At 63.5% G+C, this 57,479-nt stretch carries 51 protein-coding genes (1 of these 51 running past the window's edge); 32 read left to right on the top strand and 19 right to left on the bottom strand.

Annotated features, from left to right (window positions below):
• From BMY06_RS19235 to BMY06_RS19210, 6 genes are all read right to left on the bottom strand, one after another.
• Window positions 1–76: the start of a Gfo/Idh/MocA family protein gene (locus BMY06_RS19235; protein WP_244144393.1), read on the bottom strand. It extends 1,076 nt beyond the left edge of the window; only the first 76 of its 1,152 coding nucleotides appear in the window; it begins with the start codon at window positions 74–76; its stop codon lies off the left edge, out of view.
• 31 nt (window positions 77–107) lie between these two features.
• On the bottom strand, window positions 108–1,157 hold the full coding sequence (locus tag BMY06_RS19230) for a sugar phosphate isomerase/epimerase family protein (protein ID WP_074984657.1): 1,050 nt from the start codon (window positions 1,155–1,157) through the stop codon (window positions 108–110).
• Window positions 1,158–1,234: 77 nt separating this feature from the next.
• On the bottom strand, window positions 1,235–2,215 hold the full coding sequence (locus tag BMY06_RS19225; protein ID WP_074984655.1) for a substrate-binding domain-containing protein: 981 nt from the start codon (window positions 2,213–2,215) through the stop codon (window positions 1,235–1,237).
• 104 nt (window positions 2,216–2,319) lie between these two features.
• Window positions 2,320–3,348, bottom strand: coding sequence for an ABC transporter permease (locus tag BMY06_RS19220; RefSeq protein ID WP_074984652.1), 1,029 nt, complete (start codon window positions 3,346–3,348; stop codon window positions 2,320–2,322).
• Window positions 3,329–4,816, bottom strand: a complete 1,488-nt coding sequence (locus tag BMY06_RS19215) for a sugar ABC transporter ATP-binding protein (protein ID WP_074984650.1) — start codon at window positions 4,814–4,816, stop codon at window positions 3,329–3,331. Before BMY06_RS19215 ends, BMY06_RS19220 begins: the two co-directional genes overlap by 20 nt.
• Before the next feature lie 147 nt (window positions 4,817–4,963).
• Window positions 4,964–6,079 carry a LacI family DNA-binding transcriptional regulator gene (locus BMY06_RS19210; RefSeq protein WP_074984649.1) on the bottom strand — a complete coding sequence of 372 codons (1,116 nt, stop codon included), beginning with the start codon at window positions 6,077–6,079 and terminating at the stop codon, window positions 4,964–4,966.
• A gap of 319 nt (window positions 6,080–6,398) precedes the next feature.
• On the opposite strand from BMY06_RS19210, the gene BMY06_RS19205 reads away from it, so the two are divergent.
• From BMY06_RS19205 to ureG, 14 genes are all read left to right on the top strand, one after another.
• Entirely contained in the window at window positions 6,399–7,052 is a 654-nt protein-coding gene (locus tag BMY06_RS19205) for a protein-L-isoaspartate O-methyltransferase family protein (RefSeq protein WP_065057302.1), read from the top strand.
• 98 nt (window positions 7,053–7,150) lie between these two features.
• Window positions 7,151–7,474, top strand: a complete 324-nt coding sequence (locus BMY06_RS19200) for a rhodanese-like domain-containing protein (protein ID WP_065057301.1) — start codon at window positions 7,151–7,153, stop codon at window positions 7,472–7,474.
• 534 nt (window positions 7,475–8,008) lie between these two features.
• Complete coding sequence (gene urtA, locus BMY06_RS19195; protein WP_065057300.1) at window positions 8,009–9,313, top strand: urea ABC transporter substrate-binding protein; 1,305 nt, start codon at window positions 8,009–8,011, stop codon at window positions 9,311–9,313.
• Between the two features lie 149 nt (window positions 9,314–9,462).
• The gene (gene urtB / locus BMY06_RS19190) at window positions 9,463–11,115 is read left to right on the top strand and encodes an urea ABC transporter permease subunit UrtB (RefSeq protein ID WP_074984648.1); all 1,653 of its coding nucleotides are present in this window, start codon (window positions 9,463–9,465) and stop codon (window positions 11,113–11,115) included.
• Between the two features lie 2 nt (window positions 11,116–11,117).
• Complete coding sequence (gene urtC / locus BMY06_RS19185) at window positions 11,118–12,308, top strand: urea ABC transporter permease subunit UrtC (protein ID WP_074984647.1); 1,191 nt, start codon at window positions 11,118–11,120, stop codon at window positions 12,306–12,308.
• Window positions 12,309–12,388: 80 nt separating this feature from the next.
• Window positions 12,389–13,174: an urea ABC transporter ATP-binding protein UrtD gene (gene urtD, locus BMY06_RS19180; protein WP_241030491.1), complete on the top strand. Its 786-nt coding sequence runs from the start codon at window positions 12,389–12,391 to the stop codon at window positions 13,172–13,174.
• Window positions 13,175–13,228: 54 nt separating this feature from the next.
• Entirely contained in the window at window positions 13,229–13,924 is a 696-nt protein-coding gene (urtE, locus tag BMY06_RS19175; protein WP_074984646.1) for an urea ABC transporter ATP-binding subunit UrtE, read from the top strand.
• A 107-nt stretch (window positions 13,925–14,031) separates the two neighbouring features.
• Entirely contained in the window at window positions 14,032–14,934 is a 903-nt protein-coding gene (locus BMY06_RS19170) for an urease accessory protein UreD (RefSeq protein ID WP_074984645.1), read from the top strand.
• Between the two features lie 294 nt (window positions 14,935–15,228).
• Window positions 15,229–15,531, top strand: a complete 303-nt coding sequence (ureA, locus tag BMY06_RS19165; RefSeq protein ID WP_065057295.1) for an urease subunit gamma — start codon at window positions 15,229–15,231, stop codon at window positions 15,529–15,531.
• A gap of 11 nt (window positions 15,532–15,542) precedes the next feature.
• On the top strand, window positions 15,543–15,848 hold the full coding sequence (locus BMY06_RS19160; protein ID WP_074984638.1) for an urease subunit beta: 306 nt from the start codon (window positions 15,543–15,545) through the stop codon (window positions 15,846–15,848).
• Window positions 15,849–15,885: 37 nt separating this feature from the next.
• Entirely contained in the window at window positions 15,886–17,592 is a 1,707-nt protein-coding gene (gene ureC, locus BMY06_RS19155; RefSeq protein WP_065057293.1) for an urease subunit alpha, read from the top strand.
• Between the two features lie 47 nt (window positions 17,593–17,639).
• Window positions 17,640–18,299 carry an urease accessory protein UreE gene (gene ureE, locus BMY06_RS19150; protein ID WP_074984636.1) on the top strand — a complete coding sequence of 220 codons (660 nt, stop codon included), beginning with the start codon at window positions 17,640–17,642 and terminating at the stop codon, window positions 18,297–18,299.
• Window positions 18,286–18,987, top strand: a complete 702-nt coding sequence (locus tag BMY06_RS19145) for an urease accessory protein UreF (RefSeq protein ID WP_074984635.1) — start codon at window positions 18,286–18,288, stop codon at window positions 18,985–18,987. The genes ureE and BMY06_RS19145 overlap by 14 nt, the downstream gene beginning before the upstream one ends.
• 47 nt (window positions 18,988–19,034) lie before the next feature.
• Window positions 19,035–19,682 (top strand): urease accessory protein UreG, encoded by a 648-nt coding sequence (ureG, locus tag BMY06_RS19140; RefSeq protein WP_065057290.1) that lies wholly within the window; start codon window positions 19,035–19,037, stop codon window positions 19,680–19,682.
• 83 nt (window positions 19,683–19,765) lie between these two features.
• Here the strand turns inward: ureG and waaA are convergent, their stop codons facing one another.
• Both waaA and kdoO read right to left on the bottom strand, forming a co-directional pair.
• The gene (gene waaA, locus BMY06_RS19135; RefSeq protein ID WP_074984633.1) at window positions 19,766–21,091 is read right to left on the bottom strand and encodes a lipid IV(A) 3-deoxy-D-manno-octulosonic acid transferase; all 1,326 of its coding nucleotides are present in this window, start codon (window positions 21,089–21,091) and stop codon (window positions 19,766–19,768) included.
• 88 nt (window positions 21,092–21,179) lie between these two features.
• Complete coding sequence (kdoO, locus tag BMY06_RS19130; protein ID WP_074984632.1) at window positions 21,180–22,064, bottom strand: Kdo hydroxylase KdoO; 885 nt, start codon at window positions 22,062–22,064, stop codon at window positions 21,180–21,182.
• On the opposite strand from kdoO, the gene BMY06_RS38795 reads away from it, so the two are divergent.
• Window positions 22,045–22,344, top strand: a complete 300-nt coding sequence (locus BMY06_RS38795; RefSeq protein WP_124262387.1) for a hypothetical protein — start codon at window positions 22,045–22,047, stop codon at window positions 22,342–22,344. The genes kdoO and BMY06_RS38795 overlap by 20 nt on opposite strands.
• Here BMY06_RS38795 and waaC read toward each other — a convergent pair.
• The 3 genes from waaC to BMY06_RS19115 form a co-directional block, all read right to left on the bottom strand.
• Entirely contained in the window at window positions 22,310–23,305 is a 996-nt protein-coding gene (gene waaC / locus BMY06_RS19125; RefSeq protein ID WP_173816900.1) for a lipopolysaccharide heptosyltransferase I, read from the bottom strand. The genes BMY06_RS38795 and waaC overlap by 35 nt on opposite strands.
• 340 nt (window positions 23,306–23,645) lie before the next feature.
• Window positions 23,646–24,812 carry a hypothetical protein gene (locus BMY06_RS19120; RefSeq protein WP_074984630.1) on the bottom strand — a complete coding sequence of 389 codons (1,167 nt, stop codon included), beginning with the start codon at window positions 24,810–24,812 and terminating at the stop codon, window positions 23,646–23,648.
• A 328-nt stretch (window positions 24,813–25,140) separates the two neighbouring features.
• A complete protein-coding gene (locus tag BMY06_RS19115) occupies window positions 25,141–26,535 on the bottom strand; it encodes a phosphomannomutase/phosphoglucomutase (protein ID WP_074984840.1) in 1,395 nt (464 codons plus the stop codon).
• 263 nt (window positions 26,536–26,798) lie between these two features.
• On the opposite strand from BMY06_RS19115, the gene BMY06_RS19110 reads away from it, so the two are divergent.
• The 3 genes from BMY06_RS19110 to BMY06_RS19100 all read left to right on the top strand — a co-directional run bounded on the left by BMY06_RS19110 (window position 26,799) and on the right by BMY06_RS19100 (window position 30,643).
• Window positions 26,799–28,058, top strand: coding sequence for an oligosaccharide flippase family protein (locus BMY06_RS19110; RefSeq protein WP_074984629.1), 1,260 nt, complete (start codon window positions 26,799–26,801; stop codon window positions 28,056–28,058).
• A 17-nt stretch (window positions 28,059–28,075) separates the two neighbouring features.
• Window positions 28,076–28,900, top strand: a complete 825-nt coding sequence (locus BMY06_RS19105) for a glycosyltransferase (protein WP_074984627.1) — start codon at window positions 28,076–28,078, stop codon at window positions 28,898–28,900.
• Window positions 28,901–29,179: 279 nt separating this feature from the next.
• Window positions 29,180–30,643: a flippase gene (locus tag BMY06_RS19100; protein WP_074984626.1), complete on the top strand. Its 1,464-nt coding sequence runs from the start codon at window positions 29,180–29,182 to the stop codon at window positions 30,641–30,643.
• Between the two features lie 165 nt (window positions 30,644–30,808).
• Here the strand turns inward: BMY06_RS19100 and BMY06_RS19095 are convergent, their stop codons facing one another.
• The 3 genes from BMY06_RS19095 to BMY06_RS19085 all read right to left on the bottom strand — a co-directional run bounded on the left by BMY06_RS19095 (window position 30,809) and on the right by BMY06_RS19085 (window position 32,862).
• A complete protein-coding gene (locus BMY06_RS19095; RefSeq protein WP_074984624.1) occupies window positions 30,809–31,600 on the bottom strand; it encodes a glycosyltransferase family 25 protein in 792 nt (263 codons plus the stop codon).
• Window positions 31,601–31,750: 150 nt separating this feature from the next.
• Entirely contained in the window at window positions 31,751–32,494 is a 744-nt protein-coding gene (locus BMY06_RS19090) for an LrgB family protein (RefSeq protein WP_244144392.1), read from the bottom strand.
• Window positions 32,491–32,862, bottom strand: coding sequence for a CidA/LrgA family protein (locus tag BMY06_RS19085; protein WP_065057279.1), 372 nt, complete (start codon window positions 32,860–32,862; stop codon window positions 32,491–32,493). Before BMY06_RS19085 ends, BMY06_RS19090 begins: the two co-directional genes overlap by 4 nt.
• A gap of 389 nt (window positions 32,863–33,251) precedes the next feature.
• Between BMY06_RS19085 and BMY06_RS19080 the strand changes: the two genes are divergently transcribed.
• The 3 genes from BMY06_RS19080 to cysC all read left to right on the top strand — a co-directional run bounded on the left by BMY06_RS19080 (window position 33,252) and on the right by cysC (window position 36,174).
• On the top strand, window positions 33,252–34,376 hold the full coding sequence (locus BMY06_RS19080; protein ID WP_124263347.1) for a glycosyltransferase family 4 protein: 1,125 nt from the start codon (window positions 33,252–33,254) through the stop codon (window positions 34,374–34,376).
• Window positions 34,377–34,404: 28 nt separating this feature from the next.
• Window positions 34,405–35,436, top strand: a complete 1,032-nt coding sequence (gene galE, locus BMY06_RS19075; protein ID WP_065057278.1) for a UDP-glucose 4-epimerase GalE — start codon at window positions 34,405–34,407, stop codon at window positions 35,434–35,436.
• Window positions 35,437–35,598: 162 nt separating this feature from the next.
• Window positions 35,599–36,174, top strand: coding sequence for an adenylyl-sulfate kinase (gene cysC / locus BMY06_RS19070; protein WP_234774825.1), 576 nt, complete (start codon window positions 35,599–35,601; stop codon window positions 36,172–36,174).
• Between the two features lie 94 nt (window positions 36,175–36,268).
• Here cysC and BMY06_RS19065 read toward each other — a convergent pair whose 3' ends face one another.
• The 4 genes from BMY06_RS19065 to BMY06_RS19050 are packed head-to-tail and all read right to left on the bottom strand — an operon-like array spanning window position 36,269 to window position 41,007.
• Window positions 36,269–38,152, bottom strand: a complete 1,884-nt coding sequence (locus BMY06_RS19065; RefSeq protein ID WP_074984621.1) for a polysaccharide biosynthesis protein — start codon at window positions 38,150–38,152, stop codon at window positions 36,269–36,271.
• Window positions 38,139–39,194: an MraY family glycosyltransferase gene (locus BMY06_RS19060; protein ID WP_065057275.1), complete on the bottom strand. Its 1,056-nt coding sequence runs from the start codon at window positions 39,192–39,194 to the stop codon at window positions 38,139–38,141. Before BMY06_RS19060 ends, BMY06_RS19065 begins: the two co-directional genes overlap by 14 nt.
• Before the next feature lie 23 nt (window positions 39,195–39,217).
• On the bottom strand, window positions 39,218–40,177 hold the full coding sequence (locus BMY06_RS19055; protein WP_074984620.1) for a UDP-glucose 4-epimerase family protein: 960 nt from the start codon (window positions 40,175–40,177) through the stop codon (window positions 39,218–39,220).
• Window positions 40,174–41,007 (bottom strand): glycosyltransferase family 2 protein, encoded by an 834-nt coding sequence (locus BMY06_RS19050; RefSeq protein WP_074984619.1) that lies wholly within the window; start codon window positions 41,005–41,007, stop codon window positions 40,174–40,176. The genes BMY06_RS19055 and BMY06_RS19050 overlap by 4 nt, the downstream gene beginning before the upstream one ends.
• Window positions 41,008–41,717: 710 nt before the next feature.
• On the opposite strand from BMY06_RS19050, the gene BMY06_RS19045 reads away from it, so the two are divergent.
• The 6 genes from BMY06_RS19045 (at window position 41,718) to BMY06_RS19020 (ending at window position 51,139) form a co-directional block, all read left to right on the top strand.
• Complete coding sequence (locus BMY06_RS19045) at window positions 41,718–43,142, top strand: UbiA family prenyltransferase (protein WP_074984618.1); 1,425 nt, start codon at window positions 41,718–41,720, stop codon at window positions 43,140–43,142.
• Window positions 43,143–43,145: 3 nt separating this feature from the next.
• Entirely contained in the window at window positions 43,146–44,462 is a 1,317-nt protein-coding gene (locus tag BMY06_RS19040) for an FAD-binding oxidoreductase (protein ID WP_074984616.1), read from the top strand.
• Window positions 44,459–45,199 (top strand): SDR family oxidoreductase, encoded by a 741-nt coding sequence (locus tag BMY06_RS19035; protein ID WP_074984615.1) that lies wholly within the window; start codon window positions 44,459–44,461, stop codon window positions 45,197–45,199. The genes BMY06_RS19040 and BMY06_RS19035 overlap by 4 nt, the downstream gene beginning before the upstream one ends.
• A gap of 354 nt (window positions 45,200–45,553) precedes the next feature.
• A complete protein-coding gene (locus tag BMY06_RS19030; RefSeq protein ID WP_124262394.1) occupies window positions 45,554–47,872 on the top strand; it encodes a hypothetical protein in 2,319 nt (772 codons plus the stop codon).
• A gap of 147 nt (window positions 47,873–48,019) precedes the next feature.
• Window positions 48,020–50,005 carry a hypothetical protein gene (locus BMY06_RS19025; RefSeq protein WP_074984612.1) on the top strand — a complete coding sequence of 662 codons (1,986 nt, stop codon included), beginning with the start codon at window positions 48,020–48,022 and terminating at the stop codon, window positions 50,003–50,005.
• A 303-nt stretch (window positions 50,006–50,308) separates the two neighbouring features.
• A complete protein-coding gene (locus BMY06_RS19020; protein ID WP_074984610.1) occupies window positions 50,309–51,139 on the top strand; it encodes a sulfotransferase family 2 domain-containing protein in 831 nt (276 codons plus the stop codon).
• Between the two features lie 125 nt (window positions 51,140–51,264).
• On the opposite strand, the gene BMY06_RS19015 is transcribed toward BMY06_RS19020, so the two are convergent.
• Window positions 51,265–51,822, bottom strand: coding sequence for a GtrA family protein (locus tag BMY06_RS19015; RefSeq protein WP_237181332.1), 558 nt, complete (start codon window positions 51,820–51,822; stop codon window positions 51,265–51,267).
• 529 nt (window positions 51,823–52,351) lie between these two features.
• On the opposite strand from BMY06_RS19015, the gene BMY06_RS19010 reads away from it, so the two are divergent.
• From BMY06_RS19010 to BMY06_RS18990, 5 genes are all read left to right on the top strand, one after another.
• Window positions 52,352–54,250 carry a glycosyltransferase family 2 protein gene (locus tag BMY06_RS19010; RefSeq protein WP_074984606.1) on the top strand — a complete coding sequence of 633 codons (1,899 nt, stop codon included), beginning with the start codon at window positions 52,352–52,354 and terminating at the stop codon, window positions 54,248–54,250.
• Window positions 54,247–55,185 (top strand): NAD-dependent epimerase/dehydratase family protein, encoded by a 939-nt coding sequence (locus BMY06_RS19005; protein WP_074984604.1) that lies wholly within the window; start codon window positions 54,247–54,249, stop codon window positions 55,183–55,185. Before BMY06_RS19010 ends, BMY06_RS19005 begins: the two co-directional genes overlap by 4 nt.
• Before the next feature lie 85 nt (window positions 55,186–55,270).
• Entirely contained in the window at window positions 55,271–56,194 is a 924-nt protein-coding gene (locus tag BMY06_RS19000; protein ID WP_074984602.1) for a glycoside hydrolase family protein, read from the top strand.
• Window positions 56,195–56,217: 23 nt separating this feature from the next.
• On the top strand, window positions 56,218–57,051 hold the full coding sequence (locus BMY06_RS18995) for a phytanoyl-CoA dioxygenase family protein (protein WP_074984600.1): 834 nt from the start codon (window positions 56,218–56,220) through the stop codon (window positions 57,049–57,051).
• A 149-nt stretch (window positions 57,052–57,200) separates the two neighbouring features.
• A partial coding sequence (locus tag BMY06_RS18990; protein ID WP_143064428.1) for a transposase occupies window positions 57,201–57,479 on the top strand: 279 nt, incomplete at its 3' end.

Here is a 57,479-nt window from a genome sequence, read left to right as displayed (position 1 = left end):
CGGCGATCCGATGCACCGCGCCGATGAACGCGCCCTCGCCGCCGCCCACCATGCCGAGTTTCAGTCTGCGTGTCATCGTCGTGCTCCGCGTTTTGCGTCACTGCGTATCAGAGGCCCAGCACGCTTTTGAGTTGCGCGTCGTCCACGCCGCTGCCCGCGAAGTCGTCGAACGCATGCTCGGCCACGCGGATCAGATGCCGCTTGATGAACTCCGCGCCCTCGCGCGCGCCGTCGTGCGGATGCTTGAGCGCGCATTCCCATTCGAGCACCGCCCAGCCCGGAAAGTCGTACTGCGTGAGCTTCGAGAAAATCGCGCCGAAGTCGATCTGCCCGTCGCCGGGCGAACGAAAACGCCCCGCGCGCTCGACCCAGTCGCTATAGCCGCCGTACACGCCCTGCCGCCCCGTGGGCCGGAATTCCGCGTCCTTCACGTGAAAGGCCTTGATGCGCGCGTGGTAGAGGTCGATGAACGCGAGGTAATCGAGCTGCTGGAGCACGAAATGGCTCGGGTCGTAGAGAATGTTCGCGCGCGGATGATCGTCCACGGCGGCCAGAAAACGCTCGAAAGTCACGCCGTCGTGCAGATCCTCGCCCGGATGCAGTTCGTAGCAGACGTCCACGCCCGCTGCGTCGAATGCATCGAGAATCGGCCGCCAGCGACGCGCAAGTTCGTCGAACGCGGCCTCGACAAGACCGGGCGGACGCTGCGGCCACGGATACACATAAGGCCACGCGAGCGCGCCCGAAAACGTCACATGCGCGCTCAAGCCCAGGTTGCGCGACGCGCGCGCGGCGAGCTTCAGCTGCTCGATGGCCCACGCCGTGCGCGCCTCGCGATTGCCGCGCACGTGCGGCGCGGCGAAGCCGTCGAACAGCGCGTCGTACGCGGGATGCACGGCCACGAGCTGACCTTGCAGATGCGTCGACAACTCCGTGATCGCGATCCCAGCGTCGTCGGCGGTCTGGCGCAGATCGTCGCAATACGCCGGGCTCGCGGCCGCCTGTTCGAGATCGATCAGGCGCGCATCGGTCGGCACCTGAATACCTTTGTAGCCCAGTTGCGCGGCCCATTGCGCCATGTGCGCGAAGCTGTCGAACGGCGCTTCCTCACCCAGAAACTGGGCGAGAAAGATCGCCGGACCCTTGAGGGTTTTCATCGGTCCGAGTCCTCAGCAAAGCCACCGCGGCGCGGCGGCGGTTGACGAACGATGCAGGCCAGCGTGATGCGCCGCGCTCAGAACGGCGAATCCGGGAAATAGAACTGTTTGGCGTTCTCCTTCGTGATCAGCACCGAAGGAATGATCGTCGTGGGCGGCAGCGCGTTGCCCGCGAGCCGCGCCTCGGCCGTGAGCTTGATCGCGTCGTAGATGAACTTCGGCGAATACGACACGTCGGCCTGAATCAGCGGATCGCCGTCCATCACGCGCTTGACCATGTCCTTCGAGCCCGCACCGCCGAACACGATCTTGATGTCGCTGCGTTTGGCCTGATCGATCGCCTTGAGCACGCCCACGGCCATGTCGTCGTCGGCGGCCCAGACGGCGTCGATGTGCTTGAAGCGCGTCAGGAAGTCCTGCATGGTCTTGAAGGCGTCGTCGCGATTCCAGTTCGCGTACTTCGCGTCGAGAATCTTCATGTCCGGATAGTTCTTCAGCACCGCCGTAAAGGCGTTCCAGCGCTCGTTGTCGAGCGTGGTCGGAATGCCGCGCAGCGCGACGATGTTGCCCTTGCCGTTCAACTGCTTCGCGAGATACTCGGCGGGAATGCGGCCGAACGCGGTGTTGTCGCCGGCCACGTAGGCGTCCTGCGCGCTCTTGTCGGTCAGGCCGCGATCGACCACCGTCACGTACACGCCCTTCTTCTTGACCTGCGCGACCGGCTGCGTGAGCGAGGCCGATTCAAACGGGAAGATCACCAGCGCGTTGATCTTGTTGACGGTCACAAGGTCCTGCAACTGGTTCGCCTGATCGGGCGCGTTGGCCGCCGTCTTGACGATGACTTTCAGGTCCGGATGCGCCTTCTCCAGCTCTTTCTTCGCCTCGTTGGCCCACCAGACGATGCCGCCCGTGAAGCCGTGATCGGCCGTGGGAATGGCGACGCCGAGCGTGACCTTGTCCTCGGCGTGCGCCGGGCTTGCCGTGAAAGGCGAAGCGAACATCGCCGCCACGCCGAGCGTCAGCGCGCCCGTCCACATCGCACGAATCGTATTCTTCATGATGCCGTCTCCGATGATTGTTGTGCGGGCGCGCACGCCCGTCCTTTGACCACGCCTTGCACCGACTATTATTTCGCTATCCGAACACAATAGCGCTCACACGACTACCGCCTGCCGCGTTGCAGGAAGGCCACGGCAATGATCGCCACGCCCTGCACCGCCGCGTTCAGATACACGCTGATGATGCTCGTGAGATTCAGAATGTTCGCGATCACCGAGAGCAGGATCGCGCCCACCACGGTGCCCGCCACGCGTCCTTCGCCGCCCTTGAGCGCCGTGCCGCCCACCACCACGGCCGCGATCGCTTCGAGTTCCCACAAGATGCCGGTGGTCGGCGTGGCCGAGCCCAGACGCGGCACGTAGAGCACCGTCGCCACGCCCACGCACACGCCGAGCAGCACATAGGTCGCGCACTTCACGCGATCGACGCGAATCGCCGCATAACGCGCGACCTGTTCGTTCGAGCCGATCGCCTGCACGTGCCGCCCGAACGCCGTGCGGTTGAGCACCAGCGCGCCGCCCGCCGCCATCAGCGCGAACACCCACACGGGCACCGGCACGCCGAAGAGGCTCGCGTAATACACGGGACCGTAGAGATCGACGAGATTGTTTTGCAGCGTGAGCGCGCCGCCGTCGGCGAGCCACGTGAGCACCGAGCGGAAAATGCCCAGCGTGCCGAGCGTGACGATGAACGGCTCGATGCGTCCGCGCGTGATGAGCAGCCCGTGCGCGAGACCGAACAGCGCGCCCAGCACGAGCGCGATCGCCATGCCGATCGCAATGATGGCGAGCGGCGCGAACGCGTGGCTGTTCACGCCCGCCGCGAGCGCGTTCATCACCCAGATCATCACGCCCGCGATCAGCGCCGCCATCGAGCCCACGGAAAGATCGATACCGCCCGAGATGATCACGAAGGTCATGCCCACCGCGATGATGCCGATGAACGACGTGCGCGTGAGCACGTTGAGCAGATTGTCGACGGTCGCGAAGTCGCGGTTAAGCAGCGTGCCGACCACGCACAGCGCGACGAGGCCGATCAGCGGCCCCACGCCCGCGAGCCGGTGCGCGAGCCGCACGACGAAGCGCCGCGTGCGCGCCTGGGCGCTCGCCGCTTCAGTGGGTGCCGGTTGCATGGGCGATCAGCTCCTCTTCGTTCAGATGGTCGCGGCCGAGCGTGGCGACGAGCCGCCCCGCGCGCATCACCGCGACGCGATGCGCGAGGCCGATCAACTCGATCAGCTCCGACGAAATCACCACCACCGCGCGTCCCGAGGCCGCGAGCCGCTCGATCAGGAAATAGATGTCGCGTTTCGCGCCGATATCGACGCCGCGCGTGGGTTCGTCGAGCACGATCACGCGCGGATCGGGCTGCAGGAATTTGGCGAGCGCGAGCTTCTGCTGATTGCCGCCCGAGAGCATGCGCGCGCGGCTCGACAGGTCGCCGGTGCGAATGCCGAATTCGCGCACCGCCGTTTCGAGCGCGCCGCGCGCGGCCTTCAGGTCGAGCAGCGGATGGCCGTAGCGTTCGAGCGTCATCAGCGTGAGGTTGTCCTGGAGGTTCAGATTCAGATGCAGACCTTTGCCCTTGCGGTCCTCGCTCAGATACGTGAGGCCGTGGCGCATGGCGTCGCGCGGATGCTTGAGCGTCACCGCCCGCCCGCCGATCTCCACCTCGCCCGCCAGCTTGCGGCGCAGCCCGACGAGCGCCTCGAAGGCTTCGCTGCGCCCCGCGCCCACGAGTCCCGCGAAGCCGAGAATCTCGCCCGCGCGCACCTCGAAGCTCAGGTCCTCGACCCAGCCCGGCACGGCGAGGCCGCGCACCCGCAACGCGACGGGCGCGTCGGCGGCGACGAGGCGCTTGTCGGGAAACATGTCGGAGACGTCGCGGCCCACCATCAGGTTGGCCATCTGCTGACGCGCGAGGCCCGCTGTCGCGCTCGCGGCCACGAAGCGGCCGTCGCGCATCACGATCACGTCGTCGGTGATGCGCTCCACTTCGTCGAGCTTGTGCGAGATGTAGACGATCGTCGCGCCGTCCGCGCGCAGCTTCGTCATCAGCGTGAACAGGCGCGCGGTTTCGCTGGGCGTGAGCGTGGCCGTGGGTTCGTCCATGATGAGCAGGCGCGCGCGGCGCGCGAGCGCCTTGGCGATTTCCACGAGCTGCTTTTCGGCGACGATCAGCTCGCGCACGAGCGTGTCGGGATGACGTTCGAGCCCGACCTGGGCGAGCAGCGCGCGCGCTTCGCGGCGCATCGCGGTGTCGTCGACAAAGAGGCCGCGCTTCTTTTCGTGGCCCAGAAAGATGTTCTGCGCGATCGTCAGATGCTCGGCGAGATTGAACTCCTGATGGATCAGCACGATGCCCGCGGCTTCGGCGGCGCGCGAGCCGTCGAACTGGCAGGCGCGGCCGTCGACGAGCATCTCGCCCGCGCTCGGGCGCTCGTAGCCCGCGAGGATTTTCATCAGCGTGGATTTGCCCGCGCCGTTCTCGCCCAGCAGTCCGTGAATGCGGCCCGGCGCGAGGTCGAAGCTCACGCCGTGCAGCACGCGCACGGGGCCAAAGTCCTTGCGGATATCGTTGAATCGCACGGCGACGCTCATGGCCGCTCGCTCCTCCAATTCGCGCGGGGTCCGGCGGGCCGCGTGCACGTCGACTTGCCGTGCGGCGCTGCCCGCCTTCTCTCGCTGGTCTCCACTGCTAATAAGCGTTTGTCCTGCGATCCAGCATGTTCAGCCGACCCCGCGCGTTCAGGCGCTGCGCCGCACCACCAGCCGATGCGGCAACAGCACGCCCGGCACGTTCGCGCGCGGATCGGCGAGCCGCTTCAGCAGCAGACGCGCGGCCGTTTCGCCGAGTTCGCGCATCGGCTGTGCGATGGTCGTGAGCGGCGGATCGATCTGCGCGGCCAGCGCGATATCGTCGAAACCGACCACGGCGACGTCGTCGGGCACCGCCCAGCCGCTGCCGCGCAAACCATTGACGACGCCCACCGCGAGCGTGTCCGAAACCGCGAAAATCGCGTCCGGCTTCGCCGCGCGCGCGCCGCCGCGTTGCGCCATGAGCGCGGCGGCAGCCTGCGCGCCCGCGTCGTAATCCAGACAGTTCAGATTCACGCGCCACGCTTCGCGCGCCTCGATGCCCGCTTCGGCGAGCGCGGCGAGGTAGCCGTCGCGGCGCTGCTGCGCATACAGATAGTGATCGTCGGAATTGATCAGCGCGATGCGCCGCCGCCCGCGCGCGATCAGATGGCGCACCGCGTCGCGCGCCGCCCCGAAATTGTCGATGCCCACGTAAGGCACGCCCGCGGCCGGATCGAACTCGCAGCACGCGACCCACGGCAGCGCCGGTTCGTGCGCGGCGGCGCGGTTGGCCTGCTGCACCGTGGCCGGATCGAGGCAGATAGCGCCGTCCGCGCGATGGCGGCGCAGCAGGTCGAAGTAACTACGCTCGCGGCCCGCGTCGGCGCCCGTGTCGCAGAGCAGCATGAAATAGCCGTGCTGGCGCGCGACGCTGTCGATGCCGCGCACGATCTCGGCGTAAAACGGATTGCCGAAGTCCGGCACCATCGTCAGCAGCAGGCGGCTTTCCGCCGTGCGCAGGTTGCGCGCCAGCTCGTTGACGCGATAGCCGCTCGTCTCGACCTCGGCGAGCACGCGTGCGCGCGTGGCGGGCCGCACGTTGGTGTGGCCGTTGAGCACACGCGACACCGTGGCCACCGAGACGCCCACGCGCCGCGCCACTGCCGCGATGGAGCCGCCGCGCGCGTCGCTGCCGGCGGCGGCGGCCTGCGCCGCGGCCTCGTCCGCTTCGGCTGACGCCGCCGGATCGGCTTGTGAGGCGTGCGGCTGGGCGGTGGTCGTCATGAAAAAGGCGATCGGTGGCAGGGTCGAGGCTGTCGAAGATGGCCGCGCGGGCGCGTCGGCAATGTAATCGATTACATTCTTGGTTCGCGAACGGCGAAACTTCAAGGCGCACGAAGCCAGGACAAATACTGATCCCGCGCCGGCCCCGCGCTGCCGGCGGGCGGACGCCGCCGCAAAGGCCTTTGGTACAATCTCGCGATTGCCTGGCACCGTTTTTCGGGGCGTCCGCAGCGGCACGCGGCCGCCAGGACAGCCAGTCACCGCCAGTCCCCCTTACGTATCGCCCGAACTTCGAACCGAACCATAACGCCGAGTCACCATGAACATCGAACAAGCGCGTTTCAACATGATCGAACAGCAGATTCGCCCCTGGGAAGTGCTCGACCAGGACGTGCTGAATCTGCTCTCGATCGTCAAGCGTGAGCATTTCGTCCCCGCGGCCTATGTCGATATCGCGTTCGCCGACCTGGAACTGCCGCTGCCCAATGGTCAGCACATGCTCGCGCCGCGCGTCGAAGCGCGCGTGCTGCAGGAACTCGCGGTGAAAAAGCACGAGAGCGTGCTCGAAATCGGCGCCGGTTCGGGCTACATGGCGGCCCTGCTCGCGCACCGCGCGCAACAGGTGCTGACGGTGGAAATCGACACGGAACTGGCCGAATTCGCGCGCGCCAACTTCGTGAAGAACGGCGTGCTGAACGCCGAAGTCGCGGTCGGCGACGCGGCGCGCGGCTGGGCCGCGAACGCGCCGTACGACGTGATCTGCGTCTCGGGCGGCCTGCCGGTCGTGCCGCAGGAACTGCTGGAGCAGCTCAAGGTGGGCGGCCGTCTGGCGGCGTTCGTCGGCAGCGCGCCGGTCATGGAAATGCAGATCATCACGCGTATGGACGAGAAGCAGTACCGCATTGCTGGCGTGTTCGAAACCTACGTCGAACCGCTGCAAAACGCCGTGCAGCCGTCGCGCTTCAAGTTCTAAGTGGTCGCCGGGCCGCGTGTGCGGCCCCGCGCCCTGCATTACGTCCCTGTGTTACGTTTATCTTCCGTTTTTCTCCGCTTTCTCCGACTGAGTCTTCCATGCAGATCCTGACCGCCCCCGCCCTCGCCGAATGGCTCGCCGACTCCGCGCGCCCGGCGCCCGTCCTGCTCGACGTGCGCGAGCCGTGGGAAATCGAGACCGCGAAGATCGACGGCAGCATCTCGATTCCGATGGCGCAGATCCCCGCGCGCAGCGAAGAACTCGACGACGACGCGCAGATCGTTTGCATCTGCCATCACGGCGCGCGCAGCGCCCAGGTCGCGATGTTCCTCGAATCGCGCGGCCACACGCAAGTGTTTAACCTGCAAGGCGGCATCGACGCGTGGTCGCGTCAGGTCGATCCGAAGGTGCCGACGTACTGATTGCGGCAAGACCGGTCCATCACCGGTCAAGATGATGTCTTCGTCGAAGGGCGCGGTTCACACCGCGCCCTTTCGCATTTCTGCGCGCTTCGCATTCATGCGTGCAGCGCCTCGTCGCACTTCGATCGGAATGCGTGCTTGCACAACGATGTAGCGCGCGCGCCGACTTCTCCGCCTGCCGCATGCACCCCGCATGCACCTGATCGCATCGTCATGCACTGCGCGCGACGCATGCACCGCGACGATCATCGGCTTTCATGCACGCGCGCACTGCAACGATGCAGTGCGCCCGAACATGCGTCCCGCTGCACCAGATTCGCCCGCCCGCCGCACGTCGCGTTCGCGTACGTCCGTCTCGTCTTGCTTCGCCGGAAGCCCGCCCCGCGCTCGGCACGCGTCGACGGCACGCGCATCGCGCTTCTCACGCGCGCTGGCATAGCCTTTGCAGTAACAACCCCGCAAGGCTGGACACACCAACGGGGGCGCGTAATCAGACGCGCCGAGACCCACGACTTCACCCATAGGGGCATCTACATGAAACGTCGCAGTCTGTTGAAACTCGGGACGATGTCGGGCGCGCTCGCCGTAGCGGGGCGCGTGCCGTTCGCGCATGCCGACACGGGCAGCGGGCCGATCAAGGTCGGCATCCTGCATTCGCTCTCGGGCACGATGGCGATCTCGGAGACGTCGCTCAAGGACACCGCATTGATGACGATCGCCGACATCAACAAGAACGGCGGCGTGATGGGGCGTCAGATTCAGCCCGTGGTCGTGGACCCCGCATCGAACTGGCCGCTGTTCGCGGAGAAGGCCCGCCAGCTGCTCACGCAGGACAAGGTCGCGTGCGTGTTCGGCTGCTGGACCTCGGTGTCGCGCAAGTCGGTGCTGCCGGTGTTCGAGGAGCTGAACGGCCTGCTCTACTACCCGGTGCAGTACGAAGGCGAGGAAATGTCGCGCAACGTGTTCTACACGGGCGCCGCGCCGAACCAGCAGGCGCTTCCGGCCGTGGAATATCTGATGAGCGCGGAAGGCGGCGGCGCGAAGCGTTTCTTCCTGCTCGGCACCGACTATGTGTATCCGCGCACGACCAACAAGATCCTGCGCGCCTTCCTGCACTCGAAGGGCGTGCAGGACGCCGATATTCAGGAGGTCTACACGCCGTTCGGTCATAGCGACTATCAGACCATCGTCGCGAACATCAAGACCTTCTCGCAGGGCGGCAAGACCACCGTCGTCTCGACCATCAACGGCGACTCGAACGTGCCGTTCTACAAGGAACTCGGCAACCAGGGCATCAAGGCGACCGACGTGCCCGTGGTCGCGTTCTCGGTGGGCGAGGAAGAACTGCGCGGCATCGACACCAAGCCGCTCGTCGGCCACCTCGCGGCGTGGAATTACTTCATGTCGGTGAAGGGCGCGCAGAACACGAAGTTCAAGGAGCAGTTCGAGGCGTGGGTGAAGGCGAACAATCTGCCGGGCGGCAGCAAGCGCGTCACCAACGATCCGATGGAAGCGACCTTCGTCGGCATCCACATGTGGAAGCAGGCTGTCGAAAAAGCGAAGAGCACCGACGTCGACAAGGTGCGCACGGCGATGATCGGCCAGACCGTGGCGGCGCCCTCGGGCTTCACGCTGACGATGGACGGCAACCATCACCTGCACAAGCCGGTGATGATCGGCGAGATTCGCGGCGACGGTCAGTTCAACGTCGTGTGGCGCACCAAGACCGCGATCCGCGCGCAGCCGTGGAGCCCGTATATCGCCGGCAACGAAGGCAAGCCGGACGTGGTCACGCAGGACGTGTTGCCGAACTTCCTGCGCCGTTCGCGCACGGCCTGATCGTCGCGATCGCACGGCCATCCTGCGCGCCATGCACGTCATGCAAGCCACGCGCGGCGCACTCTGAGCGCCGCGCGCGTTCTGCCCACGGGCCGCCGCTTGCGCCCGCGTTTGCGCGACGCGGCGGCCCGCATCATAAAGACCTCATCATGGCTCTCTCATTCCCGAGGTACGCCCGCCTGGGCTTGCGGCGCGCGATTGCCAGCGTCACGCTGTGCATGACGCTGTTCGCCACCTTCACGACCGCCGCGCACGCGCTTGAAGCCGCCGACGTCGCCCCGCTCGGCGGCGACGACTTCGACGCCAAGTCCGCCGCCGTCGACAAACTCATTGCCCTCCACGACGCCGCCTCGCTCGCGCTGCTCAAGGCGCTCGCCGAGGACAACGTGAGCGCCACCGACGCCGGCGAAGTGCTCGTCACCGACGGCGACGCCGCGCGCGACGCCGCCACCGGCAAACCGGTCGCCGCCGACGTCGCGTCGAGTGCGCAGCCCATCACGCTGAACAATCTGCTGCGCTCGAAAGTGGCCGGCGCGGTCTCGGGCCTGCAACTCGCGTCGCCCGATCTGGCAACGCGCCGCGCGGCCATCGCCGAGCTGCTGAAGAATCCCGATCCGTCGATGAAGCCGATGATCGACGCCGCCCGCGCGAAGGAAACCGACGCCGCGCTCAAGCGCCGCCTCGACACGCTCTGGGCGATGACCGCGCTGCGCGACCCGAACGCGGCCACGCGCCTCGAAGCGACCAGGCTCGTCGCGGCGCGCCACGATCTCGACATGTACGAACTGCTGCGCCCGCTCGTCGCGAAGAACGCGAGCGGCGCATTCAACGAACCCGACGCCGATGTGCGCGCCGTCGCGCAGCAAGGCATCGACGCGCTCGACTCGATCCAGCGCCGCAGCGAAATCGCGGGCACGCTGTTCGCGGGTCTCTCGCTTGGCAGCGTGCTGCTGCTCGCGGCGCTCGGCCTCGCGATCACGTACGGTCTGATCGGCGTGATCAACATGGCGCACGGCGAGTTTCTGATGATCGGCGCGTACGCCACCTATGTCGTGCAGACGCTGTTCCAGCGCTATGCGCCGGGCGCGTTCGACTGGTATCCGCTGCTGGCGATTCCGGCCTCGTTCGTCGCCGCCGCGCTCGTGGGCGCAGTGATCGAGCGCCTCGTGATCCGCCATCTGTATGGCCGCCCGCTCGAAACGCTGCTCACCACCTTCGGCATCAGCCTGATCCTGATTCAGGCCACGCGCATGATCTTCGGCGCGCAGAACGTGCAGGTCGAAAACCCCGCGTGGATGAGCGGCGGCGTGACCGTGATGCAGAACCTGATCCTGCCGTACAACCGCCTCGCGATTCTCGCCTTCGCACTGATCGTGGTCGGCATCGCATGGACCGTGCTGACGAAAACGCGCCTCGGCCTGTTCGTGCGCGCCGTCACGCAGAATCGCCGCATGGCCGCGTGCGTGGGCGTGCGCACCGCGCGCGTCGATGCATGGGCGTTCGCGTTCGGTGCGGGCATCGCCGGACTCGGCGGCTGCGCGCTCTCGCAGATCGGCAATGTCGGTCCGGACCTCGGCCAGAGCTACATCATCGATTCGTTCATGGCCGTGGTGCTCGGCGGCGTGGGCCAGATCGCCGGCACCGTGATCGGCGGCTTCGGGCTCGGGCTCGTCTCGAAGGCCATCGAGCCGTTCTGGGGCGCGGTGCTCGCGAAGATCGCCGTGCTCGTGCTGATCGTGCTGTTCATCCAGAAGCGTCCGCAGGGCCTGTTCGCCCTCAAGGGCCGCAGCGCGGAGGTTTGACCATGACGACCGCCACCTCCACTTCGCCGCGTTCGGCGCTCGCGCCGCACGACGGCAACGCCGACACCTTCGCGCTCGGCCTGCCCGCGCGCCCCGCCCTGCTCTCGCGGCGCGCGTGGCTCGCGCTCATCGCGCTGATCATCGCGATGGGCGTGGGCGTGCCGCTGTGCGCGCTGGTGCTGCCGCAAACGAGCGCGCTGCATCTCTCCGCCTACACGATGACGCTCGCGGGCAAGCTCATGTGCTACGCGATCGCCGCGCTGGCGCTCGATCTCGTCTGGGGCTACTGCGGCATCCTGAGCCTCGGCCACGGCCTGTTCTTCGCGCTGGGCGGCTACGCCATCGGCATGTACCTGATGCGCCAGATCGGCCACGACGGCAAGTACGGCAGCGATCTGCCCGACTTCATGGTGTTTCTCGACTGGCACAGCCTGCCGTGGTACTGGAGCGGCACGCAGCATCTCGGCTACGCGCTGCTGCTCGTCGTGCTCGTGCCCGCCGTGGTCGCGTGGGTGTTCGGCTTCTTCACGTTCCGCTCGCGCGTGAAGGGTGTGTATCTGTCGATCATCACGCAGGCCATGACCTTCGCGGCGATGCTGCTGTTCTATCGCAACGAGACCGGCTTCGGCGGCAATAACGGCTTCACCGATTTCAAGCGCATCGCCGGCATGCCGATCACGCATCCGGGCACGCGCACGGTGCTGTTCCTGCTGACCTTCGCCACGCTCGTGCTCGCGTTTCTCGCGGCGCGCGCGATCGTCACCTCGAAGCTCGGACGCGTGGTCACCGCCGTGCGCGACGGCGAAACGCGCCTGATGTTCCTCGGCTACAGCCCGCTCGGCTACAAGCTGTTCATCTGGACCGTGTCGGCGATGCTCTGCGGCATCGCGGGCGCGCTCTACGTGCCGCAGGTCGGCATCATCAATCCGAGCGAAATGTCGCCGGGCAACTCGATCGAAATGGCGATCTGGGTGGCCGTGGGCGGACGCGGCACGCTGATCGGCCCGATCATCGGCGCGTTCGCGGTGAACGGCGCAAAGAGCTTCTTCACCGCTTATTTCGCCGAATACTGGCTGTTCTTCCTCGGCCTCATTTTCGTGCTCGTGCCGCTGTTGCTGCCCAACGGCATCATGGGCCTCATCGAACTCGCCGTGCGGCGCATGAAGCTCGCGGCAGGAGGCAAGCGCTCATGAACGGACACATCCTGCTCAACGATCCGCTCAATCACAATCCGTTCGACGAGGAAGGCCTCACGCTCTCGGGCGTCGCCGACATGGGTCACGTGGTCGAGCCCGGCGTGATCGACACCTCGCACGGCACGATTCTGTATCTCGAAGACGTGACCGTGAGCTTCGACGGCTTTCGCGCGCTCAACAAGCTCTCGCTCGAGATCGACGCGGGCGAATTGCGCTGCGTGATCGGTCCGAACGGCGCGGGCAAGACCACGATGATGGACGTCATCACCGGCAAGACCTCGCCCGATTCGGGCAAGGTGTTTCTCGGCCAGACGCTCGACCTCACGCGCATGAACGAACCGGCCATCGCGCGCGTGGGCATCGGCCGCAAGTTCCAGAAGCCGACCGTGTTCGAGCAGCATCCCGTGTGGGAAAACCTCGAACTCGCGATGAAGGCCGACAAGGGCTGGTTCGCCACGCTGCGTGCGCGGCTCGGGCGCGACGCGCAGGCGAAGATCGAGCAGACGCTCGAAACGATCCGCCTCGAAAGCGACGCGCGCCGGCTCGCGGGCGAGCTCTCGCACGGGCAGAAGCAGCGGCTCGAAATCGGCATGCTGCTGATGCAGAAGCCGCAGTTGCTGCTGCTCGACGAACCCGCCGCGGGCATGACCGACGACGAGACGATGGAACTCGCCGCACTGCTCAATCGACTGCGCGGCAGTTGCTCGATGATGGTGGTCGAGCACGACATGGAGTTCGTCGCGGCGCTCGCGGGCGCGACCGGACGCGTGACCGTGATGGCCGAAGGCCGCGTGCTCGCGCACGGCACGCTCGACGAGGTCAAGCGCGACGAAACGGTGATCGAATCGTATCTGGGCCGCTGAGCCTCTCCCAACCGGCCCGAGAAGGGATCGACAAAGCCTCGACAAGGCATCGACATGCTCACAATCGAATCGCTGAACCAGTATTACGGCGGCAGCCACATCCTGCGCAACGTCTCGATGACGGTGCCCGAAGGCGAACTCACGGTGCTGCTCGGCCGCAACGGCGTGGGCAAGACCACGCTGCTGCGCTGCCTGATGGGCGTGGTGCCGACGAAGAACGGCAGCATCGCGTGGCGCGACACCGCGCTCACGAAAATGCCCACGCACGCGCGCGTGGCGCACGGCCTCGCGTACGTGCCGCAAGGGCGCGATATCTTTCCGCGTCTCACGGTCGAGGAGAATCTGCTGGTGGGCGCGGCGAGCAAGAAGCGCATGCCCAAGGGCGTGCCCGAGCACATCTACACGCTCTTTCCCGTGCTCAAGGACATGAAGTCACGGCGCGGCGGCGATCTCTCGGGCGGCCAGCAGCAGCAGCTCGCCATCGGCCGCGCGCTGATGAGCGAACCGCAGTTGCTGATACTCGACGAACCGACCGAAGGCATTCAGCCGTCGATCATTCAGGAGATCGGGCGCACGCTGCGCAGGCTCGTCGAGGAGATGAATCTCACCGTGCTGCTGGTCGAGCAGTATTACGACTTCGCGAAGGCCATCGCCGACCGTTACTGGGTGATGAGCCGCGGCGAAATCGTCGCGGGCGGCGCGGGCGCGCAGATGGATGCGGACGGCGTGCGCGAGCTGATCGCCGTTTGAGCGGGAAATCCAGCGGCGAGATCGCGCGGATTTTGGACCGGGCGGAACGCGCGGCCCCGCGTGCTATCCTCCACGCCAACTTCCGCACTGGTCCGCACGAAATCCGCATGTCGCTTCACGAAGATCACGCCGCGCTCGCCAACACCACGCTGCGCCAGGTCGCGCAACCCGAATGGGCCGCGAAGCTCGAACTCGGTTTCGAACTTCAAAAGGCGCGCACGGCGCTCACGCATCGTCTGCATGTGGGACCGCTGCGCGTGCAACGTCCGCTCTATCCCGAAGGCGACGCGATCTGCCATGCGGTGATCGTGCATCCGCCGGCGGGGATCGCGGGCGGCGACCGCCTCGACATCGACGTGAACGTGGGCGACGGCGCGCACGCCGTGCTCACCACGCCGGGCGCGACCAAGTGGTACAAGTCGAACGGCCGCGTCGCGCGCCAGCGCATCAAGGTGCGCGTGGGCGACGGCGCGAAGCTCGACTGGCTGCCGCAGAACAATCTCGTCTTCGATCACGCGCACGCGGAACTCGACTTCGCGCTCACGCTCGGCGCGGGCGCGACGGCTATCGGCTGGGACGCGACGCAGCTGGGCCGCCAGGCGGCGGGCGAGCGCTGGTCGGCGGGCATGCTGCGCGCGCTCACGCGCGTCGTGCGCTCGGCCACGCCCGAGGCCGAGGAACAGTTGCTCTGGTTCGAGCGCGCGCTGATCGACGCCGCCGATCCGCTGCGCGACGCGCCGCAAGGTCTCGCAGGCTTTCCGGCGTTCGGCGTGCTGTGGGCGATCGGCCCCGCGTGCACCGACGCGCTCGCGCAGGATCTCGCCGCCACGCTGCCGTTCGACGACGCGCTGCGCTCGGGCGCGAGCTGCATCGCGCCGGGCGTGCTGCTCGTGCGCGTGGTGGGCCGCTCGATGGAGCCGCTGCAAGCCACGCTCGCGCAATGCTGGACGCAACTGCGTCCGTTCGTGCATGGCGTGAAGGCCGCGCCGCTGCGTCTGTGGACGACCTGATCCGCATCGCTGCTGCTTAACGTCGCACCATCCTGGCGCGCGTTCGCGCGTCCACGCACAAACTCGCGACATCGAGACGCCAACGCGGTGCACGAACACCGCGCATATGGTGCATCCACGCTGGCCCCTTCATTGGCACACACCTTGCTGTGAGCTTGCAGCGAATCGTGCGCGCCGCGCGCGAGGCAGCAAGCTGTCCGTAACCTGGCTCCCGTAAGCTGGTCCGCGCCCTTCCCGCGCGCCTGGCCGCTTCGGCTGTCACGCGTCCAGACTTGCCCCAACCGAACCAGAACGATGAAGCTCACGCCACGCGAGAAAGACAAGCTCCTGATCTTCACCGCCGCGCTGCTCGCCGAACGGCGCCGCGCGCGCGGCCTCAAGCTCAACTATCCGGAAGCGGTGGCGTTCATCAGCGCCGCGCTGATGGAAGCCGCCCGCGACGGCAAGACCGTCGCCGAGGTCATGCACTACGGCACCACGCTGCTCACGCGCGACGACGTGATGGACGGCGTGCCCGAAATGATCCCCGACATTCAGGTCGAAGCGACCTTCCCCGACGGCACCAAGCTCGTCACCGTCCACCATCCGATTCCCTGAAGGACGCGCCCATGATCCCCGGCGAAATGCTGATCGACGACGGCGAAATCGAACTCAACGCGGGCCGCGAGACGCTCAGCGTGACGGTCGCGAACACGGGCGACCGCCCGGTGCAGATCGGCTCGCACTACCACTTCTACGAAGTGAACGAAGCGCTCGTGTTCGAGCGCGAGGTCACGCGCGGCTTCCGGCTGAACATCGCGGCGGGCACGGCCGTGCGCTTCGAGCCCGGCCAGGAGCGCACCGTCGAACTCGTCGCGCTCGCGGGCGAGCGCGCGGTCTATGGCTTCAACGGCAAGGTGATGGGCCCGCTCTGAGCGGCGCGTCACGCCCCGAATTCATCAGGAATCCGATATGACATTGAAGATCGGCCGCCGCGCCTACGCGGAGATGTTCGGCCCCACGACCGGCGACCGCGTGCGTCTCGCCGACACCGAACTGCTCATCGAGATCGAGCGCGACTACACCGTCTACGGCGACGAAGTGAAGTTCGGCGGCGGCAAGGTGATCCGCGACGGCATGGGCCAGTCGCAGCGCCTGCACGCCGAAGTCGCCGATACGGTCGTGACCAACGCCGTGATCATCGATCACTGGGGCATCGTGAAGGCCGACATCGGCATCAAGGACGGGCGCGTCTGGCGCATCGGCAAGGCGGGCAATCCGGACGTGCAGCCGGGCGTGACGATTCCCATCGGCGCCTCGACCGAAGTGATCGCGGGCGAAGGCCAGATCGTCACGGCGGGCGGCATCGACACGCACATCCACTTCATCAGCCCGCAGCAGATCGACGAGGCGCTCGCGAGCGGCGTGACGACGATGCTCGGCGGCGGCACCGGCCCGGCGACGGGCACCAACGCCACCACCTGCACGCCGGGCCCGTGGCACATGGAACGCATGCTCCAGGCCGCCGACGGCTGGCCGATCAACCTCGGCTTTCTCGGCAAGGGCAACGTGAGCCTGCCCGCGCCCGCCGAGGAACAGATCGCGGCCGGCGCGATCGGCCTGAAGCTGCACGAGGACTGGGGCTCGACGCCCGCGGCCATCGACAACTGCCTGAGCGTGGCCGACGACACCGACACCCAGGTGGCGATTCACACCGACACGCTCAACGAATCGGGCTTCGTGGAAGCGACCGTGGGCGCGTTCAAGGGCCGCACGATCCACACGTATCACACCGAAGGCGCGGGCGGCGGCCACGCGCCCGACATCATCAAGGTCTGCGGCGAGGCGAACGTGCTGCCCTCCTCGACCAATCCCACGCGCCCGTACACCGTCAACACGCTCGACGAACACCTCGACATGCTGATGGTCTGCCATCACCTCGATCCGTCGATTGCCGAAGATATTGCTTTCGCCGAATCGCGCATTCGCCGCGAAACCATCGCTGCCGAAGACATCCTGCACGACCTCGGCGCGCTGTCGATGCTTTCTTCGGATTCCCAGGCAATGGGCCGCGTGGGCGAAGTCATCATCCGCACGTGGCAGACCGCACACAAGATGAAGGTGCAACGCGGCGCGCTGCCCGAGGACAACGCGCGCAACGACAACTTCCGCGTCAAGCGCTATGTGGCGAAGTACACGATCAATCCGGCGCTCACGCACGGCATCGCGCATGAAGTGGGATCGATCGAGCCGGGCAAATGGGCCGATCTGGTGTTCTGGGATCCGGCCTTCTTCGGCATCAAGCCCTCGCTGATTCTCAAGGGCGGCATGATCGCGCTCGCGCAGATGGGCGACCCGAATGCGTCGATTCCGACGCCGCAGCCCGTGCATTATCGTGAGATGTTCGGCACGCGCGGACGCGCGCTCACGCAGACCTCGCTCACCTTCGTCTCGCAACTCTCGCTCGACAAAGGCATCGTCGATCGTTATGGTCTGCAAAAGCGCGTGGTCGCGGTGCGCAATTGCCGGAGCGTGACGAAGGCCGACATGATCCACAATGCATGGCAGCCGTCGATCAGCGTCGATCCCGAAACCTACCAGGTGGTCGCGGACGGCCAGTTGCTCACCTGCGAACCCGCCACGGTGCTGCCGATGGCGCAGCGGTATTTTCTGTTCTGATCTGTTCGGGATTCACGAACAGCATTCATGAAGTTTGAAGTATTGATATGCGCACGATCGACAAACGACTCAACGCCAAACTCGCGCCCGTGCTGGTCAAGCGCGCGCCCACCCTCACGCTCGCCTACGACGAGCGCTGCAAGAGCCGCCTCGCGGCCAGGCTCGACACGGGCGAGGACGTGGGCGTGGTGCTGCCGCGCGGCGCGGTGCTGCGTGACGGCGACATGCTGGTCGCCGACGACGGCGGCCTCGTGCGCGTGATCGCGGCGGCGCAAAGCGTGCTGCGCGTGCGCGCGCACGACCGCCTCACGCTCACGCGCGCGGCGTATCACCTCGGCAATCGCCATACGCCCGTGGAAGTGGGCGTCGACGAACTGAAGCTCGAAGCCGATCCGGTGCTCGAAGACATGCTCAAGCGCCTCGGCGCGCAGGTCGAGCGCGCGGAACTGCCGTTCCAGCCCGAGTCGGGCGCGTATGGCGGCGGGCATCGTCACGGTCACGATGCGACGTTCGCCGAAGACTATGCGCTCGCGCAGCGCGTGTACGACGAGCATCACGGCCATTCGCACGCACACGATCACGCACACGGCCACGATCATTCGCACGATCACAAACATCCGCACGATCACGGTGATGACCACGAATGCGGACACGACCACGGTCATTGCGACGGCCACGCGCACGACCACAGCCATGAACATCGCTGAACTCACCGCGCTGCTGCATCTCGCGTCGCCGGCGCTGCCGATCGGCGCGTTCAGCTATTCGCAGGGACTCGAAGCGGCGATCGACGCCAGGCTGGTCGAAACCGCCGACGACGCCGCGCACTGGATCGCCCACGGCCTCGCCAACGTGCTCGCGCCCGGCGAGTTGCCGTTCCTCGCGCATCAGCTCGAACGCTGGCGCGCGCACGATACGGATAACGCCGCCGCTGCCACGCAAGCGCTGATCGACGCCAACGCGGAATTCATCGCGAGCCGCGAATCGGCGGAACTGCGTCGCGAGACCGCGCAGATGGGCTGGTCGCTGCGCCAGCTCTGCGCGCAACTCGAATGGGGCGACGCCGCGCGCCGCGCCACGCTCGATCGCATGACGCCCGTCGCGCAGCCCACGGCGTTCGCCTTCGCGGCTTACGCGCACGATGCGTCCACGGAAGCGACGCTTGCCGCCTACGCGTTCAGTTGGGTCGAGAACCAGACGGCCGCCGCGCTCAAGGCGGTGCCGCTCGGCCAGGTCGCGGGGCAACGCATCGTCGTCGCGCTGCGGCCTGCGATCGCCGACGCCGTGGCGCGCGCGCTCGCCACGCCGCCCGACTCGCTCAACACGTTCGCGCCGCAGCTCGGCATTCTGAGCGCGCGCCATGAATCGCAATACTCGCGGCTGTTTCGTTCCTGAGCGCCGCGCTCTCCTCACTTCGCGCCACTTCGCGTTCGCACTCACACATGAATTCGCCCAACAATTCGTCCAATAAGCGCACCAAGAAACTGCCGCCGCTGCGCGTCGGCGTCGGCGGCCCGGTTGGCTCCGGCAAGACCACGCTGCTCGAAATGCTCTGCAAGGCGATGCGCGAGCGCTACGACCTCGTCGCCATCACCAACGATATCTACACGAAGGAAGATCAGCGCCTGCTGACCGTCGCGGGCGCCCTGCCCGCCGAGCGCATCATGGGCGTGGAAACGGGCGGCTGCCCGCACACGGCGATCCGCGAGGATGCGTCGATCAACCTCGAAGCCGTCGACCAGATGCTCACGCGCTTTCCCGATGCGGACATCGTGTTCATCGAGTCGGGCGGCGACAATCTCGCGGCCACCTTCAGCCCGGAGTTGTCGGACCTGACGATCTACGTGATCGACGTGGCGGGCGGCGAAAAGATTCCGCGCAAGGGCGGCCCCGGCATCACAAAGTCGGATCTGCTGGTGATCAACAAGACCGATCTCGCGCCGCTCGTGGGCGCGAATCTCGACATCATGGCCTCCGACGCGCAGAAGATGCGCGGCGAGCGGCCGTTCGTGATGTGCAATCTGAAGGCGCTCGACGGCCTCGATCAGGTGATCGGCTTCATCGAGAAGAAGGGATTGCTGGTGGGTTGAGCGCGCGGCTCACGATGCGTGCCGGGCGGCGCGTATCGTGAGAACGCGGTGAGAACGCGGTGAGCACCGGGTGAGTGCGTCGTTCAGAGATCGAGCGTCGTCGCCGAGGCGCGCTCGGGCAACAGCGTCGTGAGCACGTCGACCGTGCGCGCGGTCGCGCCGCGATGGCGCGAGGCGAAAGCCGACGCCGCCGCGCCCATCGTCACGCGGCGCGACTTGTCCTTGAAGAGTTCGCGCAACACGCGCGCGAGGTCGGCCGGATCCTGCACCTGCAACGCCCCGCCCGCCGCCACGGCATCGGCCGTCGCCTGCGTGAAGTTGAACACGTGCGGGCCGATCAGCACCGGCGTGCCGACGGCGCACGCCTCGATCAGATTCTGCCCGCCCAGCGGCAACAGACTTCCGCCGATAAACGCGACATCGGCGGCCGCGTAGTACGCGCCCATCTCGCCCATCGAATCGCCGAGCAGCACGTTCACGTCCTGCGGCAAGGCCGGCACATCCGCATGCGCGGCACTGGTGGACGCCGGCGCCCACTGCGAGCGCCGTTCGAGCTTCAGATTCCTGCGCGCGACCAGCGCCGCGACTTCGTCGAAACGTTGCGGATGACGCGGCACGAGAATCAGCAAGGCGTCGGGCACGTCGAGCGCCGCGAACGCCTGCAACACCAGTTCCTCTTCGCCCTCGCGCGTGCTCGCCGCCACCCACACGGGACGCGCGCCGATCGCGCGTCGCCAGTCGCGGCCGCGCGCGACGAGCGCGGGCGGGCTCGCCATATCGAACTTCAGATTGCCGAGCACGGCCACGTTGCGCGCGCCGAGCGCGGTCAGACGTTCGGCATCCGACGGGCTTTGCGCGAGCACGCGCGTGAAGCCGCCGAACACCTCGCGCGCGCCCGCGCCGAACTTCGCCGCGCGCTTGAACGAACGCGCCGACATGCGCGCATTCGTGAGCACGAGCGGCACGTCGGCACGCCTGCATTCGTCGATGAGCGTGGGCCACACCTCAGTTTCCATCACCAGGCCGAGCGACGGCCGCCACGTGCGCAGAAAACGCCGCACCGCGTGCGGCATGTCGTACGGCAGATAGCAGCGCAGCACGCGATCGCCGAACAGTTGCTCGCCTTGCGCGCGCCCGCCGGGCGTCATGTGCGTGAGCAGAATGCGCGCGTCGGGACGCGCCGCCAGCAGCGCGTCGATGAGCGGCTGCGCCGCGCGCGTTTCGCCGACCGAGACGGCATGCACCCAGATCAGCGGCGTGTCGTCCTCGGGCAGACGGCCGGCCGCAAAACCGAAACGCTCGCAAACGTGTTCGCGATAGCCGCGCTCGCGACGCGAGCGGATGAACAGGCGCAGCACCGCGAGCGGCGCGATCAGCCACCAGGCCGCGCGATAAACCGCCCTCAGCATCGGGCCTCCGCGATCGCAGCCCGCGCGCCCGGCTCGACGTTAAAGTCAGCGCTCAAATCGACGCTCGAATCGACGCTCGAATCGAAGATCAAACCAGTTCCTTGCCCTTGAGGCGTTCGAGAATGCCGAGCGGCGCCCATTCCGGATGCACCATGTCCTTCGCCGGCAGGAAGAAGGTCTGTTCCATCATGAACTGGCCGGACATCACGGCGTGCGAGGTGTGATCGGAGAAACACACCCAGACGCTGCCCGGCGGAAAGTTGATGGTCTGCTGCGGGCTCGACTTCTGATAGTCGAGATCGGCCTTCATGCCGTCGTGCAGATTGAGCATCAGATGGTCGTACTCGCTGCGCGGCGACTTGGTGATGTGCAGCAGATTCTGTAGCCACGCCGAGCCCGGAAACTGCGGCTTGATGTTCGGCAGGAAGCGTTTGGCCATGTCCTCGAACGGCTCGCCCACGCGCCAGACGCGCGGCACGCCGTTCGGATTCACGTTGGTGAAGACGCGCAGGATGCGCTCGCCGTAGTTCGGGCGCGACGGGAACGCATCGACGTGCAGACGCGAATCGTCCTTGCGCCACGAAGTCTCGCGCGTTTCCACCTGATGCAGACGCAGACTCGTGGGCGCCACGCGCAGCTTGCCCGTGTACTCGGGAAAGAGACCGTCGACGAGCGAACGCACGCACGCCTGATAACGCGCGATCAGCGCGCGCACGGCCGATTGCGTGACGGTGTCGCCGAGCACGCCGTGCAGCGCGCCGCCGTTCGGATCGAGGCTGATGTTCTTGCGCTTCGGATCGGCGATGGCCGGATCGAGCAGCGCGCGCTCGCCGCCTTCGACCGCGAATTCGAGCTTCGGAAAGTACAGCACCTTGCCCTGCTCGACGGCATCGAGCAGCGTCTCTCGCGGCATCGCGAGGCCCTTGCCTTGCCAGTCGGCGGAAGTGATTTCGATGATCTGGGATTCTTTCATGGTCGCCCCTGCAAGCGATTGGATCTGGTTGCCCGGCCTGTGCGTGGTGCGCGGCGTGCGTGATATCGACGCGATCGACGCTATCGACAATATCGTCGGCACGTTCACGGCCCGGCCCGAGGTGGCGCGCGGTGGGCGTTGCCTTGCCGCGCGCGCCGCTCCTTATACCCCGCGGGCCGCGCGGCGCGCTTTGATGCGACGCAGTCTGTCAGAGATTGCCCTTCGCGCTTCCGGTGCCCTGGCCGTCACAGCAGCCCGAAACCGGCCAGCGCGCTCTTGACCTGCGCGAGCGTGGGCGGCTGCCCGGCGGTGCCGAGATTGACGACGTTCGGCGACCAATAGCCGCCAGTGCGCCAGGCGGTCGCGAAATTGTACAACTCGACGGTCGGCCGCTTCAGCGCCGCCGCGATGTGCACGAGCCCCGTGTCCACGCCGACCGTGGCCGCCGCGCCGTCGATCAGGCCGACCACGGCGGGCAGCGAGAGCTTCGGCGGCACGATCGCCGCCTCGCCGAACTCGCGCGCGAGGCGCTCGCTGGTCGCGCGCTCGGCGTCGCTGCCCCAGGGCAGCACGAGCGACGCGCCGCGGCGCACCAGCGCCTGACCGAGTTCGATCCAGTGGGCGTCGGGCCATTGCTTGTCGGCGCGCGAAGTTGCGTGCACGAACACCACGTAGGGCACCGGCAGATTCAGGCCGACGCCCGCGAGCGCCTGCGCGGCGCGGTAGGTGTCGAGGCCGAAGTCGATCTCGTCGGTGGGCTGCGGCGCAGGCAGATCGAGCGCCGCCGCGACCAGTTGCCGCGTGCGCTCGACGACGTGCGTGCGCGGCTCGATGCGGATCGAGCGGTCGTAGAAGAAGCGCACCGGCCATTCGTAGCCCGCGCCGTCCGTGCGGTTACCGAGCCCGACGAGCGGCCCGCGCGCCCAGCTCGCGACCCACGCGGTCTTGATGAGCCCCTGACAGTCGATCACGAGGTCGTACTTCTCGGCGGCGAGCGCGCGGCGGAACGCGCCGATCTCGCGCCAGTTGGCGCCCGACAGCAGGCGCTTGCGCCAGCGCCGCAGCGAAAACGGGATCGGCCGGCGCACGCCCTGCACGAGCTCGACGAGCGACTGGAAGCTTTCTTCGACGAGCCAGTCGATCTGCGCGTCGGGATACCGCCGCCGGATGTCGGCGATGGCGGGCATGTTGTGGACGACGTCGCCAAGCGACGACACGCGCACGATGAGGATCTTTTGCACGCTCAAGGCAGGAAGGGCGGACTGGTTGAAAGGTCCGCAATTTTAGCGCGCCCGCGGGGTTGGGCGAGAGCTGGCGTGAATTGAGGGGGGAAAGTGCGTGTTTTCGAAGATCGGCGCCGATTGGGGAATACGGCGCCAGATCATCGCGAATGCCGCCCGGGCTAGGGCTTCCCTTGTTGCAAGTGTCGAGGCGACGCAGTGGCCCCGTGTATCGACTGTTTCAACCGAAACCAATGCTGCCGGTCAACGGCGCACCCCGTTGAAATGCTCGTCGTATATCAGGTTGAATGCCCCCGCGCTGCTACTCGAGCGCAGGAGCCCCCCCCCCGCAGAGATCGACCTATTTGATCACTCTTCCCCAGCCTTTAGCGGGAGGTGGGACGACTCTCCAGCCTTCCGGCGTCCGGGTGAACGTGGTGTCGGGGTATCGGGTTACCCGGAATGACGAGTGGCTGACGTGGAGCATCATGAGCAGAAGCAATGCAGCACCCAGCCGCATCGACACGTAGCGAGACCGCGAAGTCGCAATCGCGAGTGACCATGCGATAAACACAGCGGGAAGGTAGAAATATCGTGAGCCAGCCCCGTACCACGCCACGACGCTGTCCGTCCACACGCCCGTTCTGACGACGCCGATTCCCCACAGCGCCGCGCTCAACGCGAGAAGCGCCACGCATGCATAGCCTCGGACGGAAAATGCGCACAGACACACGACGGCTGCAAGCGCAAATGCCGCCAGCGCCCAGTGGTGAATGCCCGGCAGCAGAAACATGTCGTACACCAGATGCTGCGCTGCTTCGGGCAACCATGGGTAGTGAATGTACGAAAGCGGAGCGTGTGCATTCGGCGGCAACGGCAAGCCGTAAAGGGCCGTCATGGCCGCCTGAATTGCCACCGGAATAAGATAGCCGTAACCCCTGCGACGCCTGGCGATGCCAACCAGCGTAAAAGGAGTGAAGAAAATACCGAATGGTCCGGTGAGCGAAAACACGACGATTGCCACAGTCCTTACGGTTGAGCGTGGCCTATCGGACCAGAACTCTTCCCAGATGAGCGCGAGCAGCAGCGGTGCCAGCACCCATTGCAGATTGGTAATCGTCAGCCATATTTCGCCATTGCCCGGCACCAGCACAAGCGCGAGCGACATGATTGCCGCGACATAAATCGGCAGCACCCGTCTTGCGATCGAAAAGATCCACGCTGCGCTGGCGCACGTAATGAGCAGGCTAACGATAGCGAACGCCCATGGAGCCCTCGTAATGGGGAACATCAGGGAGAACAGGTAAGCAATCACCCGCGGGACGAGATGCAGATACCCAGCGTAGGGCGTAACGATGGAAGGCAGGCCGAGGTCATACGCCTGAGTCAGGAACGTCGTGACGTCTTCAGCCCACAGAAAACCATGAATGATCCTCTCGGGCATGCGAGCGTAGATCAGAACCAGAACTGCAACGGTAATAAGAATTTCCGGCAGTCGGCGCGCGCGCGAGATTATTTGTGTCGCCATTGAATGGCCTCCCCTTATTTCGCGGGGATTATACGCAAGGCCTAAGGCCACTTTCCCAGCCAACAATATTGATTGTTGTATTGCCGTCGCCCCTTCTTCTATCGGCAATCGATTTTGCGCTCGAACAACTTGCCTTTAGACGCATTTTGTGTACGCTACTGCGGCACGAATCAACGATCGGCGGTTGAGTTTGAGGATTATGTCGGCAAGACACGTACGCAATAGTTGGCGCACGTTGTGGCAAGCGAAACGAGTCGAAATCAGAACGATGCCTCCCAACAGCGTCATTGCAGCGGCGCCCGGCCGCTGCAATGACGCACTGAAACACTCAAAACGGCAACTTCGCATCCGGCTTCTCAGCCAGAATCACGCGCTTGAAATCCGCCTGAATACGCGCGAGCGCGGCGTCGTTATCGGCTTCGAAACGCATCACGACGACCGGCGTCGTATTCGACGAACGCGCGAGGCCGAACCCATCCGGATACTCCACACGCAGACCGTCGATCTTGATCACCTCATCGGCGCCCGTGAACGTCGCGTTCTCCTGCAGCTTCGCGATCAGCGCGAAATTCTCGCCTTCCTCGAGCTTCAGTTGCAGTTCCGGCGTGGCGTGCGAGTTCGGCAGATCGTTGAGCAGCTTGCTCGGATCGTCGACGCGCGCGAGGATTTCAAGCAGACGCGCGCCCGTATACAAACCGTCGTCGAAACCATACCAGCGGTCCTTGAAGAACACGTGGCCGCTCATTTCGCCCGCCAGCGGCGCACCGGTTTCACGCAGCTTCGCCTTCACGAGCGAGTGGCCCGTCTTCCACATCAGCGGCTCGCCGCCCTTTTCCTTCACCCACTTCGCCAGGTTGCGCGTGCACTTGACGTCGTAAATGATCTGCTTGCCCGGATTGCGCGACAGCACTTCCTCGGCGAACAGCATGAGCTGACGATCCGGATAGATGATCTCGCCGTCCTTCGTGACCACGCCCAGACGGTCGCCGTCGCCGTCGAACGCGAAGCCCACTTCGGCATCGGTTTCCTTGAGCGCGCGGATCACGTCCTGGAGGTTTTCCGGGTGCGCCGGATCCGGATGGTGATTCGGGAAGGTGCCGTCGACTTCGGTGAACAGTTCGACCAGTTCGCAGCCGAGCGCCTTGAACAGACGCGGCGCGAGACCGCCCGCCACGCCGTTGCCGGTATCGACGACGATCTTCAGCGGACGCGCCAGCTTGATGTCGCCGACGATGCGGTCGATATATTCATCGCGAATATCGTAATCGGCATAGGTGCCCGCGCCGCTTTCGAAACGCTTGTCGACGATGCGTTGATAGAGCGCCTGGATCTGGTCGCCGTAAATGGCCTTGCCGCGCAGGACCATCTTGAAGCCGTTGTAGTCGGGCGGATTGTGGCTGCCCGTCACGACGATGCACGAGTCGATGCTGCGCTCGCCCGTGGCGAGCTTGAGCGGCACGCTCGCCGCGAAGTAGCCGACCGGCGTGGGCACCATGCCCACGTTGACGACGTCGACGCCCGCCGAGCGCAGGCCGTCGGCGAGCGCGGCGGACAGGTCGGGGCCCGAGAGGCGGCCGTCGCGCGCGATCACCACCGCGTCGCCGCCCTGCGCACGCACCTCGCTGCCGAAGGCCTGGCCGATGGCGCGTGCCGTGTCGGTATCGAGCGTCTTGCCGATCACGCCGCGAATGTCATAGGCCTTGAAAATCGATTGAGAAATCATGATGAGGCTCACCGTGCGATGGAAAGTCGGGGGGATTATTCGTAACACGTTTCGGCGGGCTGCCGCGACCCCGCGTTACGAAAAGTCGGAACCGTTACAAACTATAATTGCCGTTTTTCGGCGACCGCCGAAGGTTATGCACCCATTTTAATGCCTCGCCGTTTCCTCCTGACGACAAAATCCGCGCCGGGTCTGGCGCCTCGCGCCAGCAAGCGCCATGCCCATGCGTGCCCGATGCGTCCGCGTCGTCAGGACGGTCCGGCATGCTGAGCCTCAAGCGCCCCGCCAACCCCGACGTCACGCGCGCGTTCACGAACATCGTGTGGCTCGGCCTCGAACGCGTCACGCAGATCGCCGTCGCCATCGCGATCAGCGGCGTGCTGGCGCGCTATTTCGGTCCCGACGTGTTTGGCAAATGGCAGTACGCCAACACGCTGCTGCTCGTGCTCTCGCCCATCACCTGGGTGTGCGGCGCCGAAATTCTCGTGCCGACAATCGTCAACAAACCGCGCGAGGCCGTCGGCACGGTGCTCGGCAGCGCGTTCGCGCTGCGCATCGGCGTGTCGGCGGCGGCGCTCGTCGTCACGTGGATCGGCATCGGGCTCGGCGCGACCGATCCGATGGTCGGCGCGATGCTCGCCGGACTCGCCGTCACCATGCTGTTTCGCGAGCCGTTCGTCGGCGTGATCAACGCGTGGCTGCAGAGCATGACGTACAGCAAGCCACAGCTTATCGCGAGTATGAGCACGGCGATCGTCAAGGCGCTGCTCGTGTTTCTGCTCGCGCGCGCGGCGTTCGCGCCCGCCACCTTCGGCTGGCTGTGGGCGCTCGAATCGGCGGCGATCGGCGCGGCGCTGGTGCTCTATTTCCGCAAGCGTCACGGCGGCAAGCTCGGCTGGCACGTCGACCGCGCGCTCTTCAAGCATTTCGCGACGGCGGGCACGGTGTTCTGGCTCGGCCTGATCTGCATGTATCTGTTCCTGAAGCTCGACCGGCTGATGCTCGAACGCACCATTTCGTTCGCCGATCTCGGCCGCTATTCGGCCGCGCAGCAGCTCAACGAAAACTGGATCACGCTCGCGCTGATGCTCTCGCAGACCATCGCGCCCGCCTTCGTCTATCGCGTGCAGCAGGCCGCGCAGTTGCGCCGCAACCTCGTGCGCCTGTTCGCGATGACGGGCGTCATCATGATCGCGGGCGCGCTGGTGCTCGACGCGCTCGCGGGCTTCATCATCCATCGCGTGTTCGGCCCGGACTACGCGGGCGCCGTGAATATTTTCCGCTGGGCCGTGTGGCTCTCGGTGCCCGCGGGCATCGAGGCGATCGGCAATCTCGTGGTGCTCAAATATCAGGCGAAGTTCGTCTTGCTCGCCAAGTGGCTGCTCGCGCTCGCGGTGGCGTTCGCCGTGAATCTCGTGGCGATCCCGCGCCTCGGCGCGTACGGTGCGCTCGTCGGGTTGGCGTGCGGCTACCTCGCGGCGGCCTGCGTGAACTTCTATTACATCCGCTTCAAACTGACCTGAACCTCGCTGCCCGCCTCATGACGCCATCCCCCGCCGCCGCGCGCGCTCGAACCGGCGCTCTCGCCGATGTCGCCCTGCTCATGCCCGCCTACAACGGCCAGGCCGACGTCGAGCGCACGCTCGCCTCGTTCGCGGAAGACGCGCCGATCTACGCGCTCGTCGTCGACGACGGCAGCACGCCGCCCATCGTCGCGCCGACGGTGCCCGGCATGGAAATCGAAGTATTGCGCATGCCAAAAAACGGCGGCATCGAACGCGCCTTGCAGGCCGGTATCGAGGCGCTGGCCTCGCGCGATTTCCGCTACGCGGCGCGCATCGACGCGGGCGATCTGGCCGTGCCGCACCGCCTCGCGAAGCAGCGCGCGCGCATGGAAGCCGAGCCTGAACTAGCCGCGCTCGGCACGTGGACGCAGGTCGTCAATCGCGCGGGCGAGCCGCTCTTCATGCTGCGCCCGCCCGCCGACGCGCGCGCACTGCGCCGCACGCGCATGCTGCGCTCGCCGCTCGTGCATCCGTCGGTGATGCTGCGCGTCGACGCGGTGCTCGCCGTCGGCAACTATCGCGTGCAGTATCCGGCTGCGGAAGACCTCGATCTGTTCCTGCGTCTGATGGAGCGTTACGACTGCGCGAATCTGCCCGAACTCGGGCTCTATTACGAGCTGAACGAAGGCGGCATCAGCGCGACCAAACGGCGTCGGCAGATCGTCTCGACCTTGCGTTTGCAGGCGCGTTATCTGAACGTGCTGAACTGGCGCGACTGGGCCGGGCTCGCCAAGAACACGCTGCATCTCGTCACGCCTTACAGGTTGCTTCACCGGCTGAAAACGCGGCTCGGCGCATAACGCGAAGTCCGGGCTCGCGCGGTCCCTGAAAGCTACGGTCCGGCCCCACATGCGGTCCCACGTCCGCCCCGCGTGCAACCGTGCGCCGACGCACAAACTGCCATCCGTCTCCCGGCGCAGAATAGGACGTTCGCATTCGGACGCAGCCGGACGGCGCTTCACGCGTCGCCGCAGAGGCGCAGTCATAGCGCCGCGCGGGTCCGCGCGCGTCACGAGTCCGTCACGGCGCGCTGCGGCGCGGCCAAAGTGGCGCATCGAATGCACGCACCGGACCACACCATGACCGCCAAACCCAGCCTGAAACGCAGCGCCCTGTTCAACCTGATCGGCAGCCTGCTGCCGATGATCATTGCGTTAGTGACCACGCCGATCTATCTGCACTACATCGGGACGGCGCGGTACGGCGTGCTGGCCATCGTCTGGATGATTCAGGGCTATTTCGGCTTTCTCGACATGGGGCTGTCGTCCGCGACGGCCAATCGCATTGCCCAGCTCGCCGACGCCACGCATCAGGAGCGCGAATCCGTGCTGTGGACGGCGCTGATCCTCAACGTCGGGCTCGGCGTGGCGAGCGGCGCGGTGCTGTTCGTGGCGATGCATCTGCTGCTGCCGTACTTCAATCTCGGTCCGGCGCTGCGCGCCGAGTTGCAGCCCGCGCTGCCTTTCGTGGCGTGTCTGATGCCGCTCGCGAATCTGATCGGCGTGCTCAGCGGCTCGCTTTCCGCGCGCGAGCGCTTCGGCATCCTCACGCTGGTGCAGATTCCCGTCACGCTGATGTATCAGCTCACGCCGCTGATCGTGGCGTACGTGATGGGCCCGCGCCTGAACTACATCGTGTACGGCACGCTGGGCGCGGGGCTCGGCACGCTCGGCATCTACGCAATCGTGGTGTGGCGCGTCTTTCCGCTGCGCTTTTGCGCGGGTCCGCGCCGCGCGCTGATTCCCAAACTGTTTTCGTTCGGCGCGTGGATGAGCGTGCAGAACCTGACCTCCGCGCTCCACGAAACCGCCGATCGCATCATGATCGGCCACATTCTCGGGCCGCAGGCGGTCGCGTACTACCAGGTGCCGTTCAATCTCGCCGTGCGCGTGCGATTCCTGCCCAACGTGATCGCGCGCACGCTGTTTCCGCGCCTTTCGTCGCTCGAAATCACGAGCGCGACGGCGCTTTCCGCGACCACGCTGCGCGGTTTCCTGGCCGCACTCACGCCGATGATCGTGTTCGGCATGTTCCTCATGCATCCGTTTCTTTCGCTGTGGGTCGGACAGGATTTCGCCGCGCGCTCGGACTCCGTCGGCGAAACGATACTCGTGGGCGTCTGGTTCAATTGCCTCGCGCTGATCGCGGGCTGCCATCTGCAGGCAACGGGCCGCCCCGGCATCGTCGCGCGTCTCCTGATCTACGAACTCGTGCCGTTCTTCGCGTTTCTCTGGTGGGCGATGCAGACCTTCGGCGTGCTCGGCGCAGCGCTCGCGTGGAGCGCGCGCTGCGTGATCGACGGCTTTCTGCTGTATCGCGCGGCGCGCCTCGAAATCCGCCCGCTGCGCATGCTTGCCGCGCCGACGCTGATCATCGGCATCGCCTACGTCGGCACGCTGGTCCTCGCGCCGCTGAGCCTGCCGTCGATCACGATGTGGATCGCCACGACCGGCGTCGCGCTCGCTTGGAGCGCACGTGCGCAACCGGCGCTGTTCGCGCGCGTGCTCGGCGTGTTCGCATCGATGCGAAGCCGCTGGGCTTGATGAAGCCTGGGAAGTGAGGTCGCGCGGCGCGAACGGCGGGTCGGCCGGCGAGGAAAACGTCCTGCAACAGAACGCAAAGCAGAACGCGAAGCACAATGCAAAGCGGCGGCAGGCCGGGCACATTCAAGCCCGACGCCTGCCGCCGCACAAACCGCTATTCCGCCACTACTCGTTCGGCAAACTTCCGGCATCGATCGCCCGAAGCTGATTGACGATTTTCCGCTTCGCGCGCAGCGTGAGGTCGATCTCGCGCCAGATCTGCCGCGCGAGACCCGGAGGCTTCGGACGCGTCGCCATCGTCGTGCGCTCGCTCTGGATGCTTGAAGCGCTCAAATCGGTCGGATGCTTAACGATGCTGGAAAAATAAAAATCGCCGACCTGAACATGATTGCGGACGTGCGAGAAATCGTCGATCACGAAGATATCGCGCTCCATCAGGCTCAGGACTTCCTTCGCGAACGACGCCGAAATCACATAGCCGACAGTGCGATAAAGATGGCCGAGATCGCCGTCGTGAACCCGGAACACCGGCGGAATCTCGCAGCAGATCGTGCCGCCCACGCGCTCGAAACTGCGCAGCAGGCCGTCCATGCCGCCCAGATGCAGATAGCCGTCAAACTGGCCCATCTTTTCCATGATCTGGCGAATGCTCACGCACGCGTCGGCGTCGAGAATCACGTCGTCCTCGAGAATCAGCGCGTGCGATTCGCCCGTGCGCAAGAGCGCTTCGTAGGCTTTTTTATGGCTCAGCGCGCAGCCCAGTTCCGAAGGCGTGATGAGCCGGTTGCGAAAGCTCAGGTAATGCTGGATCGCCGAAAAATAATCTTTCGCATTCAGTTCCGGGCCATACACCGCGTCGATCACGCTCACCGTGAAGCGCTCGTTTTCGAGCATCGACGCGAGTTTCCGGTTGCTCTCAGACTGACTTCCTTTTAATGAAATGACAAAAACCTGCATGGGCGGCTCCTGGCTGCAAAACCCTTCCGGACAGAAATTCGCGGACACGGAATTTTTGCAGTTTGCAGGAAGAACTCCAATCAAAAGGGCGTCGTGGATGCGGGGTTAACCTCATAACGCGCTGCACAAGACGCGCGCAAAAGCGACGTTTCATAACCAGCCGAGCAGCGTCGGCAACAGCAGCGGCACGACGAACGCAGTGAAAACCCCATTGAGCCCCATGCCGAGCCCCGCGAACGCGCCCATCTCCTCGCTGACCTGAAACGCCCGCGCGGTGCCGATGCCGTGCGACGCCACGCCGATCGCGAAACCGCGCACTTCGGTCTCGCGCACGCGCAGCAGGTTGAGGATCCAGCGCGCCGTCACCGCGCCGAACACGCCCGTCGAGATCACCAGCACGGCGGTGAGCGAGGGAATGCCGCCGACCTTGTCGGCGACCGCCATCGCGATGGGCGTGGTCGCCGACTTGGGCGCGATCGACGCGAGCGTCTGATGCGTCGCGCCGAACAGCTTCGCGATGCCGACCGCCGACACGATCGCGGTGAGCGAACCGGCCACGAGCCCGCCGATGAGCGGCAGCGCCGTGCGCCGCAGCTTGTTCCATTGGCGATAGAGCGGCAGCGCGAGCGCGACCGTCGCCGGTCCGAGCAGGAAGTGCACGAACTGCGCGCCTTCGAAATAGGTGCGATACGGCGTGTCGGTGATCTTGAGCGCGACGACCACGATCGCCACCGCGATCAGCACCGGATTCGCCAGCGGGTTGTGTTTCGCGCGCGCGTAGACGTTCAGCGCGATCAGATACGCGACCAGCGTGAGCGTGAGTCCGAGCAGCGGCGAAGCGGCGAGATAGACCCAGATGGCGTCGAGTTTTGCAAACGGCAACGACGTATTCACGCTGCGCCCTCCTCGCCGATTTCGTGGCGGCGCTGGCGACGCAGCAGCGCGCGCGTCACGAGCGCGGTGACGGCGATGCCGAGCGTCGTGCTCACGACGAGACTCGCGATCACGGCGAACGCTTCGCCGCGCACGGCCTGCGCCGACACCATGATGCCGACGCCCGCCGGAATGAAGAGCAGCGACAGGTGGCGCAACAATTCGAGCGCGGTCGGCTCGATGGCTTCGGCGGCGGCGGGCCGCATCATCGCGAAGGCGAACAGCAGGAGCATGCCGATCACGGGACCGGGCACGGGCAGCGAGAACACGTAGGAAACGCTCTCGCCGAGACACTGGAAGATCAGCAGAGCGGCTAGGGAACGGAGCATGGCGGAAGAAGCGGCGCGCTTGTTGGAATGGGTCTGAGTGAGTCTGGACCCGGCAAGGTCCAGCGCGCGGTGTGTGGCCAATACAAGGCCGATGCAAAGGCGATACAAGGCCGGTGCAATGCGATGCCAGCCGACGCCCGCGCGCTGGCCTGGAGTGTAGCCCACGTGTAAGCCGCCTGCACCCTCGCGCCCATCGGTCGCGCCCTGGCTCCGCCACAATCGCCGCGACAATCGTTCCTGCGCGCCCGAAGCGCCCCGGCGGCCCACGCCGCCTCGGCTAAAATGTGGCCCCTTGCCGGGCTCGCGCCCGGCCCATCGACGCTCTCGACGATCCGGCCTTCGTGAATTCCTCCGCTGCTCCCGCCGCCCAACCCTCGCCCGCCCGCCGCCTGCCGCTGCACGTGGTGCTCGTCTGCAATACGGCCTGGGCCATCTACACCTATCGACGGGGCCTGCTGCGCGCGCTCAACGAAGCCGGCGCGCAGGTCACGGTGATCGCGCCGCGCGACCGCACCTTCGAACCGCTGGAGCAGATGGGTTGCCGCTGCATCGACCTGCACGTGGCGTCGAAAGGCACCAATCCGCTCGACGATCTGCGCACGCTGCTCGCGCTGCGCCGCCACTATCGCGCGCTCAGGCCCGACGTCGTGTTCCACTACACGATCAAGCCGAACATCTACGGCTCGGTGGCGGCGTGGCTCGCGCGCGTGCCGTCGGTGGCGGTGACCACAGGGCTCGGCTACGTCTTCATCCAGAAAAGCCGCGCGGCGCAGGTCGCCAAACGGCTCTATCGCTTCGCGTTCCGCTTCCCGCGCGAAGTCTGGTTCCTCAATCGCGACGACGAAACCGCCTTCCGCGAGCAGAATTTGCTGGTTCATCCTGAACGCGCGCGACTGCTGCACGGCGAAGGCGTCGATCTCGACGACTTCGCGTTCACGCCGCTGCCCGAGCGCAGCGAATTTTCGTTCGTGCTGATTGGCCGCCTGCTCTGGGACAAGGGCGTCGGCGAATATGTCGAAGCCGCGCGCTCGCTGCGCGCGCGGTATCCGCAGGCGCGCTTCTGCCTGCTCGGGCCGGTCGGCGTCGACAACCCGAGCGCGATCACGCGCGACGAAGTGGCCGCGTGGGAACGCGAAGGCGTGATCGCTTATCTGGGCGAAACGGCGGACGTTCGCCCCTATATTGCCGACGCCGATTGCGTGGTGCTGCCCTCGTACCGCGAAGGCGTGCCGCGCACGCTGATGGAAGCGAGCGCGATGGGCCGCCCGATCGTGGCGACCGACGTGCCCGGCTGCCGCGAAGTGGTCGCGGACGGCGAAAACGGCCTGCTCTGCGCCGCCCGCGACGCGGCTTCGCTCGCGCAGGCGATGGCGCGCATGCTCGATATGTCCCCATCGGACCGAACAAAAATGGCCGAGCGCGGCCGGAAAAAAATTGCGAAAGAATTCGACGAACGCGTTGTGGTACAACGCTACCGGGAAACGATCCGGGAGTTGACCGGATCGACGTTTTGAACGCAGTCTGACGATACGGAACCAGAGCATGGCAGCGACGAACTCAAAAGGCACGATCCTCGTCACGGGCGGCGCGGGCTTTATCGGCTCGCACACTTGCGTCGAACTGCTCAACGGCGGCTACGACGTCGTCGCCGTCGACAATCTCGTCAACAGCCGTCAGGAATCGCTCAAGCGCGTCACGCAGATCACCGGCAAGCCGGTCGCCTTCTACGAGGCCGACGTGCGCGATGCGCAGGCGCTCGAGCGCATTTTCAAGGCGCATTCGATCACGGGCGTGATCCACTTCGCGGCGCTCAAGGCGGTCGGCGAATCGGTCGCGAAGCCGATCGAGTACTACCGCAACAACCTCGACGGCCTGCTCGTGGTGCTCGACGTGATGCGCCAGCACGGCGTGAAGGAGTTCGTGTTCAGCTCGTCGGCGACCGTCTACGGCGTGCCGGAGCGCTCGCCCATCGACGAAACGTTCCCGCTGTCGGCGACGAACCCGTACGGCCAGTCCAAGCTGATCGCCGAGCAGATTCTGCGCGACGTCGCGATCTCCGATCCGTCGTGGCGCATTGCCGTGCTGCGCTATTTCAACCCGGTGGGCGCGCACGAAAGCGGCCTGATCGGCGAAGATCCGGCCGGTATTCCGAACAATCTGATGCCGTATGTCGCGCAGGTGGCGGTGGGCAAGCTGGAGCGCCTGCGCGTGTTCGGCGGCGATTACCCGACGCCGGACGGCACGGGCGTGCGCGATTACATCCACGTGGTCGATCTGGCGCAGGGGCATCTGAAGGCGCTCGACGCGCTGGCCGCGCGCGGCGAAGGCTTTGTCGTGAATCTCGGGACCGGTCAGGGTTATAGCGTGCTGGACGTGGTGAAGGCGTTCGAAAAGGCGTCGGGCCGACCGGTGCCGTATGAGATCGTCGCGCGCCGGCCGGGCGACATCGCCGAGTGCTATGCGAACCCGGCCACGGCGGAAAAGCTGATTGGCTGGAAAGCGCAATTCGGCATCGAGCGCATGTGCGTGGACCACTGGCGCTGGCAGGAAAATAATCCGCACGGGTTTGAGTAAAGAAAAAATAAGGGGCGGCCTGCCAGGCCCCGCCGGAGCGCACTTAGGGTCGAAGTGACAAAAAATCCGCCCGCTGATTTTTTATTGCACTTTATTACGTCGACGTTACAGCGCCCGTAATGAAGTTAGAATATCCACTCAATTAAACCAATCTTTACTTGAGTGGGGCGCAAAGGGGTGGAAACAGCAACATCGACGGGTGCCGTCGTCTGGCTCACCGGCATGTCCGGGGCGGGCAAATCGACAATCGCGCGTGCGCTGGTCGAACGACTGAAAGCGCTCGGCATTCGCTCTACCGTGCTCGACGGCGACGTGTTGCGCACCGGCCTCAACTCCGATCTGGGCTTCAGCGAAGCCGACCGCACCGAAAACCTCCGCCGCGTGGCTCACGTGGCGGATTTGTTTTGTCGGGAAGGTTTTGTCGCCATCACCGCGACGATCTCGCCGGAACCGGAACACCGCGACAATGCGCGACGCATCGTGGGCGACGACCGATTCGTGGAAGTGTTCATCGACACGCCGTTCGAAATCTGCGAAGAACGCGACCCGAAGGGGCTGTACAAGCGCGCACGGCGCGGTGAGATTCCGCAGTTCACGGGCATCGGCTCGCCATATCATGCGCCGGCTCACCCCGACCTCACCTTGCGAACGCACAGCGCCTCGGTCGAACGTTGCGTCGACGACATCGTCGAGCATCTCGCGCGCAAGCATCACGTTGGCGCCGGCGTCATCGGCTAAAGGATCGCGCGGCACGGTTGCGTCCACGCTTCATGCGCTTGCTTCAGACGCCCAACAAAAAAGGCGAAACACACAGGTGTTTCGCCTTTTTCTTTTAGCTCGCCGCCCGCACAGAACTCGTGCCGACTGACTGAAGCTGAGGCGCGACCGCAGGCTGATACTCCGGCACCCATCGCCGCAAATCGCGCCGCACTTCGTCGTCGGAAGGCACGCGATGCTGCATGAGCCACGGCAGCAGTTCATCGAGCAGGTTGTTCGGCACCTCGCGCGCACGCGCGATACGCAGCTTCGGATGCGGCGTGCGCGTCGTGGCTTCGTCGTCGGCGAGCAGTTCTTCGTAGAGCTTCTCGCCGGGCCGCAGTCCCGTGAACACCACGCGAATCTGCTCCTCCGAGTAGCCATACAGACGAATCAGATCGCGCGCGAGATCGACGATCTTGACGGGCTTGCCCATGTCGAGAATGAAGATTTCGCCGCCGTGCCCCATGCTCGATGCCTGCAGCACGAGTTGCGACGCTTCCGGAATCGTCATGAAAAAGCGCGTGATCTCGGGGTGCGTAACCGTCACCGGGCCGCCCTTCGCGATCTGCTGCTGGAACTTGGGAATCACGCTGCCCGCGCTGCCGAGCACGTTGCCGAAACGCACGGTTTCGAACTGCGTGCGCTCGCTGATCTGCTGCAAGGCCTGACACGACATTTCCGCGAGCCGCTTGCTCGCACCCATCACGTTGGTGGGATTAACGGCCTTGTCGGTCGAAATGAGCACGAAGTGGCGGACCTGATGCTTGATCGCCGCACGCGCCACGCGATAGGTGCCGAGCACGTTATTGCGGATCGCCTGCCACGAGTTCAGTTCCTCCATCAGCGGCACGTGCTTGTACGCCGCCGCATGGAAGACGATGTGCGGCGTATAACGCGCCATCACCTGGTCGAGCAGCAAGGAATCCTTGGCATCGCCGACGATCGGCACCACAGAGAGCTCGGGGAAGCGTTCGCGGATCTCCTCGGTCAGCTTGTACATCGCGAATTCGGAGAGATCGAGCGCGACGAGTTGCGCCGGCGCGAAGCGCAAAATCTGGCGGCAGAGTTCGGAACCGATCGAGCCGCCCGCGCCCGTCACCATCACCACGCGGCCGCTCAGGAGCGCTTCCACGTGCGGCGTGTCGATCTTGACCGCGTCGCGCCCGAGCAGATCCTCGAGGTCGATGTTGCGGACCTGCGAGAGGAAGCCGCGCCCCGGCGTGAGTTCGGTCAGCGACGGCAGCATCAGCGCCTTCACGCCTGTGCGCACGCATTGCGTTGCCGCACGCCGCTGCACTTCCGCCGACGCCGAGGGAATCGCGATGATCGCGAACTCGCAGCGCAGTTCTTCGGCCCAGCGCGAGATGTCGCTGATCGGGCCGAGCACCTTGTAGCCGTAGATTTCGCGGCCCTGCTTGGCCGGATCGTCGTCGAGCAGACCGACGAGACGCCACTCCGCCGAACGCGACAGTTCGCGCGCGAGGCTCGCGCCCGCGCCGCCTGCGCCCACCACGATCACCGGCTTGCCCTGGGCGACGAGACCACCGTACAGGTAGAACTCCTTGGTTGCGCGATAGAGCGCGCGCGCGCCGCCCATCACGAAGAACAGGAGCAGCGGCGAGACGATCAGCACCGAGCGCGGGATGATCGGCATCGGCTGCAACAGGACCGAGACGATCATGACGATCAGCCCGGCCGAGATGATGGCCTTCGAGATGCGCAACAGGTCGGGCAGGCTCGCGAATACCCACATGCCGCGGTAGAGCCCGAAGATGCGGAACATGATCGCGTAGATCGGCAGCACCCAGACGAGGGTGTTCACCGCGCCGTGCCAGAACTCGGACGGCACGGACGCATTGAAGCGTAGAAGATAGGCCGTCAGCCAGGCGGCGGCCACGGCGCCGATATCGAACAGAAAGGCGCTGAACGAGAGCCAGGTGGCTTTATTGCGGAGCATCAGCGTCGACCTCAGATTGACTGGTTAGGGACTGGAAACTACGCCAGCGCACGTCGATTGCCGCACCCATCAGAACAAGAACGACAGCCCAGCCTGCAACGATCCCCCACTGCTGGGCCGGGGAGCGCCCCAAAGCCCATAAAGCAATTACTATGCCCACGCATATTACCAGATACCATGACAGCGCCGTGACAGCGTGGCCGGTACCGAGTCGAACCATCCGTTGATAATAGTGTTCGCGATGCGCCTGCCAAAATTTTTCGCCGCGCAGCAGGCGGCGAATCAGCGTGACCGACGCGTCGCCGATAAACGGCGCGAAAACCAGCGCCGGGAACCAGATCGGCCACGCGCCGCCACGCCATCCCCAGTAGCCTAGCGCACCGGCCAGAAAGCCGGTCGGAATCGAGCCGGCGTCGCCGAGAAAGATTTTGGCCGGGTGGAAGTTGAAGAGCAAAAAGCCCGCCGCCGCGCCCGCGACGGCCACGCACGCCCAGCTCAACGGGAGCATCGGCTGCGGTCCGGCGAACGCCGCCAGCGCGTAGCCGCCGAAACCGAACAGCGCCATGCCGCCGGCGAGGCCGTCCGCGCCGTCCATGAAATTGTAGAGATTGACCAGCCACAGCAGCAAAAACGCCAGTATGGCCGCGCACCACCAGGGAATCGGGGCCGGATAGCCGACGATCAGCGCCAGCACGGCGACGAAGTGCGCCGCAAAGCGCACGCGCGCGGGCAGGCCGCGCCGGTCGTCAATCTGCGAAACGGCGGCGAGGAACGCCGCGCCGAGCGCGATCAGCCAGAGCGACGGCGCAACCAGCAGGATCGCCACGACCGCGACCGGAATCACGCCCCAGCCGCCTACGCGCGGCGTCGGGCGCACGTGGAGCGAGCGCTCATTGGGGATGTCGGTCGCGAGCCGCCAGGCGAGGCCGGTCTTGAGCAGGAACGCGAGGACGGCGGCGCACGCGACGGCGCACACCAGCGCGATCGACACGAGCGTCAGGGTCGACGAAGAAAACAACAGCGAATTCGGTGCGTGCAGCATGTAGATATACGCTCTCCGCGTGATCAGTGCGTCGCACGAAACCAGCGTGCGGTGGCCTCGAGCCCGGCATCCAGGCTCACCGGCGGATACCAGCCGAGCTGCGCGCGGATGCGCGAGGCGTCGACCTGAAGGCTCGTCGTCAACCGCTCGATCTGGGCGGCACGGCCCGCGAGCGCACCGGCCGCGCGCAGCAGACGCGGCGGTACCGGCAGCAGGCGCGCGGGCTTGCCGAGGTGGCGGCCGAGCGTGCGCAGCAACTGCGCGACCGACGGATCGTCGCCATCGGTGACATGGAAGCAGGTGTTGGCGGCGCGCGGGTCGGTGGCGCAATGCATCAGCGCATCGGCCAGATTATCGGAGTAGACGAGACTGCGGCGCGCATCGACGAGTCCGAGCGGCAACGGAATGCCGCGCGACACCGCATTCATCATCTGCAAGAAATTGGCGCCGACGCCGGGACCATAGACGAGCGGCGGCCGCACCACCACGATCTCCATGCCCGTTTCTTCGCTCAAGCGCCACAGCGCCTCTTCCGCCGCGCGCTTCGAGCGTCCGTAAGGATCGAGCGGCTGAGGCGGCGTCGATTCGGCGAGGGGCACGCCGCCGTCGGTTTCCGCGATGGCCTTGATGCTGCTGACGTACACCATGCGCCGCGCGCCCTGCTCCCGCGCGGCACGCGCCACCCGCAGCGTGCCTTCGACATTAGTCGCCATGAACGCCGCGAGCGGGTCCGGCGCTTCGTCGTGCATGACGTGGACGCGCGCGGCCAGATGCACGACGCAATCGGGCGCATAGCCTTGCGGCCAGGCTTGCTCGAGTCCAGCGAAATCCGCCGTGGCGTGACGCCATTCGCGCACGCCATCGGCGCGATCGGTACCGCCTTGCCGCACCAGCGCGGTCACCTCGTGACCCGCGTGTGCGAGCGTGCGGCACAGCGCGCGCCCGACGAAACCGTTGGCTCCTGTCACCAGTACGCTGCTCAAAGCCACTTCCATCCGAACCGGTTGTAGAACTTGAACGCCGACGCCGCGAACATGCGGATGTGCGCCATGCCCTTGCGCGACGCGCCGCCGCCGTGATGCAGCACGCGCACGGCGGGCGCGTAGACCACGCGCGCGACCTCGTGCGTGCGCAGGCTCAGGTCGTAGTCCTCGAAATAGAGGAAGTAGCGCGCGTCGAAACCCGCGAGCTTTTTCAGCACGTCGGTGCGGAACAGCATGAAGCAGCCGCTGACGATGGGCGGATCCCAGAGCGTGTCGCGCTCGTTGATCTGCGCGCGCATTTCGTAGCGCGCGAGACGCGACTCGAACGGCCGGCGCGCCGCGCGCGGCAGGAAACCGCGCACGAACAGATCGATGAGCGTGGGGAACTGGCGGCAGAGGTATTGAAGCTGGCCCGAGTCGTCGACGATTGCGGGCGTCAGCAGGCCGGCGTCCGGATGGGCGTCCATGAACTCCAGCGCTTTCAGCAGCGCGCTGGGCTCGATGTCGACGTCGGGATTCAGGATCAGGTGGTAGCGGCTCGATGCCTGCGCGATCGCGAGATTGTGGCCGCGGCCGTAGCCGACGTTGCCGTGGCCGCGCAACACCGTATGGCTGATGCCCGCGCGCGACAGTTCGTCGACGCTGGCGCCGACATCGGGCAGCCCGTCGTTGTCGACAATAAGCAGGTGCACTTCCCTGCCCGAGAGCGTCTCAGAAGAAGCGGCTCGGGCAAGACTTGCCAATGTGCGAGCCAGCAATGCCGGATCAGGATGGTAGACCACGACTGACACCGACAAATGCGGATGCTTGTTACTTGATACCGGACTCATTCTCTCTTGACGACGGGACAACGCCACGCGCAAATGTGACTAAATAGGTGCCAGAAAAAACGTAGTGTCGCGAAAACTTCGACTTTCGGCAATTGCACTTTCGAAGTGTTACGGGGATTACGCTCCTCCGCGCCCGATATCTCCGGGGCGCGCGGTTGCCCCTGACGTGGGCGAATAGTACAGTAGCGGCGCCCGCGCACAGCCCACATACCCGGAATAGCCGTGTCAAAACCCAACACCTGACTGTTGCCCTGCCGCCGGCGTTATTACTTGCTGTTACTTCAAGGCACCATCTGGCGTCACCGCCAGGTTTCGCCGAGGCGAGGCGAGCTCGACCACTCCGAAACGCATCTGGCCGCCACTCAATCGCCCCCTATTTTCTTTGCAATCCGGCTTGACGGCGCTCCTGACCACGACGCCCGAGGCTCCCAGCAACACCGAACTTGTCCGCAGCGATGCGGCGATCGCAGCGCGCCGCGCAGCCTGCATCGCCGAATGAAGCGAGCATCGGCATGCCTGGCGGACGCCGGCTCCTACACCGCATACGGCTGCCTGGAGTGAGCCACCGTACGTGAATTGAACCGCAACAAATGTAACCGGTTGGCGATATCCGGTAAAATTTCGTGTTTGGCAACTTTCCCGGACTTCCCGGGCGAAGCGCCATTTCTACCTTCCACGCCCCATCAATAAGGTGCCCGCAGGCCTACCGTATGAACAGCAGACCACTCGTTGTTGACCTGGACGGCACGCTGATACGCTCCGATATCCTGATCGAATCGGGCTTCGCTTATTTGACGTCAGCGCCGCATCGCTTTTACAGGCCGTTGCTGTGGCTGACGCGTGGCGGCAAGCCCGCACTGAAGGCAGGACTCGCGGAAACGACGAACGTTGACGTTTCCGTGCTGCCGTATGATCCCGCCGTGCTCAGCTGGCTCGAAGAGGAGCGCAAGACTGGCCGAACCCTCGTGCTCGCAACGGCGAGTCACGAACGCTACGCACACGCGATCGCCAATCACCTCGGCCTGTTCGACCAGACCTTCGCAACGGACAGCAACACGAATCTCTCTGCCGAGCGCAAGCGCGACAAACTCGTGGCTGAATTCGGCGAGAAGAATTTCGACTATGCGGGCAACTCGCATGACGACGTGGCCGTCTGGCAATCCGCAGCGCGCGCGTACGTGGTCAACCCGTCGGCTGGCGTCGAACGCGCGGCGCGTAAAGTGGGTAACGTCGAGCGCGTGATCGAATCGCGGCCGCCCTCCCTGAAAACGTGGTCGAAATCGCTGCGTCTACATCAGTGGCTGAAGAACCTTCTGATCTTCGTGCCGCTGCTTGCCGCCCACGAACTCTCGAATACGGGACTCGTCCTTGCTTCGCTGCTCGCGTTTTTCGCCTTCGGACTGTGTGCATCGAGCGTCTATCTGCTGAACGACCTGCTCGACCTCGAAGACGACCGGCACCATCCGACCAAGCGAAAGCGCCCTCTCGCGTCCGGCGCGTTGCCGCTAACTTGGGGAATCGGACTCTTTCCAGTCTTGCTGGTGAGCGCCTTCGTACTCACTGTGCTGTTCCTGCCCTGGCGGTTCGCTGCGGTGCTCGTGGGATATTACGCGCTCACGCTCGCCTATTCGATGTACCTCAAGCGGCAGGTCATGGTCGATGTCGTCGTGCTGGCGATCCTCTACACCATTCGCATCATTGCCGGCACGGCAGCTATCGGCGCGCAGCCCACTTTCTGGCTGCTGGCGTTTTCGATGTTCATTTTCCTGAGCCTCGCGCTCGTCAAGCGATACGCGGAACTGCACTCGATGAAGGCGCGCGGTCTCGTGAAAACGCGCGGGCGCGGCTACGTGGCGAGCGACCTGTCGCTCATCTCTTCGCTCGGAACGGCATCGGGATATCTGTCCGTACTCGTGCTGGCGCTCTACATTCAGGACGCCAACACGGCCAAGCTGTACCGGAACGCCCAGTTCATCTGGTTGGCCTGCCCGCTGCTGCTCTACTGGATCAGCAGAACGTGGATCATCGCCCACCGCGGCCTGATGCACGACGATCCGATCGTGTTTGCCGCGCGTGATCGGGTCAGCCTTGCCGTCGTTGCGCTTTGCGGCATCGTGTTCTGGGCTGCGATCTGATCTATGAGCACGGTTCTGTCCTGGGGACGATATCCCGTCCACCCACAAGAGGCGCACCCGATTGCGTGGCGCGACAGCGCCATGACCGCCTGGCAGGCACTCGCGCAGGAGCACGGCAACGCACTCGTCTTCGGCAACGGTCGCAGCTACGGAGACAGTTGCCTCGCCGCATCGGACCACGTGCTGCAGACGCTGCCTCTCGATCGCGTAATCGCCGCAGACTGGACGACGGGCGTACTGCGCGCCGAGCCGGGCGTCACGCTCGAGCAGATTCTCGCCGTCGCCATCCCGCGTGGCTGGATGCTCCCGGTCACGCCCGGTACGAAGTACGCCACGCTCGGCGGCTCGATTGCGAACGACGTGCACGGCAAGAACCATCATGTGCGCGGGACGTTTGGCCGCCACGTGCGCCGCTTCGGCCTCGCGCGCAGCGACGGCAATGTGCTCGAGTGCTCAGCGGAGCTTCACGCGGACCTCTACGCCGCAACGATCGGGGGCCTCGGGCTCACCGGACTCATTCTGTGGGCGGAAATCCAACTGATGCCGATCCGCTCGAGTCTCATCGACGTCAGAAATATCCGCTTCGATAATCTCGACGAGTTTTTCGAGCTTTCCACCCGCCTCGATCCGCTACACGAATACAGCGTCGCATGGGTCGATTGCCAGAGCCGCGGACAGGCGCTGGGGCGCGGCATCTTCATGGTCGGCGATCATGCGCAGGACGGTCCGCTGGAAGTCGACTGCCGAAAAAAGCGGACCGTCCCGGTGACGTTGCCTATCCCGCTTTTCAATCCGCTCACCCTGCGGGCGTTCAACGGCCTCTACTATCACCGCCAACCCAGGGGCGAGACGCGCGCGAAGGTCAGTTACGACGCGTATTTTTATCCGCTCGACAGCCTGCTCGAATGGAACCGCATCTATGGGCGCAAAGGTTTTCAGCAGTACCAGTGCGTCATTCCTCCGGAGGCTGCACGCGATGCGACGCGTGCCATTCTCGATGCGATTGCAACCAGCGGCACCGGCTCCTTCCTCGCCGTGCTCAAGCGTTGCGGCGATATTCGCTCGCCGGGGCTGCTGTCGTTCCCACGCGAGGGTACTTCGCTCGCACTCGACTTTCCTCAGCGAGACGCGGCTAACGCGCAACTTTTCTCACGCCTCGATGCGATCGTCAGGGAAGCGAGCGGGCGCCTGTACCCCGCGAAGGACGCCCATATGTCGGGAGAGGACTTCCGGGCGGCTTATCCACAATGGGAACAACTGGAAACCTTGCGGGACCCCGCAATGCTTTCGCGATTCTGGGAACGAACTACTCGAACATGAAAAATATCCTCATCGTAGGCGCGACCTCGGCGATCGCTACGGCCTGTGCCCGTCGCTGGGCCACTGAAGGCGCAAACCTCTTTCTCGTTGCTCGCAACGGCGAACGCCTGCAACAAGTCGCGGACGACCTCGTTGCACGCGGCGCGAAGCGCGCGGCATGCTTTCAACTCGACATCAACGAGGTCGAGCGCCACGCCGCCATGCTGGAAAGTTGCCAGGCGGAACTGGGCAAGATCGATATCGTTCTCGTCGCACCGGGTACGCTGCCCGACCAGGCGCAGTGCCAGGACAGCGCCGAAGTGGCCATGCGCGAATTCAACACGAACGTCACGTCGATCATCGGCCTCCTCACGCCCATCGCGAACCTGATTGAAGCGCAGCGCAGCGGCACCATCGCGGTCATCTCCTCGGTGGCCGGCGATCGCGGTCGTCCGTCGAACTATCTCTACGGCAGCGCGAAGGCCGCCCTCTCGACCTTCTGCGAGGGCTTGAATGCGCGCCTCTTCAAGGCTGGCGCACACGTCGTGACCATCAAGCCGGGCTTCGTCGCCACGCCGATGACGCAGGGCCTGCCGCTCCCGGGTCCGCTCGTCGCCACGGCGGACAAGGTCGCGGGCGATATCACGCGTGCCATCGAAAAGAAGAAGGACGTGCTGTACACGCCGTGGTTCTGGTCGCTGATCATGTTGATCATCCGGAGCGTGCCCAAATTCCTGTTCAAACGCGCTTCGCTGTAACCGGCCACCGACGCCGAACAGGTGCGCGAGAACGTCAGCAACGCGGCACGTGATGTGCGATCCCGTCGACCATGACGTATCGACGCGACGAATGCGCAGCTTGCCCTTCCCCGATGGCCATTGCCGCAGTCACGACATCCGCGTGATGGCCATCGGCACGCGGCCTGGCGTGGAAGCCGGACATGGCAACCGGGTGTGGGTGCCTGTATCGGTACGTATTTCCCGAATTACCCGAGAAGGCCCGGCGTCGAGCGCCGCAGCCTGCGTTCGCTTCGCGGCAGGCCGCAGCAATGCACGCAGGGCCTGAAAACACGATCAGGACCGTCGAAGTCCGGTCAAAGAAGCACGAAAACGATGATTACCACTTCGAGCAAGCGCCTCCTGGCGACAGGCAACATAATTGGCATCGCCTCACTGGTGATCGCCGCGTTGCTCCTGATCCCATTCGCCCCCAGCATGCCGCTCGCAGGGCTCGACAATTCGTGGCGTTATGCGCTGAACGTCGCGGTCGAGCACAAGCTCGTATTTGGCCGCGATGTTATCTTCACGTTCGGCCCGCTTGCTTCGGTCTACTCGACGCTCTATAGCCCCGCAACCGACACGCTGATGATGGTCGGAAGCACCGTTTTCGCCTGCGGGTTCGGTCTGCTGATGGCGCTGGCGCTGTCGCCCGGCAGGCTCGCCTACGCCCTTCTCCTTCCCGCCATCGTCGCGATGGCGCTCGTGCGCGACAGCGTGTTCCTTGCCGCGCCGTTTCTCCTGCTGTACGTCATCGCGCGGACGCAACTCGTCGCCGAAGACCGCTTCTATCTGCGCCCGACGATACCCGTACAACTCGGGATCGGCTTCGCCACGATTGCCATCATCATCACGCCGATCGTCAAGGCCAGCTTCGCTGGCTCGGTCTGGGCGACCTGCGCGCTCGCCTTCGTCATGCTGGCCCGCCAGAATCGCGCGAAAGCCGCGATGTTCTTTCTACTCTGCGTCGCCGGTCTGATCGTGGCGTGGACGAGCACGGGCCAACCGCTCGAGGCACTGCCTGGCTACTTTATTGCGCAAGCACCGATCATCTCCGGCTACACGAATGCGATGTCGTTTCCGGGCCGCCTCTGGATTCCCGCCCTCGTCGCCGGGGTCTCGCTCATCATCGCGATCTACTTCCATGTAACGTTCGGGCGCGGACGAGGTCTGGTCGGCTGGTGCGCCACGCTCGGACTCGTCATGGTCTTGTTCGTGGGCTTCAAGGCGGGGATGGTGCGACAAGACGGGCACGTGTTCATCACGACCGGCTTCCTGCTCTTCATCGCCTTTGCTGCCGCCGCTCGAAGCGCACCGCTGCCGGCCTGCATGTTGTGGATCGTCGTCGTCGCGACGTGGAAGATCGTCGGGCACGCCGTATTCCCGATGGGATTCGGCTACGCCGGCGAACTTTTGAACGGCGCATGGACGCGCACAATCGCGGGCATCGAAACGCGCATCGAGTCGCCGTCCAGCCTGCCGGCCCAGTTCGCGAACGCAAACGAAGCCATTCGCACCCAGGAGCGCCTGCCCGCCGTAAGCGGTACCGTCGACCTCTATCCGACGGAGCTTTCTTCGGTCTTCGCAAACGGCCTCCACTGGAAGCCCCGGCCGATTTTTCAGAGCTATTCGGTCTACGATCCGCGCCTCGACGCCGCCAATGCCGAGCATCTCGAGCGCTCGGGCGCCCACACCGTCTTTTTCACCTTCGCGCCAATCGACAACCGCATGCCCACGCTTGACGATGCGTCCAGCGTAGTCGGCCTGCTGGCCCGATATTCGCCGGTCGCGTACGATGGGCAGTACGTGCGCTTCGAACGACACGCCGGGCCGCCTGCCGCAGCGATCGAGCCGACGCCGCTCATGACCCGCCATGCCCGTCTTGGCGAACGCGTTGAACTCAGCGCAAGCCAGCCGCTATGGGCCACGCTCGATATCAAACCGACGCTTGCCGGCAAGCTGTTGAGCGCGGCCTGGAGGCTCCCGGAACTCTCACTGGAGTTGACGCTCGACGACGGCAGCGTCGTGCGCCGGCGCTTCATCGCCGCAGTCGGCAGCGGCGGTTTTATTCTGTCGCCCTTCCTGAACCGCCCCGAGGATCTCATCGCGCTGGCGAGTGGCGTCCAGTCCGCGCGCAAGGTCGTGGCATTCAAGGTTGAAGCGTCACACCGGCATTTGTGGAGCGACAACTACAGCGTCCAGCTTCGTCGTATCGAAATTACTCCGCAACCCTCCGCGAGCAAGCTGATCCTGTCGTCACCGACGGACGCGCCGCCTGACACGGCACAGACCAGTTCGCCACCGCGCTGCACGTTCGACCTCGTCAACAACACGCCATACGTCGCGCAAACGCATGTCGCGACTCCGGGCAACGTCTTGTCGCTGCAAGGCTGGTCGGCGCCGGCTTCGGCAGCAGACGCGAAATCGATCCGTTCGTACTTCATCGTGCGTGATGCCAACGGCCCCCATTACTTCACGGCCGAGCCGAGAAATCGCCCCGACGTCGCACTCGCGCTTCACCGCCCGGAACTCGCCACATCGGGATTCAGTGTCATGCTCGATCTGAGCACGCTCGATCATCCGCGAACCGTCGAATGGATGGTGCAGGCCGATGGCAAAGCTTCACGCTGCCCTATCGAACTGAAACTGGATTAATGAGCAAGCATCAGCGCGTTGAATGCATTGCCAGATCGACGCGCCGGGCGCTGCCACAAGCTGTCGTATCGTGCAAAACCGCGAGGTATTCACGATCCTTTACAGCCCCGGAATCGCAGTAAGGAAGTACTGTTAAACTCGCATGCCATGTCTGATACGAAGATACATAATCAAGTGATCATGAAACGGAAGGCTCTAGTCGGTTTGGTGAGCGTGCTCACAATCTTCTGTGTCGCCATGTTTTTACGAAATGCCCCACATATCTGGGACATTCAGATGTGGGACGAAACGTTCTACATGGCAAGCGGGATATTCAACTGGAACCACGGATTCCTCAATTACGAGGGATCTCCGCTTTACTCATACATTTACCGGATCGCGTCGGCGATTGACCCCGATCCGATGACCCTGCACATCTGGATGGGCGTCGCGGTCGTTGCTGCTGGGATCATCGCTACCTCACTGGCGGTTTTCGTCATCAGCCGGAATGTCGCACTGTCGGCAATCACCACCGCGATTCTGATCTCTTCGGGCTACTCACAAGCGCTCCCGAAACTCGTCTACGCGGCCATCGCGCTCATGAGCATCGGTTTTGCAATTTCCACGCGCCTGCCCCGCTTTCATTCGAAAATGGCCTGCGTTGCGTTGACGGCTTTTATCGTCACCTTCATCCGGCCTGAATTCGTGATTGCCTTTTACGCCGCGACCGCCATCGCCATCGTGGCCCTGGCGTTCAGCTACCGGCAGTTCGTTACAGCGCGGCCGTGGCCCTGGGTTACCGTCGGGATCCTGGTGATCGTCGCTGTGTTGGTCAAGCTCTGGACGTTCCCTGTCCTGCGTGGCGGCGCGCGCGCGCTTCAGGCGTTTGGCCAGCATTTCAGCCTCTATCTTCGGGACACGGGCAAGATCAATATCGACCCGTTCTTCAACTACGAGAAGCTTCTGGCCCAGTATCTTCCGGGTGCCACGTCGGAGATGAATGCGCTCCGACTCTACCCCGCCCGCGTGCTGGGGTATTTCGTTTACAACATCGAGAGCGGCGTGAAAGCCGGGTTGGGCGCACTGGCAGGCATAGCCACCAACCACCCCGTCATTGCAATCGCGGTCGTCGCGTTGGCTGCATGGTGCCTCACGAAGCGGACCCGACGTCCTCTCGATCTCGCCAGCGTGGTCGCCTGGATCGTCATCGCGGTGCCCACTGCGATGTCGATTGTCCTCATCTTTGCTCGCGACCACTATCTCGTCGTGGCCGCCACGCTGATGATGCTCCTGATCGCGCTGGTGTTTCGCTGGCTTGGTGCTCGCGATACGGCAATCGGTGCGGCGATTCTGCTGGTGCTGACAGCGGCAGTCGTCAAGCCGCTTCCAGCCGGCGAACAACCTCACCTCGACACCGCCACGGCGCTCCGAATGCAAAAACCATTCGGGGCATTGCTTGAGATGGACGGCGGCTGGTGCTATTACGCGGCGAAGAACTGCCACTCGCTCTACGCGCTGGATGCCCAGGCACAGAACATGATCCAATATCTCGATCAGGCGCACATCAATGGCGTCATGGTCAGCGCCCCGCTACTCGAATGGTCCAAGGAAACCGGGCACACGGAATTCACTGAATTTCTGCAGAATGGCGCGCCTGGCTGGACAAAGATCCCCCTCTCGCGCTATTACACCCTGCTTCGCCGCACGTCGCTCGACATGACCGATTGGGGCAATGTTCAGACCAGCAGCATCATGAACTATGTCCACGTCGATCACCTCGGGCGTCAGACCGGTACTGTTTCGAAAATGACCGACGAAGTCCTTTTCGTCCATCCGGGCGTCGGCGATCCGACCGCCCTTTCGATCGATCTCGGGCGCCTGGCCGACGATGCCACCTGCTCTGGCGTCAACGTAGTCGCCACCCTCGACAAGGGCGTCTTGCCAGATGCAATTCAACGCGGAGGTGGCGTGATCGGTATTACCACGATCAATAGCCAGGGCCAGACGCAAAAGGGTGTCGTGAGCCGAGGACACGATGTGGACTTTTCGGTTGCTGTCGGATCCCCGCCCGTGAAGGTGCTCGTCGACGACCACGGAAACCCCGATAGCGACTGGCTCAACCTCAACATTGAGCCGACCGGCTGCGGCAAGTAAGCCGCGCACTAACCGCCCTGCGGCGAGTCTCAGCGTCGATTAAATCGATGCTACGAGCGACGCAGGGCGCACGCTTCTTGCACAACTAATTTTTTATTGGCAACAATCAGAACTATCGTGATAGCGCCGCTGTAGATGCAATCGCCTCGAGGCGGGTTAGCTAACCTGGACGTCAGCCTTCACTTCTCGCCTGAAAACCTGAGCGGGTAATTCACCCATCCAGGCTATCGCGAGACCAAGGACTTACGCCTTTTGCGGAAGCGACGTCGTGAACACATCAGTTCAGATAAAAGGAATAGCAAAATGATTGGCAGTTTATTCGAACTCGGAACCAAAGCTTTTCTTGAGCAATGCCTTGGCGACGAGCACGCGCAAAGAAAACCCCTTGTTTTCCTGCACGTTGCGAAAACCGCCGGCTCATCGTTTCGCGAAGAACTTGCCGATCGATTTCAGCCATCCGAGAACGTATTCGTCGATTTTTCAAAAATCGAACTGCCTGTGAGCGCCGAAAAGTACACGGCGGTCATGGAGAGCAATCTGGCGGATCTCGATAGCCATCGCATAGCGAAATGCAGAATGGTGTCGGGACACTTCTCTTATAACCAGCTCGCGCGGACAAAAAATATTGCGGATGGCCGACTCGTAACCTTCATCCGGAATCCGATCTCCCGCCTTACGTCTTTCTACGAGTATCACTCCTCGAGCGCGCATCCCGATAACGCCGCCTTCAAGCAGCAATATCCCAATTTCCGCCATTTTATCCAATGCCCGGAGAATATCAACGGAATTTCCCGGCAACTGACTCCTGGAATCCACGATAACGGGGAGGAAGCGGCCGAATGGATCAAGAAAAATTACTACTGGATTGGCTTCCAGGAGAATTACGTAGCGTCTGTAAAATTGCTGTTTGCGATGAGCGGCATGCGATTTTCACCCCAACACACAATTCGCGTTTCAGAAGCCGGCTATAATAATTTTGATGCCGACGATATTCATCTCGCGACTGAGCTGAATAAAACTGATCTTCAGATATTCAACAAACTCAATCAGGATTTCTCCCCGATTTGGGGTGAAATCTACCATTTTACGGATTTCGATCGTATTTTCCGATCGTTCCTCGGTCACGAAATCTGACCAGTTATCCCTATCGCCTTTGTTCAGCCGGGGAACTCTATCGAGTCCCCGCGCTCGCGACCTCAATGTTGTGACACAAGACAACTAGCGAAATCGGCTAAACCTGACAGCACACAGAATATCGATCACTCTGCTTCGGCAGAGACGAACACAAACTTCCTGTCGAGCATATATTTCGAAATATAGCCAATCGCCAATCCTATGACCGCACCGGTAAATCTCGCTTCTTTGGTGTGAAACATCTGATTGAAGCCGAATTCGAATGACCAGAAGATAGCCGTTGTGACGAGACCCATTGCGGCATAAGCAACAAAAGTTCGCACATCGTGAGCTGCATCTTTGGCTTTAAACGAAAAAATATACTTTTTATCGAGTATATATTTCGCGATCAGACCAACGATAGTTCCGACTGCTACCGACACTGCGATTGAAAATTGGCCAGAATAGATTCGAAGCGAAACATCCTGCGCGCCAATATTAATTGCGGTGGCAATGGCCGCCAGAATCGCGTAGGTTATTGCGAGTTTCGACACTCCGCTTTTTTTTCGATATTTTTGCTGCGATGATGTTGGCATCAGACGGGCTTCCGTACATTTAATCAGGTGCTCATATTGCAGATCGAAAAGTTCCGGAGACAGGTCGCCGGACTGACAAAAAACAACGTGCTCACCGCTGGTACGCAAAATTGACGTGCCGCTATATTAGCCGATCCTCGCCACCGCTTGTGTCTTCGTGAGACTAATGCTTACATTTGATCTTTTTGATCGATCGCATCGTACCTTTGCGCCCGGAATTGCCTGCAGCGGCGCCGCAGCGCCCCGTAGCACCCCGTAGCACCCGATCCATCCAGAGAGTCAAGGCAGGACGCTACGCACCCCAAACACTTTGTCGCCTCCAATCTGATCATGTACCATACTCGGCACGAGCTGCGGTGCAGAGCAGGTGCATAGTGTTCTGCACGCAAAGCCAGGCATCTCCATCTCACGGACGACCAGCTCCGTCCCTTTTACTCTGTCGATAGCACGACATATCGATTGCCCGAGACGGCAGCCGGTACAATAGCTCCATCGGCAAATTAATCGCAAAAAAACATTAAAAAATGGGTGCTATTTGCTAGACCTTAACTGGCCACGTGGATGAAAAGCGTTTCCCATTGGGCTGGCGGCGACATAGCAGGCCATTTTGATCACTCAGGAATATAGATCTGTCTCTATGAAGAAATACACCTCAATTGTCAGAAGACTTGCGAGTCTTATCAGACGCGACGGCGTATATCCCCTCCTGAGGAAAGCAACGAACGTCATCCAGCGAGAGGGGCTTGACGGACTGAAGCGACGCGCCATCAGCCGCCCCGCGCCCAACCACGACTATGCCGAATGGATCAAGCGCTACGACAGCCTCGATCACGACGCTATCGAACTCATCAAATCCGATATTGCGAGCATGCCCACGCCGCCGCGGATTTCCGTGGTCATGCCGACCTACAATGCCGAACTCAGCTGGCTGATCGAGGCGATCGATTCCGTTCGCAATCAGCTTTATCCGCACTGGGAACTGTGCATCGCGGATGATGCTTCGACGAGCCCGGAAGTCCGCCCTTTGCTTGAGCAATATGCTCGCGAGGATTCGCGCATCCGCGTGACCTACCGGAAAGAAAATGGCCACATTTCGGCGGCGTCGAACAGCGCACTGGAATTGGTGACATCCGAATGGGTGGCGTTGCTGGATCAGGACGATCTGTTCGCACAACACGCGCTTTACTGCGTCGCCAAGGAAATCATTCGGCAACCGCAGGCACGCGTATTCTATTCGGACGAAGACAAAATCGATGTACAGGGCAAGCGCCACGACCCGTACTTCAAATGCGAAATGAACATTGATTTGTTTTATTCGCAAAATATCATTTGTCACCTCGGCGTTTATCAGAAGCAGCTCCTTGACGAGATCGGCGGCTTTCGTATCGGCTTCGAGGGTGCTCAGGACTACGATCTGGCGCTTCGCTGCCTCGAGCGCGCCGGCGTCTCCGCATTCGTCCACATTCCACGCGTGCTCTACCATTGGCGAGTCCATTCGAGCAGCACTGCGGCAACGGTAGATGCAAAGCCCTACGCAATGCTCGCGGGCGAGCGCGCGCTGAATGAACATTTCGCGCGGCAGAATATCGACGGCAGCGTCACGGGCACGCCGTACTGCTATCGCGCAACGTACCGCCTGCCCGAGCAACGCCCCCTCGTCAGCCTGATCATTCCCACCCGGAACGGCCTCGAACTTCTGAAACAATGCATCGACAGCATTGTCGAAAAGACGACTTACGCTCCCTATGAAATCATCATCGTCGACAACGGCTCGGACGAGCAAGCGACGCTGGACTATCTGGAACAGATTCAGGCAGCAGAAAACATTCGTGTGATTCGCGATGATCGGCCATTCAACTACTCCGCGCTCAACAACATGGCGTGCGCGCATGCGAATGGCGAGATCGTCGGCCTCCTCAATAACGATATCGAAGTCATTTCAGAAACATGGCTTGAGGAAATGGTGTCGCTTGCCATTCAGCCCGGTGTCGGCGCAGTCGGCGCAAGACTGCTGTATCCCGATGGAAGAATCCAGCACGCAGGCGTTACCATCGGCGTGGGCGGTGTCGCTGGCCATGCGCATAAGCTCTTCCCGCGAGACAGTCTTGGCTATTTCTCGCGCGCTGTCGCTATCAGTTCCTTTTCCGCGGTTACGGCTGCATGCCTCGTCATGCGCAAAGCGATCTATGAAGAGGTCGGCGGCCTCAACGAAGTCGATCTGGCGGTCGCGTTCAACGATGTCGACTTCTGCCTGCGCATCCTCGAAGCGGGGTACCGGAATGTCTGGACACCCTACGCCGAACTGTTTCATCATGAATCGGCAACGCGTGGCCTGGAAGACAACCCAAAGAAAGTGGCTCGCTTCAATCGGGAGGTTGAATACATGCTTAAGCGCTGGGGCGATGCACTGACTCAGGATCGCGCTTACAGTCCGAATCTTTCGCTCGATCTCGAGGATTTTTCCCTGGCATGGCCACCTCGCGTCGCCCCTCTTTCTCTTGAAATCTCGCAGCAGGAAAAGAAGGTAACAGCATGAAAATTACTGTCTTCGGCGGTGGTGGTTTTATTGGCTCAACTATCGTAGATCGCCTGCTGCGAGACGGCCACGAAATTTGCGTCTTCGAACGGCCGCGCGTTCCCGCTTATCGTGAGTTTGAGCAGAACGAGAGCGTCCGCTGGCTAACCGGCGACCTCAACAGTCTGGCCGACGTGACGGAAGCGGTTGAAGGTGCCGACGCGGTCATTCATCTCGTGTCGACGACGTTGCCGAAGAATTCGAATGACGATCCGATTTACGACGTGCAAAGCAACGTTGTGGCAACGCTGCAATTGCTGAACGTCATGGTTGCGAAAGGCGTGAAGAAAATCGTCTTCAGTTCATCGGGTGGCACTGTGTATGGCGACCCGGTTTACCTGCCTATCGACGAAAAGCACCCGACGAATCCACGCGTATCGTATGGCATTTCGAAGCTTGCCATCGAGAAGTATCTACTGCTTTACCAGCAACAGTATGGGATCAGGGCAAGTATCCTCCGTGTGGCAAACCCCTACGGAGAGCGGCAACGGGTGCAGACAGCTCAAGGCGCGATTACAGTATTTCTCGATAAGGCACTTCGGTCCGAAGCTATCGAAATTTGGGGCGATGGTTCAGTCACGCGTGACTACATCTACATCTCGGATGTTGCGGAGGCATTTGCACGTGCCATTCAGTATGAAGGCACAGAATCGGTGTTCAATATCAGTTCCGGCTATGGTACGAGCCTGAACGAGATCATTGAGAAGATCGAGGGCTACGTTGGACATCCCGTGCTGCGGACTTACCAACCGGGCCGGATTTTTGATGTGCCCGCTAGTGTATTGAACAATAATGCGGCTCAAACGCATCTGGGCTGGACGCCGAAGGTGTCGTTGGATGTCGGGATTGGACTGACTGCCGATTGGCTTCGCAAGCATACTCAAGAGCGCGAGTAGCTCTATTGCTGGTGTCCCCAAGGTTCCGCTGGAGCACGACCGGGTAGCTATAATTCAGACTCTTATTTTCAGCATCGAATCAAACATGCAATGGCTCAAACGTGGACTTGTCTTCCACACCTCAAGGCATGCGCCGGCTGGAACTACACGTGCCATGGTTCCAACTCCCCTGTTAATCGACGACAAGACGATTCGCGTATTCCTGACGATCTGCGATGCAGACAACGTCGGTCGCCCCTATTTCGTCGACGTTGATGCCTCGGATCCAACGAAGATCATTGGAACTTCGCCAGGGCCGTTGATGGATGTTGGCAATCAAGGCACCTTCGACGAGCGAGGCATCGTTTGCGCCCAGGTTCTCAGTGATACCGACGGTACTCTGCTGATGTACTACTCAGGTTTCGCGCGGTCTCAAACTGTTCGATATCAGATCTTCATGGGCCTGGCCCGGAGCTTCGATAACGGGAAGACGTTCGAGCGCGTACAGGAGAAGCCTATTCTCGGCGCAACAGATGCTGAGACCATGTTTCGCTGCGCGCCGTTTGTCATCGCAGAAGATGACAAATTCAGGATGTGGTACACCGCAGGGTCGACTTGGGACATCGTAAATGGCAAAGAGGTTCCTCGATACTCGCTGAAGTATCTCGAATCAACCGATGGAATCAACTGGGGCGACGAAGGGATTTCGTGCATGAGCTTTAACGAGGATGAACACGGAATCGGACGGCCGTGGATCGTCAAGACGACAGAGGGGAAATATCAGCTTTACTACTCCATTCGCCGCATTTCGGTCGCGGCGTACCGCCTGGGATATGCAGAGTCTTGCGATGGACGCCAGTGGGCACGAATGGACCAGCAAGTTGGCTTGGACGTTTCGCCAGCATCATTCGACTCGGATAGCATCTCCTATACTGCGTTGATTAGCGTAAGAGACAAAACTTATTGTTTTTATAACGGCAACGCATTTGGCCGCGAAGGTTTCGCAGTTGCAGAACTCATCGCCCCTTAGCTTCTCTATATAAGGTTGCAGATATGATGGATTCCAATACGCCAGTATCGACTCACGGAGTAGCGCGGCGGCTGGCAGGTGAAGATGTCGTTGATGAAGCCGCAGCAGAAATGCGCGTTAACGGCTACACGGTGATCGACAGTGGACTTTCCGCAGAATTCATTGAGCGCCTGAAAACCGGGATTGACCGGATCTATAGTACGCAAGTCAGCGAACTCGGCGGCGAGCAGGCACTCGAAAGTATTAGCGACACCGACATTGCGCGTTGTGCGATGGCCTATGACACGGATTTTCTGACCGTAGCCACCACTCCGAATCTGCTGAAACTGGCGACGAAGTTGCTAGGCCCGGAATTCGTATTGATGCAACAGAATGGGATTATCAACCGTCCCGATCGACAGAACTATCAAATAAAATGGCATCGCGACCTTAGCTATCAGCACTGGACGAGTTCTAAAATAATCGCATTCAATGCGCTTCTGTGCATTGATGAATTCACGCACGAGAACGGCGCGTCATTCGTCTTGCCAGCGACGCATCATATTGAAGAGTTTCCGACCGATCAATTCGTGCGGAAGCATGAGAAGCAAATTGCTGCGCCCGCCGGATCATTCATCGTTCTGGATGCCATGCTTTATCACCGAGGCGGCCTGAATGTATCGAACAATATCCGTCGCGCTGTCAACCACGTCATCGGACTTCCGTTTCTGGCGCAGCAGGTGAGTTTTGAGACCGCATTTGAGAGCACGGGTATTGCCCCACCAACAGATCCAAGCGTACGAAAGTATTTAGGCTTCCGCTGGTCCCCGGCGACCGATGCAAAGAATTGGCGCGAGCGGCGCCTACCGCGGAGCTAGCGTCTAACAGTGGCCCGCTGGGCCACTGCCATAGCATGCGGTCGAACGCATCTTCGACTGCAGATTCGATCGATTGCGGGCAATTCGCTCAAGACAATCTGAACCGAGCCGGGTTTGGTGGAGGCTCCAACTCTTGAGAGAATGGAGCCATGAACAAGAAGGCAACCAAGTTTTCCCCGGAAGTCCGCGAGCGCGCAGTGCGTCTGGTGCGCGAGCAACGTAGGGAACATCCGTCGATGTGGGCGGCGGTCGAATCGATTGCACCGATGATCGGCTGTACGCCGCAGACGCTGCACGAATGGGTCAAGCGTGACCAGGTTGACCAGGGTGAGCGTGATGGCGTGAGCACCGACGAACGCGAACGGCTGAAGGCCCTGGAGCGCGAGGTCAAGGAATTGCGTCGTGCCAACGAGATTCTCAAGGTCGCG

It is taken from the genome of Paraburkholderia tropica (genome assembly GCF_900109265.1).
Lineage (GTDB): Bacteria > Pseudomonadota > Gammaproteobacteria > Burkholderiales > Burkholderiaceae > Paraburkholderia > Paraburkholderia tropica.
The sequence above is the reverse complement of the archived record's forward strand: the minus strand, read 5'-3'. Positions and strand labels throughout refer to the sequence as shown.

What these genes read in the sequence shown, in the direction of transcription:
- BMY06_RS19020 (WP_074984610.1), top strand. Translation starts at nt 50,309, where the DNA reads ATGATTGGCAGTTTATTCGAACTCGGAACCAAAGCTTTTCTTGAGCAA.
- urtC (WP_074984647.1), top strand. Translation starts at nt 11,118, where the DNA reads ATGACGACCGCCACCTCCACTTCGCCGCGTTCGGCGCTCGCGCCGCAC.
- ureA (WP_065057295.1), top strand. Translation starts at nt 15,229, where the DNA reads ATGAAGCTCACGCCACGCGAGAAAGACAAGCTCCTGATCTTCACCGCC.
- urtB (WP_074984648.1), top strand. Translation starts at nt 9,463, where the DNA reads ATGGCTCTCTCATTCCCGAGGTACGCCCGCCTGGGCTTGCGGCGCGCG.
- BMY06_RS19160 (WP_074984638.1), top strand. Translation starts at nt 15,543, where the DNA reads ATGATCCCCGGCGAAATGCTGATCGACGACGGCGAAATCGAACTCAAC.
- BMY06_RS19170 (WP_074984645.1), top strand. Translation starts at nt 14,032, where the DNA reads ATGTCGCTTCACGAAGATCACGCCGCGCTCGCCAACACCACGCTGCGC.
- urtD (WP_241030491.1), top strand. Translation starts at nt 12,389, where the DNA reads ATGGGTCACGTGGTCGAGCCCGGCGTGATCGACACCTCGCACGGCACG.
- kdoO (WP_074984632.1), bottom strand. Translation starts at nt 22,064, where the DNA reads ATGAAAGAATCCCAGATCATCGAAATCACTTCCGCCGACTGGCAAGGC.
- BMY06_RS19230 (WP_074984657.1), bottom strand. Translation starts at nt 1,157, where the DNA reads ATGAAAACCCTCAAGGGTCCGGCGATCTTTCTCGCCCAGTTTCTGGGT.
- BMY06_RS19225 (WP_074984655.1), bottom strand. Translation starts at nt 2,215, where the DNA reads ATGAAGAATACGATTCGTGCGATGTGGACGGGCGCGCTGACGCTCGGC.
- BMY06_RS19115 (WP_074984840.1), bottom strand. Translation starts at nt 26,535, where the DNA reads ATGATTTCTCAATCGATTTTCAAGGCCTATGACATTCGCGGCGTGATC.
- BMY06_RS19010 (WP_074984606.1), top strand. Translation starts at nt 52,352, where the DNA reads ATGAAGAAATACACCTCAATTGTCAGAAGACTTGCGAGTCTTATCAGA.
- BMY06_RS19005 (WP_074984604.1), top strand. Translation starts at nt 54,247, where the DNA reads ATGAAAATTACTGTCTTCGGCGGTGGTGGTTTTATTGGCTCAACTATC.
- galE (WP_065057278.1), top strand. Translation starts at nt 34,405, where the DNA reads ATGGCAGCGACGAACTCAAAAGGCACGATCCTCGTCACGGGCGGCGCG.
- BMY06_RS19110 (WP_074984629.1), top strand. Translation starts at nt 26,799, where the DNA reads ATGCTGAGCCTCAAGCGCCCCGCCAACCCCGACGTCACGCGCGCGTTC.
- BMY06_RS19060 (WP_065057275.1), bottom strand. Translation starts at nt 39,194, where the DNA reads ATGCTGCACGCACCGAATTCGCTGTTGTTTTCTTCGTCGACCCTGACG.
- BMY06_RS19100 (WP_074984626.1), top strand. Translation starts at nt 29,180, where the DNA reads ATGACCGCCAAACCCAGCCTGAAACGCAGCGCCCTGTTCAACCTGATC.
- urtE (WP_074984646.1), top strand. Translation starts at nt 13,229, where the DNA reads ATGCTCACAATCGAATCGCTGAACCAGTATTACGGCGGCAGCCACATC.
- ureC (WP_065057293.1), top strand. Translation starts at nt 15,886, where the DNA reads ATGACATTGAAGATCGGCCGCCGCGCCTACGCGGAGATGTTCGGCCCC.
- BMY06_RS19095 (WP_074984624.1), bottom strand. Translation starts at nt 31,600, where the DNA reads ATGCAGGTTTTTGTCATTTCATTAAAAGGAAGTCAGTCTGAGAGCAAC.
- BMY06_RS19050 (WP_074984619.1), bottom strand. Translation starts at nt 41,007, where the DNA reads ATGAGTCCGGTATCAAGTAACAAGCATCCGCATTTGTCGGTGTCAGTC.
- ureE (WP_074984636.1), top strand. Translation starts at nt 17,640, where the DNA reads ATGCGCACGATCGACAAACGACTCAACGCCAAACTCGCGCCCGTGCTG.
- BMY06_RS19025 (WP_074984612.1), top strand. Translation starts at nt 48,020, where the DNA reads ATGTCTGATACGAAGATACATAATCAAGTGATCATGAAACGGAAGGCT.
- BMY06_RS19030 (WP_124262394.1), top strand. Translation starts at nt 45,554, where the DNA reads ATGATTACCACTTCGAGCAAGCGCCTCCTGGCGACAGGCAACATAATT.
- BMY06_RS18995 (WP_074984600.1), top strand. Translation starts at nt 56,218, where the DNA reads ATGATGGATTCCAATACGCCAGTATCGACTCACGGAGTAGCGCGGCGG.
- BMY06_RS19105 (WP_074984627.1), top strand. Translation starts at nt 28,076, where the DNA reads ATGACGCCATCCCCCGCCGCCGCGCGCGCTCGAACCGGCGCTCTCGCC.
- waaA (WP_074984633.1), bottom strand. Translation starts at nt 21,091, where the DNA reads ATGCTGAGGGCGGTTTATCGCGCGGCCTGGTGGCTGATCGCGCCGCTC.
- BMY06_RS19035 (WP_074984615.1), top strand. Translation starts at nt 44,459, where the DNA reads ATGAAAAATATCCTCATCGTAGGCGCGACCTCGGCGATCGCTACGGCC.
- BMY06_RS19200 (WP_065057301.1), top strand. Translation starts at nt 7,151, where the DNA reads ATGCAGATCCTGACCGCCCCCGCCCTCGCCGAATGGCTCGCCGACTCC.
- ureG (WP_065057290.1), top strand. Translation starts at nt 19,035, where the DNA reads ATGAATTCGCCCAACAATTCGTCCAATAAGCGCACCAAGAAACTGCCG.
- BMY06_RS19220 (WP_074984652.1), bottom strand. Translation starts at nt 3,348, where the DNA reads ATGCAACCGGCACCCACTGAAGCGGCGAGCGCCCAGGCGCGCACGCGG.
- urtA (WP_065057300.1), top strand. Translation starts at nt 8,009, where the DNA reads ATGAAACGTCGCAGTCTGTTGAAACTCGGGACGATGTCGGGCGCGCTC.
- BMY06_RS19210 (WP_074984649.1), bottom strand. Translation starts at nt 6,079, where the DNA reads ATGACGACCACCGCCCAGCCGCACGCCTCACAAGCCGATCCGGCGGCG.
- BMY06_RS19000 (WP_074984602.1), top strand. Translation starts at nt 55,271, where the DNA reads ATGCAATGGCTCAAACGTGGACTTGTCTTCCACACCTCAAGGCATGCG.
- BMY06_RS19145 (WP_074984635.1), top strand. Translation starts at nt 18,286, where the DNA reads ATGAACATCGCTGAACTCACCGCGCTGCTGCATCTCGCGTCGCCGGCG.
- BMY06_RS19085 (WP_065057279.1), bottom strand. Translation starts at nt 32,862, where the DNA reads ATGCTCCGTTCCCTAGCCGCTCTGCTGATCTTCCAGTGTCTCGGCGAG.
- BMY06_RS19045 (WP_074984618.1), top strand. Translation starts at nt 41,718, where the DNA reads ATGAACAGCAGACCACTCGTTGTTGACCTGGACGGCACGCTGATACGC.
- BMY06_RS19040 (WP_074984616.1), top strand. Translation starts at nt 43,146, where the DNA reads ATGAGCACGGTTCTGTCCTGGGGACGATATCCCGTCCACCCACAAGAG.
- BMY06_RS19065 (WP_074984621.1), bottom strand. Translation starts at nt 38,152, where the DNA reads ATGCTCCGCAATAAAGCCACCTGGCTCTCGTTCAGCGCCTTTCTGTTC.
- BMY06_RS19205 (WP_065057302.1), top strand. Translation starts at nt 6,399, where the DNA reads ATGAACATCGAACAAGCGCGTTTCAACATGATCGAACAGCAGATTCGC.
- BMY06_RS19120 (WP_074984630.1), bottom strand. Translation starts at nt 24,812, where the DNA reads ATGGCGACACAAATAATCTCGCGCGCGCGCCGACTGCCGGAAATTCTT.
- BMY06_RS38795 (WP_124262387.1), top strand. Translation starts at nt 22,045, where the DNA reads ATGATCTGGGATTCTTTCATGGTCGCCCCTGCAAGCGATTGGATCTGG.
- BMY06_RS19215 (WP_074984650.1), bottom strand. Translation starts at nt 4,816, where the DNA reads ATGAGCGTCGCCGTGCGATTCAACGATATCCGCAAGGACTTTGGCCCC.